The sequence below is a fragment of the Aerosakkonema sp. BLCC-F183 genome, from assembly GCF_041929145.1.
Taxonomy (GTDB): Bacteria; Cyanobacteriota; Cyanobacteriia; order Cyanobacteriales; family Aerosakkonemataceae; genus Aerosakkonema.
On record NZ_JBHFNU010000108.1, the window covers coordinates 54,435 to 112,105 of the forward strand.

Annotated in this window: 51 protein-coding genes and 1 tRNA gene; 24 read left to right on the plus strand and 28 right to left on the minus strand. The window is 43.3% G+C overall.

Features of this window, described 5'->3' with window-relative positions; translation table 11 throughout:
* Positions 1-6: 6 nt before the first annotated feature.
* From nirB to ACE1CD_RS31970, 7 genes are all read right to left on the minus strand, one after another.
* Positions 7-2,553: a nitrite reductase large subunit NirB gene (gene nirB / locus ACE1CD_RS31940; RefSeq protein ID WP_374827329.1), complete on the minus strand. Its 2,547-nt coding sequence runs from the start codon at positions 2,551-2,553 to the stop codon at positions 7-9.
* A 282-nt stretch (positions 2,554-2,835) separates the two neighbouring features.
* Entirely contained in the window at positions 2,836-4,224 is a 1,389-nt protein-coding gene (locus tag ACE1CD_RS31945) for a tetratricopeptide repeat protein (RefSeq protein WP_374827330.1), read from the minus strand.
* Between the two features lie 173 nt (positions 4,225-4,397).
* On the minus strand, positions 4,398-5,033 hold the full coding sequence (gene upp / locus ACE1CD_RS31950) for a uracil phosphoribosyltransferase (RefSeq protein ID WP_374792313.1): 636 nt from the start codon (positions 5,031-5,033) through the stop codon (positions 4,398-4,400).
* Positions 5,034-5,107: 74 nt separating this feature from the next.
* Positions 5,108-5,509, minus strand: a complete 402-nt coding sequence (locus ACE1CD_RS31955) for a response regulator (RefSeq protein WP_374792315.1) — start codon at positions 5,507-5,509, stop codon at positions 5,108-5,110.
* Between the two features lie 31 nt (positions 5,510-5,540).
* Entirely contained in the window at positions 5,541-6,770 is a 1,230-nt protein-coding gene (locus ACE1CD_RS31960; protein WP_374792317.1) for a URC4/urg3 family protein, read from the minus strand.
* Positions 6,771-6,965: 195 nt separating this feature from the next.
* Positions 6,966-8,228 (minus strand): GTP cyclohydrolase II, encoded by a 1,263-nt coding sequence (locus ACE1CD_RS31965; protein WP_374792319.1) that lies wholly within the window; start codon positions 8,226-8,228, stop codon positions 6,966-6,968.
* A 178-nt stretch (positions 8,229-8,406) separates the two neighbouring features.
* Positions 8,407-9,567, minus strand: coding sequence for an MFS transporter (locus tag ACE1CD_RS31970; RefSeq protein ID WP_374827331.1), 1,161 nt, complete (start codon positions 9,565-9,567; stop codon positions 8,407-8,409).
* 340 nt (positions 9,568-9,907) lie between these two features.
* Between ACE1CD_RS31970 and ACE1CD_RS31975 the strand changes: the two genes are divergently transcribed.
* The 3 genes from ACE1CD_RS31975 to ACE1CD_RS31985 all read left to right on the plus strand — a co-directional run bounded on the left by ACE1CD_RS31975 (position 9,908) and on the right by ACE1CD_RS31985 (position 13,086).
* The gene (locus tag ACE1CD_RS31975) at positions 9,908-10,639 is read left to right on the plus strand and encodes a gamma-glutamyl-gamma-aminobutyrate hydrolase family protein (RefSeq protein WP_374827332.1); all 732 of its coding nucleotides are present in this window, start codon (positions 9,908-9,910) and stop codon (positions 10,637-10,639) included.
* Between the two features lie 124 nt (positions 10,640-10,763).
* Positions 10,764-11,711, plus strand: coding sequence for an RnfABCDGE type electron transport complex subunit D (locus tag ACE1CD_RS31980; RefSeq protein ID WP_374792325.1), 948 nt, complete (start codon positions 10,764-10,766; stop codon positions 11,709-11,711).
* Positions 11,712-11,769: 58 nt separating this feature from the next.
* The gene (locus ACE1CD_RS31985; RefSeq protein ID WP_374792327.1) at positions 11,770-13,086 is read left to right on the plus strand and encodes a DUF2330 domain-containing protein; all 1,317 of its coding nucleotides are present in this window, start codon (positions 11,770-11,772) and stop codon (positions 13,084-13,086) included.
* A 74-nt stretch (positions 13,087-13,160) separates the two neighbouring features.
* Here ACE1CD_RS31985 and ACE1CD_RS31990 read toward each other — a convergent pair whose 3' ends face one another.
* Positions 13,161-13,418 carry a hypothetical protein gene (locus tag ACE1CD_RS31990; protein WP_374792329.1) on the minus strand — a complete coding sequence of 86 codons (258 nt, stop codon included), beginning with the start codon at positions 13,416-13,418 and terminating at the stop codon, positions 13,161-13,163.
* 93 nt (positions 13,419-13,511) lie between these two features.
* On the opposite strand from ACE1CD_RS31990, the gene ACE1CD_RS31995 reads away from it, so the two are divergent.
* Entirely contained in the window at positions 13,512-13,676 is a 165-nt protein-coding gene (locus tag ACE1CD_RS31995; RefSeq protein WP_374792331.1) for a hypothetical protein, read from the plus strand.
* Here the strand turns inward: ACE1CD_RS31995 and ACE1CD_RS32000 are convergent.
* Entirely contained in the window at positions 13,651-15,084 is a 1,434-nt protein-coding gene (locus ACE1CD_RS32000) for a bifunctional orotidine-5'-phosphate decarboxylase/orotate phosphoribosyltransferase (protein WP_374792333.1), read from the minus strand. The two genes, ACE1CD_RS31995 and ACE1CD_RS32000, sit on opposite strands and share 26 nt — an antisense overlap.
* A 517-nt stretch (positions 15,085-15,601) precedes the next feature.
* Positions 15,602-18,340 carry a pentapeptide repeat-containing protein gene (locus tag ACE1CD_RS32005; RefSeq protein WP_374792335.1) on the minus strand — a complete coding sequence of 913 codons (2,739 nt, stop codon included), beginning with the start codon at positions 18,338-18,340 and terminating at the stop codon, positions 15,602-15,604.
* A gap of 352 nt (positions 18,341-18,692) precedes the next feature.
* Between ACE1CD_RS32005 and ACE1CD_RS32010 the strand changes: the two genes are divergently transcribed.
* From ACE1CD_RS32010 to ACE1CD_RS32020, 3 genes are all read left to right on the plus strand, one after another.
* Complete coding sequence (locus ACE1CD_RS32010) at positions 18,693-19,058, plus strand: hypothetical protein (protein WP_374792337.1); 366 nt, start codon at positions 18,693-18,695, stop codon at positions 19,056-19,058.
* Positions 19,059-19,690: 632 nt separating this feature from the next.
* Positions 19,691-20,536, plus strand: coding sequence for a 3-deoxy-7-phosphoheptulonate synthase (gene aroF / locus ACE1CD_RS32015; protein WP_374792339.1), 846 nt, complete (start codon positions 19,691-19,693; stop codon positions 20,534-20,536).
* Positions 20,537-20,696: 160 nt separating this feature from the next.
* Positions 20,697-20,963, plus strand: a complete 267-nt coding sequence (locus ACE1CD_RS32020) for a type II toxin-antitoxin system ParD family antitoxin (RefSeq protein ID WP_374792341.1) — start codon at positions 20,697-20,699, stop codon at positions 20,961-20,963.
* Between the two features lie 4 nt (positions 20,964-20,967).
* On the opposite strand, the gene ACE1CD_RS32025 is transcribed toward ACE1CD_RS32020, so the two are convergent.
* Positions 20,968-21,792 carry a hypothetical protein gene (locus tag ACE1CD_RS32025; protein WP_374792343.1) on the minus strand — a complete coding sequence of 275 codons (825 nt, stop codon included), beginning with the start codon at positions 21,790-21,792 and terminating at the stop codon, positions 20,968-20,970.
* Between the two features lie 168 nt (positions 21,793-21,960).
* Here ACE1CD_RS32025 and ACE1CD_RS32030 point away from each other — a divergent pair, with 168 nt between their 5' ends.
* On the plus strand, positions 21,961-23,742 hold the full coding sequence (locus ACE1CD_RS32030) for a HEAT repeat domain-containing protein (protein WP_374827333.1): 1,782 nt from the start codon (positions 21,961-21,963) through the stop codon (positions 23,740-23,742).
* A 169-nt stretch (positions 23,743-23,911) separates the two neighbouring features.
* Here the strand turns inward: ACE1CD_RS32030 and ACE1CD_RS32035 are convergent, their stop codons facing one another.
* The 4 genes from ACE1CD_RS32035 to ACE1CD_RS32050 form a co-directional block, all read right to left on the minus strand.
* Positions 23,912-24,337 (minus strand): hypothetical protein, encoded by a 426-nt coding sequence (locus ACE1CD_RS32035; protein ID WP_374792347.1) that lies wholly within the window; start codon positions 24,335-24,337, stop codon positions 23,912-23,914.
* 82 nt (positions 24,338-24,419) lie between these two features.
* Complete coding sequence (locus ACE1CD_RS32040; protein ID WP_374827334.1) at positions 24,420-25,001, minus strand: NADPH-dependent FMN reductase; 582 nt, start codon at positions 24,999-25,001, stop codon at positions 24,420-24,422.
* Between the two features lie 156 nt (positions 25,002-25,157).
* On the minus strand, positions 25,158-25,580 hold the full coding sequence (locus ACE1CD_RS32045; RefSeq protein WP_374827335.1) for a hypothetical protein: 423 nt from the start codon (positions 25,578-25,580) through the stop codon (positions 25,158-25,160).
* A gap of 142 nt (positions 25,581-25,722) precedes the next feature.
* Entirely contained in the window at positions 25,723-26,421 is a 699-nt protein-coding gene (locus ACE1CD_RS32050) for a pirin family protein (RefSeq protein WP_374792353.1), read from the minus strand.
* A gap of 110 nt (positions 26,422-26,531) precedes the next feature.
* Between ACE1CD_RS32050 and ACE1CD_RS32055 the strand changes: the two genes are divergently transcribed.
* Together ACE1CD_RS32055 and ACE1CD_RS32060 are read left to right on the plus strand one after the other, a co-directional pair.
* Positions 26,532-26,861, plus strand: a complete 330-nt coding sequence (locus ACE1CD_RS32055; RefSeq protein ID WP_374792355.1) for a winged helix-turn-helix transcriptional regulator — start codon at positions 26,532-26,534, stop codon at positions 26,859-26,861.
* Between the two features lie 281 nt (positions 26,862-27,142).
* Entirely contained in the window at positions 27,143-27,415 is a 273-nt protein-coding gene (locus tag ACE1CD_RS32060) for a hypothetical protein (RefSeq protein WP_374827336.1), read from the plus strand.
* Positions 27,416-27,547: 132 nt separating this feature from the next.
* Here ACE1CD_RS32060 and bioD read toward each other — a convergent pair whose 3' ends face one another.
* Both bioD and ACE1CD_RS32070 read right to left on the minus strand, forming a co-directional pair.
* Positions 27,548-28,240 (minus strand): dethiobiotin synthase, encoded by a 693-nt coding sequence (gene bioD, locus ACE1CD_RS32065; protein ID WP_374792359.1) that lies wholly within the window; start codon positions 28,238-28,240, stop codon positions 27,548-27,550.
* 52 nt (positions 28,241-28,292) lie between these two features.
* Positions 28,293-30,329: a protein kinase gene (locus ACE1CD_RS32070; protein WP_374827337.1), complete on the minus strand. Its 2,037-nt coding sequence runs from the start codon at positions 30,327-30,329 to the stop codon at positions 28,293-28,295.
* A gap of 842 nt (positions 30,330-31,171) precedes the next feature.
* Between ACE1CD_RS32070 and ACE1CD_RS32075 the strand changes: the two genes are divergently transcribed.
* Positions 31,172-32,164, plus strand: a complete 993-nt coding sequence (locus tag ACE1CD_RS32075) for a ribose-phosphate pyrophosphokinase (RefSeq protein WP_374792513.1) — start codon at positions 31,172-31,174, stop codon at positions 32,162-32,164.
* 230 nt (positions 32,165-32,394) lie between these two features.
* Here the strand turns inward: ACE1CD_RS32075 and ACE1CD_RS32080 are convergent, their stop codons facing one another.
* Together ACE1CD_RS32080 and ACE1CD_RS32085 are read right to left on the minus strand one after the other, a co-directional pair.
* Positions 32,395-33,510 carry an ABC transporter permease gene (locus ACE1CD_RS32080; protein WP_374827338.1) on the minus strand — a complete coding sequence of 372 codons (1,116 nt, stop codon included), beginning with the start codon at positions 33,508-33,510 and terminating at the stop codon, positions 32,395-32,397.
* Positions 33,511-33,516: 6 nt separating this feature from the next.
* On the minus strand, positions 33,517-34,386 hold the full coding sequence (locus ACE1CD_RS32085; RefSeq protein WP_374827339.1) for an Npun_R2479 family HD domain-containing metalloprotein: 870 nt from the start codon (positions 34,384-34,386) through the stop codon (positions 33,517-33,519).
* 62 nt (positions 34,387-34,448) lie between these two features.
* Here ACE1CD_RS32085 and ACE1CD_RS32090 point away from each other — a divergent pair, with 62 nt between their 5' ends.
* Together ACE1CD_RS32090 and ACE1CD_RS32095 are read left to right on the plus strand one after the other, a co-directional pair.
* A complete protein-coding gene (locus tag ACE1CD_RS32090) occupies positions 34,449-34,610 on the plus strand; it encodes a hypothetical protein (protein WP_374827340.1) in 162 nt (53 codons plus the stop codon).
* Positions 34,601-34,672 (plus strand) — tRNA-Gly (locus ACE1CD_RS32095). Before ACE1CD_RS32090 ends, ACE1CD_RS32095 begins: the two co-directional genes overlap by 10 nt.
* Before the next feature lie 118 nt (positions 34,673-34,790).
* On the opposite strand, the gene ACE1CD_RS32100 is transcribed toward ACE1CD_RS32095, so the two are convergent.
* The 3 genes from ACE1CD_RS32100 to ACE1CD_RS32110 form a co-directional block, all read right to left on the minus strand.
* Complete coding sequence (locus ACE1CD_RS32100; RefSeq protein ID WP_374827341.1) at positions 34,791-36,161, minus strand: L-serine ammonia-lyase; 1,371 nt, start codon at positions 36,159-36,161, stop codon at positions 34,791-34,793.
* Positions 36,162-36,659: 498 nt separating this feature from the next.
* Positions 36,660-37,439, minus strand: a complete 780-nt coding sequence (locus tag ACE1CD_RS32105; RefSeq protein WP_374827342.1) for an alpha/beta hydrolase — start codon at positions 37,437-37,439, stop codon at positions 36,660-36,662.
* Between the two features lie 344 nt (positions 37,440-37,783).
* Positions 37,784-38,668, minus strand: a complete 885-nt coding sequence (locus tag ACE1CD_RS32110) for an Rpn family recombination-promoting nuclease/putative transposase (RefSeq protein ID WP_374827343.1) — start codon at positions 38,666-38,668, stop codon at positions 37,784-37,786.
* A gap of 647 nt (positions 38,669-39,315) precedes the next feature.
* Between ACE1CD_RS32110 and ACE1CD_RS32115 the strand changes: the two genes are divergently transcribed.
* The 5 genes from ACE1CD_RS32115 to ACE1CD_RS32135 all read left to right on the plus strand — a co-directional run bounded on the left by ACE1CD_RS32115 (position 39,316) and on the right by ACE1CD_RS32135 (position 43,835).
* Positions 39,316-40,233: a hypothetical protein gene (locus ACE1CD_RS32115; RefSeq protein WP_374827344.1), complete on the plus strand. Its 918-nt coding sequence runs from the start codon at positions 39,316-39,318 to the stop codon at positions 40,231-40,233.
* Positions 40,234-40,680: 447 nt separating this feature from the next.
* On the plus strand, positions 40,681-42,291 hold the full coding sequence (locus ACE1CD_RS32120; protein ID WP_374827345.1) for an FtsK/SpoIIIE domain-containing protein: 1,611 nt from the start codon (positions 40,681-40,683) through the stop codon (positions 42,289-42,291).
* Positions 42,292-42,325: 34 nt separating this feature from the next.
* The gene (locus ACE1CD_RS32125; RefSeq protein WP_374792376.1) at positions 42,326-42,541 is read left to right on the plus strand and encodes a hypothetical protein; all 216 of its coding nucleotides are present in this window, start codon (positions 42,326-42,328) and stop codon (positions 42,539-42,541) included.
* A gap of 6 nt (positions 42,542-42,547) precedes the next feature.
* On the plus strand, positions 42,548-43,213 hold the full coding sequence (locus tag ACE1CD_RS32130; protein WP_374792378.1) for a hypothetical protein: 666 nt from the start codon (positions 42,548-42,550) through the stop codon (positions 43,211-43,213).
* Positions 43,214-43,232: 19 nt separating this feature from the next.
* Positions 43,233-43,835: an ARC6/PARC6 family protein gene (locus ACE1CD_RS32135; RefSeq protein WP_374827347.1), complete on the plus strand. Its 603-nt coding sequence runs from the start codon at positions 43,233-43,235 to the stop codon at positions 43,833-43,835.
* Between the two features lie 268 nt (positions 43,836-44,103).
* On the opposite strand, the gene ACE1CD_RS32140 is transcribed toward ACE1CD_RS32135, so the two are convergent.
* The 3 genes from ACE1CD_RS32140 to ACE1CD_RS32150 all read right to left on the minus strand — a co-directional run bounded on the left by ACE1CD_RS32140 (position 44,104) and on the right by ACE1CD_RS32150 (position 47,327).
* Entirely contained in the window at positions 44,104-44,574 is a 471-nt protein-coding gene (locus tag ACE1CD_RS32140; RefSeq protein ID WP_374792384.1) for a transposase, read from the minus strand.
* A 275-nt stretch (positions 44,575-44,849) separates the two neighbouring features.
* The gene (locus tag ACE1CD_RS32145) at positions 44,850-46,238 is read right to left on the minus strand and encodes a TIGR03279 family radical SAM protein (RefSeq protein WP_374827348.1); all 1,389 of its coding nucleotides are present in this window, start codon (positions 46,236-46,238) and stop codon (positions 44,850-44,852) included.
* 78 nt (positions 46,239-46,316) lie between these two features.
* Positions 46,317-47,327, minus strand: coding sequence for an undecaprenyl-diphosphate phosphatase (locus ACE1CD_RS32150; protein ID WP_374827349.1), 1,011 nt, complete (start codon positions 47,325-47,327; stop codon positions 46,317-46,319).
* Positions 47,328-47,499: 172 nt separating this feature from the next.
* On the opposite strand from ACE1CD_RS32150, the gene ACE1CD_RS32155 reads away from it, so the two are divergent.
* On the plus strand, positions 47,500-48,237 hold the full coding sequence (locus tag ACE1CD_RS32155) for a DUF3120 domain-containing protein (RefSeq protein WP_374827350.1): 738 nt from the start codon (positions 47,500-47,502) through the stop codon (positions 48,235-48,237).
* 114 nt (positions 48,238-48,351) lie between these two features.
* On the plus strand, positions 48,352-49,350 hold the full coding sequence (locus ACE1CD_RS32160) for an FHA domain-containing protein (protein WP_374792392.1): 999 nt from the start codon (positions 48,352-48,354) through the stop codon (positions 49,348-49,350).
* 37 nt (positions 49,351-49,387) lie between these two features.
* Here the strand turns inward: ACE1CD_RS32160 and ACE1CD_RS32165 are convergent, their stop codons facing one another.
* A complete protein-coding gene (locus tag ACE1CD_RS32165) occupies positions 49,388-49,546 on the minus strand; it encodes a hypothetical protein (RefSeq protein WP_374792395.1) in 159 nt (52 codons plus the stop codon).
* Here ACE1CD_RS32165 and psbU point away from each other — a divergent pair.
* Positions 49,545-49,982, plus strand: a complete 438-nt coding sequence (gene psbU, locus ACE1CD_RS32170; protein ID WP_374792397.1) for a photosystem II complex extrinsic protein PsbU — start codon at positions 49,545-49,547, stop codon at positions 49,980-49,982. The genes ACE1CD_RS32165 and psbU overlap by 2 nt on opposite strands.
* 329 nt (positions 49,983-50,311) lie before the next feature.
* Positions 50,312-52,051, plus strand: a complete 1,740-nt coding sequence (gene nadB, locus ACE1CD_RS32175) for an L-aspartate oxidase (protein ID WP_374827351.1) — start codon at positions 50,312-50,314, stop codon at positions 52,049-52,051.
* Between the two features lie 44 nt (positions 52,052-52,095).
* On the opposite strand, the gene ACE1CD_RS32180 is transcribed toward nadB, so the two are convergent.
* Together ACE1CD_RS32180 and ACE1CD_RS32185 are read right to left on the minus strand one after the other, a co-directional pair.
* Positions 52,096-52,311, minus strand: coding sequence for a hypothetical protein (locus ACE1CD_RS32180; protein WP_374792401.1), 216 nt, complete (start codon positions 52,309-52,311; stop codon positions 52,096-52,098).
* A gap of 211 nt (positions 52,312-52,522) precedes the next feature.
* On the minus strand, positions 52,523-54,748 hold the full coding sequence (locus ACE1CD_RS32185) for a CHASE2 domain-containing protein (protein ID WP_374827352.1): 2,226 nt from the start codon (positions 54,746-54,748) through the stop codon (positions 52,523-52,525).
* A 545-nt stretch (positions 54,749-55,293) separates the two neighbouring features.
* Here ACE1CD_RS32185 and ACE1CD_RS32190 point away from each other — a divergent pair.
* Together ACE1CD_RS32190 and ACE1CD_RS32195 are read left to right on the plus strand one after the other, a co-directional pair.
* Entirely contained in the window at positions 55,294-56,079 is a 786-nt protein-coding gene (locus ACE1CD_RS32190) for a WecB/TagA/CpsF family glycosyltransferase (RefSeq protein ID WP_374792404.1), read from the plus strand.
* 400 nt (positions 56,080-56,479) lie between these two features.
* Positions 56,480-57,619, plus strand: coding sequence for a hypothetical protein (locus ACE1CD_RS32195; protein ID WP_374792406.1), 1,140 nt, complete (start codon positions 56,480-56,482; stop codon positions 57,617-57,619).
* Positions 57,620-57,671: the final 52 nt, after the last annotated feature.

A 57,671-nucleotide genomic window follows, 5' to 3' on the forward strand; every position in this document is an offset into this window, starting at 1 on the left:
CGAAGCTTACCCTAATACATTACCAACCAAGGCTTTCTCGTGTTCCTTAGCAGGACGTTTTTGACCGCGTTCTTCGACATAAGCCAGAGTGGGGTCTGGTTCGTCGGAATTGACGAAGTGACGGAAGCGCTGGAGTTTTTCCGGGTCTTCAATAGTCGCTTTCCATTCGCACTGGTAGGTCTTGACAAGGTATTTCATTTGTGCTTCTAAATCAGCACAAATGCCGAGAGAATCTTCAATAATTACCTGTTTCAGGTATTCGATGCCGCCTTCCAGTTTGTTGAACCAAGTAGCAGTGCGTTCCAATCGGTCAGCGGTGCGGATGTAGAAAATTAAGAAGCGATCGATATAGTTAATCAGCGTTTCTTTGTCAATATCTGCTGCTAGTAATTGCGCGTGCTGCGGCTTCATCCCACCATTACCGCAGACGTACAAATTCCAGCCTTTTTCTGTGGCAATTACCCCAAAGTCTTTACCTTGCGCTTCCGCACACTCGCGGGTGCAACCAGAAACAGCAGATTTTAGTTTGTGAGGAGATCTCAAACCGCGATAGCGCAGTTCTAATTCGATCGCCAAACCAACAGAATCTTGCACGCCAAAGCGACACCAAGTACTACCCACACAAGATTTTACTGTTCGCAACGCCTTACCGTAAGCGTGTCCGGATTCAAATCCCGCATCTACTAATTTCTGCCAAATTAGGGGTAATTGATCCACACGCGCACCAAACAAATCGATGCGCTGTCCGCCAGTAATTTTAGTGTAAAGATTGAACTCCTTGGCAACTTCTCCCAAAGCAATTAGTTTTTCTGGCGTAATTTCTCCCCCCGGCACTCTGGGAACTACCGAGTATGTACCATCCCGCTGAATGTTTGCCAGATAGTAATCGTTTGTATCTTGCAAACTGATATGAGTGGGAGTCAAAACATGATCGTTCCAAGTAGAAGCAAGCATGGAAGCAACGGCAGGTTTGCAAATTTCGCAACCCAATCCTTTACCGTGTTTTTGGAGTAAATCATCAAATGTTTTGATTTGGTGGAATCGCAATAAATGATAGAGTTCTTGACGGGAATAGGGGAAATGTTCGCAGAGATGATTCTTCACCACCAATCCAGCTTTTTTCATCTCCGACTTGAGGATATCCGTTACCAACGGTACGCAACCGCCGCAACCTGTTCCCGCTTTGGTGCATTTTTTGACGCTGCCGATATCGGTGAGTTTGTTTTCGCGAATAGCAGTACAAATTTGCGATTTGCTGACATTATTGCACGAGCAAATTTGGGCTGTATCCGGCAAACTTTCTACTCCCATTGCGGCGACTGCTGATTTGCCTTCTCGTGGTGACATTAGCAAATCTTCGGGATGGGGTGGCAAAGTTATGCCGTTTTGAACAAATTGCAGCAGAGTGCCATAAGCGGAAGCATCGCCTATTAAAATTCCACCTAACAAACGGGTGCCATCTTCGTTGAGTACCAGTTTTTTGTAGATACCTCGAACGTTATCGGTGATGGCGATTTTTTTAGCATTGGGTGTTCTGGCAAAGGCATCTCCGAAGCTGGCTACGTCTACTCCCAATAATTTCAGTTTGGTGGACATATCCGCGCCAGTAAATTTGCTAGTGGTGATATTGTTGAAAATATCTGCTACGACTCCTGCCATTGTGTAGCCTGGTGCGACTAAGCCGTAGATGCGATTTTGATAAAGGGCGCATTCTCCAATAGCGTAAATATCTGGATCTGAAGTTTGGCAATCATCGTTGATGATTATTCCGCCTCTTTCTCCGATTGCCAATCCGCATTGTCTGGCGAGTTCGTCGCGGGGACGAATGCCGGCGGAGAAGAGGATCGTGTCTGTTTCTAATTCGGTGCCATCAGCGAATAGCATTTTGACGATTCTGCCGTTTTTGCTGAGGATTTCTGTGGTAGTTTTATTGGTATGAATGGATATTCCCAGTTCTTCTATTTTATTGCGAAGGATAGCACCACCGACATCATCTATTTGCATTGGCATGAGGCGAGGTGCAAATTCGACGATGTGGGTTTTTAATCCGAGGTTTTGGAGTGCGTTGGCTGCTTCTAATCCTAATAATCCTCCGCCTACAACTACGCCTACTTTGCAGTTTTTGGCGTAGGCGGACATCGCTTCGAGGTCTTCAATTGTCCGATAAACGAAAGTTCCTGTAGCGTTATTTCCTTTAATCGGCGGTACGAAGGGATAGGAACCTGTTGCCAAGACAATTTTGTCGTAGGGAAGTGTTACCCCATTGGCAGAGGTGACGGTTTTTTCTTGCCTGTTAATGGCAACTGCTTTATCGCCGATATGGATTTGAATACCGTTTTCTTGATATAATCCGGGTTCGACTAGAGATAAATCTGCGGCAGTTTTGCCAGAAAAGAAGCTGCTGAGATTAACGCGATCGTAAGCAACGCGAGGTTCTTCGCAGAAGGTTATTAAGTTCCATTTTTGGGTCGCACATGAAGCGATCGCCAGTTCTAAGAACTTGTGACCTACCATGCCGTTGCCGATAACTATGAGATTCTTTTTGGCTATCATGAATTTCTAAAACGCCTATGTTTTAGTTCTCCTTATCAGTCTTATAAACAGCCACTATAGTATTTTGTAAATTTAGATACAAATTTGCTTTGGCTATGCAGAATCGGATCGATCCCTATTTCGTTTTTGCATTTGCTGTGAAAATAGGTGGCTGTTTGAGTGAAAACTTTTACGATTTGAAATTTTTGTAACTTTAGATACGGAAATTCAATAACTATTAGTATATAAATGCTGCCTATTTTGTTTTTGGCTTACAACGTAGGTTGGAAGTGAAGTGCTAGACTACTGGTCTAACTTTATAATCAAGTCGATAATTTTTTGGTTGACCGCTATATTCGTATTTTCCAAACAAAGTTGTCTGGCTTTTTGTAAATCTTCATTGGCTCCTAAATTATCTCCTATTTGAGCGCGAACGACGCCTTTGTTAAAGTAAGCTTCTACGAAGTTAGGATTGAGATTTACTGCGTTGTGAAAATCTGCGATCGCTTCTTCATATTCTCCCATTTTGTAGCGAACTACGCCGCGATTGGAGTAAGCTTCGGCAAATTCCGGATTGAGGGAGAGCGCACAATTAAAATCTGCGATCGCACTTTGGTATTCATCCAGAGTATAGCGAGTTGCACCTCTGCTAGAGTAAGCTGTTGCCAAGTTTGCATTCAAAATTAAAGCGCGATCGAAATCGGCAATTGCTGCTTGGTAATTTCCCATTGTATAGCGAACTGCACCTCGATTTACGTAAGCTTCTGCCAAATTGGGAGATAAGTCGATCGCTCGTTCAAAATCGCTCATTGCTAAATCGTAATTCCCCAGTCTATAGTAAACCACACCCCGACTGGAGTATAACGAAAAGTCCACCTTCAAAGTTAATCCTCGATCGTAATCTGCTAGCGCTTCTTGATAATTTCCCAGAAGTTGCTGCAAACAACCTCGGATGTAATAATGTTCGGCAAAATTCGGTCTTAGATGAATCAACTCTGTGTAATCTGCAATTGCTCCCCGATAATCTTCCATATCGTTGACGCGAACTAAAAATATGCGCGAAGCAGCTAATGAATAATCTGGATTGATGCGAAGTAACAATTTATAATCATCAATTGCTCCTTGATAATCCCCCATTTTTTCGCGGGTATAACCGCGTTCGTAATGAGCATCAATCGAATTCGGTTCGAGCGTCAGCCAGCGGTTATAATCCTCAATTGCGCCTTGATAATTTTCTATTTTTCTGCGAACGCGAGCGCGTTTTTGATAGGCATTAGCATCGTGAGGCTTGGCACTAATTAAACTATTATAATCATCATTAGCTGCTTGGTAATTTTCCAGATTTTCCCAAACATCCGCCCGTTTTTCATAAATATCTATATAATTAGGAGCGAGCCGAAGCAACTGGGTGTAATCATCAATTGCTCCTTGGTAATCTTTTATAAAGTTGCGAGCTTCCGCTCGTTTTTCATAAGCATCGGCATAGTTGGAATCTATTTCAATTGCGCGATCGTAATTTTCGATCGCACCTTCATAATCTAATAATAACAAGCGGCCATTGCCTAACTCATAATGAAGCGGAGCAATTTCTATAGGCTGGATAACTCCTTGAGCAACATCTCCCAAAGCTCCGAAAATATCGCCTTGCTCGAATTTAGATGCGGCTCGATTAAATAGTTCTTCAAAATTCATATAATTTTAGCTCATCAGGACGAATTCACTGATTAATTATCGATGGTTCTTTCGGATTTATGGGTAAAAATGTTCCGTTATATTACAGTTGAGTGTGATGTTGGGTGACGACACGCTCTGAAAGAGAGAGGGAGAGGGAAGAGGGGAAATTTTGACTTTTGAATGAGTGACTTTTATTTTGTCCCGTAGAGACGATCGCCCGCATCTCCAAGTCCGGGTACAATATAACCGTGTTCGTCCAAATAATCATCTATTGCCGCCGTATAGATAGGAACATCGGGATGCTGTTCGTGAAAATGTGCAATTCCTTCTGGTGCGGCTAGCAAACATAAAAACTTGATCGAAAGGGGATTGACTTCCTTAATTCTATCAACAGCAGCAACAGCGGAATTTCCCGTTGCCAACATGGGATCGACAATTAAAACATCTCGCTGTTCGATATCTTGAGGAACCTTAAAATAATATTCAATTGCGACAAGAGTTGTGGGGTCGCGATACAAACCGATATGTCCTACCCGCGCCGAGGGAATTAATTCTAAAATGCCATCCAAAATCCCCTGTCCCGCTCGCATAATCGAGATAATTACCATCTTTTTTTCTGCTGCCAGCATGGGTGCTAACATAGGAGCGATCGGCGTTTTAATTTCTGCGTACCTCAGCGGCAAATCTCGCGTCACCTCATAAGCTAACAACATCCCGATTTCTCTGAGCAAGTTGCGAAATTTTGCCGTACTGGTTTGCGTTTGACGCATTAGCGTCAACTTATGCTGGATTAAGGGATGGTCGATTACGGTAACGTTAGTTGTCATTTCTTATTGGTAGATAGCTTTGGTTTTAGCTTTTCGAGTGATAACGCATTTATCTGAAAATTTCTCACAATACTTCATTCTTCAGCCAGCTTCGCCGCCTGGTATTTTTCAGTCGCTTCTTGGACGACAGCCTTAAGTTCGTCTATATTACAAGGCTTGGTAATTAATTTAAACACCTGAGCCTTTTTCATATTTTCTCCGAGTCCGTCCATTTCCTCGCCGAGTCCGCTGAGAAGAATGCGAATTGTATGGGGAAAACGTTCGAGCGTAGTGGTTAAAAATTCAACACCTGTCATTTCCGGCATGAGATGATCGGAAATAATCACGGCCATTTCACCTTCTCGATCGAGAGTTTGCAGAGCGATGGCAGGACTCTCTGCTTTAAATATTTGAAACTGACGCCGAAACGTCCTGTACATCAAGTCCAGGTTTTCCGGTTCGTCGTCAACCACCATTAGTTTCGGTTTTTCAGACATTTGCAAATTTAACTCGGCTATTTACTAATTTTTAAAACACCGTTCCATCACTTTGTATTTGAATGGGGGGAACGCCACCTTCTCTTAATGATGATGCTATTTTACGTCCGGCACTCCAGGTTCCTCCTTGTAATACTTTCACTAGCGGTAATTCAGCAGGACTCATATTTAGCTTTTGTCTGATGGCGGCGGCAATCCGATCGAGCAAAGCGACGGTTAACGCTCGCCATTCTACAATTATCTCAGATTCGACTGGATAAGGTTCGCGCCACACATCTGGCTGTTTTAACTCAAGGAGTCCCATATCCAAGCACAAACCGCCATTGCGATATTCTGGCAAACCGGTCAGCTCGTCTAGTTCGGTAATTTCTAAACCGATTTCCTGGAGTGGTTCGAGGAGAGAATAAGTTAACCACTGGGAAAGTTTGTGAAACGGCACATAGCGATCGCTTTCATTATCCCCCTGCAAAGATGGATGTATCCACACATCGCCTAAGTTAACGCCTGCGATCGCCAATCTCCCCGGCCAAATTTCCCCCAATCCCTCTAAAACCGCACTCAATACCGTACTTGCCGCCAGTCGATCGTTACTTTTATCCAGCAGGTAATCTACCATATTTCCCGGACGCGGATTCTCTTTGCCAAAAACTGTTACATTTTGAGTTAGCACCTGTCCCAAACGCTGTAATAATTCTAACCTGCCCTCTACACCTACCAAATAATTGTCCGCGCTTACCTGAAATCCTTCTTTTAGCGCTTCTGGGGTCAAATCTTGCAGTTTTTTCGCATCAGCTTGCCAGGGTAAATCTGGGTTACTGGAAAAAACGCCTTGACAAAACATCCGAAAACTCGCTATTGCCAACCCTTCCGAACGACGAAACACCTGTCCGGTTTCTTGTTCCCAATATTGCCAATTTGTACCCGCGCCGGCATCCAGCAAAACACTGATAATTGCTAGATCGAATTTTATTTTAGCTGTTTCTAGAGGTGAGAGTTTTGCCAAAATGCGATCGAGTTCCGTGAGGCGCGAAACCTTACCCACCTCGAAATGTCGCCAGCGACTGTGAAAAGGTATTTCCAGGTTTGGATAATCTTCGCGCATCACTTCTATAACATAGTCGGCGCACTTAGCCAATTTTGTCAAATCTACGCGAAAGTAATGCAGCTTATTTTCGCACGCTAATTTAAAGATGCGATCGCACCTTTCTCGAATCGCCGTCGGAGTTCTCAAATAAGCAATAACTTCTTCTTCCTTCATCATTTTTCAATTTTCCTTTTCCCTTTAACCGCCTGCGACTGAGCGCTTTATCCCGAACTATTTATCGTGTAGCTTAAAATGCTAAAAAGCCCCGCAATAAACTAACATAATATTCTTGGTCAATGGTGACTTGGGTTCCTTATACGTCCATATCCCCGACTTCTTGAAGAAGTCGGGGATATGGGGTGTTATTTATTCCTACTCTTCCAAACCGCGACCCTTAATTCCCGCCAACGAGATCGCATCTGGAACTTCTCCCGGTGTGAAGTAACCGGCTGCTTGTTTAGCGGCGATTTCCACTTTGGCATCATCGGGAATTCGATCTTCAGGAATCGCAATTCTTTCGACTACTTGAATACCAGAATTGACAATCGCGTTATACTTCATATCGCTCATCGAAACCAAGCGATCGATCCTCGTAATTCCCAACCAATGCAACACATCCGGCATTAATTCTTGAAAGCGCATATCTTGAACACCCGCCACACATTCCGTGCGAGCGAAATAGGCATCAGCGCGATCGCCTCCTTCCTGACGTTTGCGAGCATTATAAACCAAAAACTTAGTAACTTCGCCCAAAGCGCGACCTTCTTTCCGGAAATAGACAATTACACCCGCACCGCCTGACTGTGCTGTTTGGATGCAAACTTCAATTCCGTGTACCAAATAAGGACGACAAGTGCAAATATCAGAACCGAACACATCCGAACCGTTGCATTCGTCGTGTATCCGCACCGCCAGCAGTCGATTTGGATCTGTAATTGCCTCCACATCTCCAATTACATAAACAGTAATTCCCCCAATTGGAGGTAAGAAAACGTGCAAATCCGGACGAGTCACCAACTCCGGGAACATTCCACCCGTTTGTTGAAAAAGAATGCGCCGTAAATCGCTTTCCTTAACCTGAAGTCGCTTAGCAATTCCAGGTAAATACCAAACCGGATCTATAGCAACTTTAGTTACTACCAAATTACCATTACTTTTGAGAATTTTACCATCAATTTGTAATTCACCTTTAGCGACTTCATCTAACAATTCCGGCATATTGATGTGAGCTTTGGTGACGGCAATTGTGGGGCGAATATCGTAACCCTGTTCGTAAAATTGGGTGTAAACTTCACCGACAATGGCACCAAAAGGATCGAGAGAGATAATTCGATCGGGATCGGCCCAACTGGGATGTGGCCCGATGCGAACAACGGGAGACGTATTTGTCAAGTCCGGACGGTGATTTGGTTGAAGTGCGCCAGATGCGATCGCCAGTGCGCGATAGACAGCATAAGATCCGGAATGAGTGCCGATCGCATTGCGCTGATTGGCATTAGTTAACGTACCAATAATCGGCCCCCGTTCGATCGGGTCGCTTTTTCCCCAATCTATTGCCGGTTTTTGAGCGGATCTATTGGGATGGGAAGTCAGAACAATATGCTTGTGCTTAGATACTGGTTTTTGGTTATCCATAATTTGCCCGGTCGGTATTTTTAACTTGTAAGGGTAAATAAACTAATATCTTAGCAAGCAAATTTTCTATTTGGCAGTATTCTGCACTGCTAAATTCATAATTGAATAACCCGGTTTCTATGAAAAATGGTGAGTTTCATAGTAGAGACGTTTCATGAAACGTCTCCACTACTTGAGATCAGGCAGTACGGGCGGGTCTATTCACAAACGACACAGCTGCGATCGTCGCTGCCAAAGCCAACATTACGCCTCCTACGAGAGCAAACGTAGGGCCAAGTTTAATTTGTTGGGCAATTGGCTGAATAATAATAGGAGAAAAGAATTGCCCCAAAAACATAGAAGTTGTCAAACCTCCCAGCAATCTTCCCCTAGCGGCGACAGGTGCGATCGCATTCAGCCAAACATTCATGTTGGGAAGCATCAAACCCAATCCCAAACCGGCAACTATTAAACCCAGAACTGCGAAAGCGTAACTATTAGCAAATGAAACAGAGATATACCCCAAACCTATCAGAGGGTACAAACACACGAGAATCATTTGAAAACTGAGACGTGCCTTAATAGTTTTATAGAACAAAGACATCGTTGCACTAGCGAGAGTAGAAGCAGCTATTGCCATCCCTACTTGAGCGCTGCTGACTTGAAAATTCCGCAAATAAAATGGAATTTGCACCGGAATCATGTAGAAAACGACCATCGTCAAAAAAGTCAGCAAGTAGATCGGTAAAAGCGTTTTAATCGGCAACTCAGTATCGGAATCTTCAGCTAAAGTTGATGTATGTCCTGCTGTTCTTTCCGGCTCGGTGATGCTGAATATAACCAGTGGTAAAATGATAAAAGCAGAAAGGTAAATAAAGAATGGCCCCCGCCAGCTTAGACCTGCCAAAAAGCCTCCCAATAACAGGAAAGCCACTCCACCATAGCCCATAAAAGCCGCTTGGGTACCCATAATTTGATTGCGTTGCGGCCCCTGATAGTAATCAGCAATTAGGGTGACGCAAGTCGTCATAATTGCAGCAACTGCCAAACCCAAAAAAGCTCGTCCAATTAACAGCCCAGTCAGAGAACTGAGGACGCAACCAGTACCGCCAGCTATGCCATATAGAAATATCGCCGCCATTAACAAAGGTTTGCGTCCAAATCGGTCGATAATTGCGCCCGCAAAAGGGGCACCCAAACCTGTGAACAATCCAGGCAGAGTCAAGAGAAGTTTAACCCAAAATTCTGAATTGGGTTCGTTGTTAAAAAATTCCTGCATTTGGGGCAAAGCTGGTGAAATTGTCGCACCAGCCATAACAGTCATCGTACTGGCAATCAGCAAAGTGATGAGTTTGAGCATAGGGATTGATCTGTTTCTAATCCTGGGTCATCAGCAGTTTTGCGCGTCAAACTGAGGCAAATTTGTGCTTCAGTCATTCCTTCTATTTTGATTTATAGTGGAATCTATTTAGCAAGCGACATTGGCACAATTTGCTTTATTTTGCCTGAATTAGGATGCCCAACCCACAAAAAGCGGGAAATTTGATTTGTTTTCTGCCTAAGTATCTGCGGATACAAACTGGCCACGATCGTCAATCTAAGATCGACTCCAGCTATATAGATATTCCATGAGCGGGGAATAATATCTTCAGGGCTGAGTATTTAGTTGCCCGCCTAATGTTATAAACTGAGACGATCGCATGAAATTTCATCCACCGCTCATCGGCATCACTACCTCCAGTCAACATCAAACTGCCAGCTTTTGTGTGCGGCGCGAATATGTAGACGCAGTGCGCCTCGCAGGTGGTTTACCCATGCTGCTGACCCCAGGGGAACCCAACCTCGCTACTATCCTGGAATGGGTAGATGGGATTATCTTCTCAGGCGGGGGCGATATTGACCCAGCCGCTTATAACGGCGCAGCCCATCCTAGCATATATAATGTGGACGCAGAACGCGATCGCTTCGAGCTATCCCTAGCCCAACTCGCTCTAGAAACAGATATCCCCATCTTAGGCATCTGTCGCGGTTTAGAAATACTGGTAGTCGCCAGTGGCGGTAAATTGGTAACTCATTTGCCCGACGAATTTGGCGAAACCATCGTCCACCGCGCCGAACAAGCGCGTCCGTGCGAGCATAACGTTCAAATTACCCCAAATAGCCGCCTTGCCACAATAATTGGCCCAGGAGAAGCAAAAATTGTTTCCTGGCACCATCAAGCAGCCAGCACCATCCCACCAGACTGGCGTCTTACCGCCCAAGCATCTGATGGCGTCATCGAAGCATTAGAACATCAACATCATCCGTGGGCTTTAGCACTGCAATGGCATCCCGAACTTTCCCTCAACGACGAACGCCAACAGCGAATTTTCCGCACCTTCGTTGCAGCAGCAGCACATCGAAACGCCGCATTTTCTCAAAAAGCTGGCTGAAGTTCGGTCAGTTGTCAGTGGTGAATTGTAAGTTGTTCTTTACTACTGACCACTGACTGTTGACTGCTGACAACTGTAACAATTTTGTTGCACAGCAACTATTTTGGTCTTCGGGTTATCTAAATTGAGAACAGCAATTTTACCGATACGCGCAATGCTGCTAAAAGATATCCGAGACTATCAAATTTTGTTTTTATCCCTGTTCCTCATCTTGGGCATCGGGACAAGGGACTGGACACTGCGGCCTGAGTTAATTGTAGTTGCGATCGTCACCTGCCTGGTAACCCAATGGCTAGCAGAGCGTGCCACATCCATAGCGCCCTACCTTAAACAGAATATCGCAAATCTGCTGAAGCGATCGGACAATTACCCCCATCAACCCAACTTAAATTTAATCAACCCCCAAAAATCGACCTCACTTCGCAGCGCCGCCATCACCGCATTAAGCCTTTCTCTCTTACTGCGAACCGAACATTACAGCACCATGATTCTCGCCGCATCCCTGGCAATCTTAAGTAAATTTATTTTTCAAATCGGACACAAGCATTTTTTTAACCCCGCCAACTTCGGCATCATTGCAGCTATCACCTTCACCAAAGACGCCTGGGTTTCACCCGGACAATGGGGAGAAGATTGGTGGTATGCACTATTATTTTTAGGCACCGGCGGCATGATATTAAAACGAGTCGGGCGATGGGACACAACCGCAGCTTTTTTAGGTTCCTACGCCTTACTCGAAGCCATTCGCAACCTTTGGCTCGGTTGGACGTGGGACGTATATTTCCACAAGTTAATGAGCGGTTCATTATTGCTGTTTGCCTTATTTATGATTACCGACCCCCGCTCAATTCCCAATGCCAAAATAAGTCGTTTGTTATGGGCAGCCAGCATCGCCCTCCTCACCTTTATTCTGCGTAATTACTTCTTCCTTTCCACCGCAGTATTTTGGGCATTGTTTGCGCTTGCGCCCTCCACAATTATTCTAGATTACCTTTGGACAGCACCCATATTTTCCTGGTCATTTGTCAGGAGTAACTTATCCTTCAGTCGCAGACAACAATTAACAACATAGGATTGCAAGGTGGGCAGTGCCCACCTTACCAAGGGTAACCGAAAAAAAGGAACTTACAATGAAGCCATTTCGTATTTTGATAACTTCACTTATAACATTACTAGCTGTCATTTGCTTTGCCCCTACAGCTTGGGCATTTTGCGGTTTTTATGTCGCCAAAGCAGACAGCAAACTTTACAACAAAGCTTCCCAAGTAATCATTGCCCGCGATGGTAGCAACACTATTTTAACAATGGCAAACGACTATCAAGGAAATGCCAAAGACTTTGCCTTAGTCGTCCCCGTTCCTGTAGTTTTACAACAAGAACAAGTGCGCGTTGGCGACTCCAAAACTATCGAACGTTTAGATGCTTTTAGTGCGCCTCGACTGGTGGAATATGCTGACCCAGACCCTTGTGCAGTTTATGGGACGGAAGGCGGTGTAACAAGAGGAGGGGCAGTAATGACCGCAGCGCCATTAAGAAGGGCTAGAGATGAGGAAAACGCCTTTGGTGTCACCGTCGAATCTCGCTTCAGTGTCGGAGAATACGACATTTTAATTTTAAGCGCTACAGAATCAAATGGTTTGCAAACATGGCTTGTTCGCAACGGCTATAAAATTCCTGCCGGTGCAAGTCAACTGTTGCAACCTTACATCCGGCAAAACATGAAATTCTTCGTTGCCAAAGTCAACCTTGCCGAATTTCAAAAATCCGGTTATCAATATTTGCGACCGCTACAAATAGCCTACGAATCTCCCAAATTTATGCTACCGATTCGTCTGGGTATGGTAAACGCTACCGCAGAACAAGATTTAATTGTTTATATCTTATCGCCAAAAGGACAAGCTGAAGTTACAAATTACCGCACAGTTAAAGTGCCATCAGATGCAGAAATTCCTGTCTTTGTCAAGAAAGAATTTGGCGAATTTTACAAAGCCATGTTTGCTACAGCTTATACTCAAGAAGACAAAAAAGTAGCATTTATGGAATATGCCTGGGATATGAGTAACTGCGACCCTTGTTCGGCAGAACCGTTAAATCAAGAAGAACTGAAACAAGCTGGTGTTTTTTGGCTTACTCCCGCCAGAGGTAATAATGTTTTTATTACCCGCCTTCATGTGCGCTATACCCGCGATAAGTTTCCCGAAGATTTGATGTTCCAAGAAACCGCCAACCGCCAAACATTCCAGGGACGATATATTCTGCGCCATCCTTTTGAAGGAGATGCCAGATGTGAAGCAGGTCAACAATACAAAAAATCTTTAGGTCAAAGATTTGAACAGGAAGCACAGACTTTAGCTAAACTAACCGGATGGAATATCAATGATATTCGCAAAAAGCTTCCCGTTACTCAAAATCAATCGCAACCTTTTTGGCGAAATATTTGGAATTAGTCATTTGTCATCAGTCATTGTTGTAGGGTGCGTTAACGCAGTGTAACGCACCTGACAATAGTCGGAACAAAGCCTTAGTTTTGTTCGGCAAACCTAGCCAATAATTCTGCACGGGATAATTGCAATAACATGGGAGTAAATTCTGCTGGCGGCAATGTCAATATGAGGGGGATAATTGCCGCTAGCTGTTCGTCTAATAACCCAAATCGAACTTGCAGCAAATTTTCTACTATCTGACGCCTTTCTGCCTGAATACCCTGCTGAATACCCTGCTGAATGCCTTCTTGGATAGCTTGTTCGCGGTCTTGTTCGTAAAGTGGTGCTAATCTCATAATTAACTCCCTATCCTCTTCATCTGGAATGTCATTAATTTGCAAGTTTTTCCGTAAGTTATACAGCAGCTTGATGGCGTTGGAACGATAAATATGGATATAGACAAGGCAGAGCCTTGGTATTATCGTTACCAGGATATGCCTGGTAACGATAAATCTACATCTGCGTTAATCTGCGTTCATCTGTCTACATCTGCGGTAAAAAAACAAACCCAAATTCCCAGCCAATTTCCTAATGTTCCCACATCAAAATTTTAAACTGTTCCTCATCAACCCGACCGGAATTATATAGAGTTTCCGCAATTTCCGTTATCGTCAAAGCGGAATGGGCGCGAAAACCTTGTGCCTTCAACCTATCCTTCACACCCTTTTCGTGGTCGATAAACACCACAATATCTTCCACCTTCAATCCCACAGATTGTAACTTACCAGCACCTTCGATCGCACTCTTGCCACTAATCAAAATATCATCCACTACCACAACAGTTTCGCCTGGGTGAAAATTCCCTTCAATTACTTTTTGCGTACCGTGTGCTTTCACCTCTTTACGGGGAAACACCATCGGACGTTCCAAACGCAAAGATAACCCCGTCGCCGTCGGCAAAGAACCATAAGGAATTCCCGCAATTCTGTCGAATTCCAAATCCTTCAATATCTTCGCGTAAGCAGTCAAGACTTGGTGAAATATCTGCGGCTGCGATATGATTTTCCGCAAATCGATATAATAAGGAAAAATCGCCCCCGATGCTTGCTTGTGTTCGCCAAAAATGATGCAGCCGATATCGTAAAGCTGTAAAATTAAATCCCGATGCGGTTCGGATTGCAAGAAACAAACATTCGGCAACCAAACATCGCAAGTGGGATTTGCCTGCACGATTCGCATTCTTTCCTCATTGACTTTATCCCTTAAATCGCGAACGGCGGCGGCGATATCGTGTCCGGGTTCTTCGATAATATTAGGAGGTACTGGTAGCAGCAATCCTTCTCCCTGCTTATCCAAACCTGCGGCTAAAATTGCAGTCAAATCGCGATCGCCTGTATAATCTTCCTGTAACAAAATTAGTCGTTCTGGTGCAGCAGCCCGGATACGAGCTAAAATTTCCGGAGTAGCACCCACTTTCAACCCCAACTGTTCCGGCGTTCCCCAGTTTTTCGCTTCATCGATCAAATGCAGGTAAAAAGGTTGACTCGGCATCGGGTATTCCTGCAACGCCGCCGCGCTAGGATTCGCGTTAGCGCACAGCACGAAGACTGCTTTACCGGGATAAACTAAAAAAGGCGCGACGTGATCCCATCCGGCGTAGGTATTCACTGTTACTGCATCCACACCCCATCGTTCAAAGGCAGTCTTGGCAAACACCGTGCTGGTATAGATATCGCTGTGTTTGGCATCCAGGATAATCGGGATATGTTTGGGAATGCGCTGCAATGTTTGTTCCAGCAGTTTCAGTCCCGATGCGCCCAAAGCTTGGTAGAATCCCAGAATCGGTTTATAAGCGCAGACGAAATCGGATGTTTGTGCGATGATGGTATCCAGCCATTCCCAAAGTTGGGATAGGTCTCCATCCTCATCAATTACCACTTCGTCTAGGTCTGGGTCAAGTCCGACGTAGAGTAAACTTTGGTTGCGCTCGATCGCATAAAGTAATTTATCAAAAAACTGCATCTGGTTTTGCCTTTCTCTGGGATGATATTAGAGAATTTCATAGCACAACATTACAGCGAAAGCAGGTATGTTGTTGCGCTTTAGCGCCCAAGCTCAACAACATACAGGGATGGGCCATTTTTAGGTGGGGGGGAGTGCGATCGAACTATAATAATCTTTAGGCATTTTCGCCCAATGCCATCCAAATACTGCCAGTATATCACTTACAAAGCTATGAAAACATCGCATCAAGTAAACGATATTTTGCAAGCCATATGTGACTTGATTTTGAAGAGCAAAGTGTTACTAACTGATATTGGAACTCACGATGAGGTTTACTAACAGTTTTCAGCCTCAACAATCATCGTAGTTTGTACTAATATCGTTTTATGTTTTCATCCGCCAGAAGCACGTAAGTTTACGAGTTTGCGTTGGCGTAGTTTGCCGTAGGCATATCCGATAGCGGTCGGATACACAACCACCTCTAATTTACTGGAGTGAGTCATAACATAAGAGTGGTTTTGTGAGGAATTGAAGGCTAGGATTGGTCTGAGTGTTGATTTGAGATTTGAGTTATTTTTGTAATGTCTTCGCCTTCAAGAATAGTGTTTCTAAGATTCGCGCCTTCAAGATTCGCGCCTCCAAAATACGCCAGTTCAAGATTCGCGCCTCCAAGATTTGCGCCTTCAAGATTCGCGCCTCCAAGATTTGCCAGTTCAAGATTCGCGCCTCCAAGATTCGCCTCTCTAAGATTCGCGCCTTCAAGATTCGCCTCTCTAAGATTCGCCCCTCGAAGATTGGCCCTTAGAAGATTCGCCTCTCTAAGATTGGTCCCTCTAAGTTTCGCCGCTACAAGATTCGCGCCTTCAAGATTCGCACCTTCAAGATTCGCCCAATACAAATCTTTCCGCAAGAGAACACATTCTCGCAAATCGAAAAAACTAAGGCATTTTAAAAGCAGTAATACGCTTTCAAAATCCGTCCTTTGTCCTTGCAACCTAGAAATCCAAGTACCAAAAGCTTCAGGAGAAGACCATTTAATCTCTGAAATTTCCTCTGTCACTCTCGCACAAGCATTTAACACAACCAACAAAGCTTCTTCCGCATTTCGCGCCTGTCGCATTTCTTCCTGAAAGTTCGGCCTATTTTTTAAACCTTCCATTGGCATTCCATTCACCAACATAAACTCAATCAAGCGGCACAATGTCTTCTGCCAATTAGCAACATCCACAGGATTCTGCAAACGCATTTCATCACAGATGAACTTAAACAGATATTCATCCAATGCCGACAAACCGCATAAAGTCGCCCAATTTACTAAAGCTGTTCGTTCATCCCAACCTTTGCGAAAGTTTTTCTGGCGTTCTTCCAACTCTTCATGGATGAGTTGAACTCCCTGTACGATGCGTTTCGCAGTCAAATACTCACCAAAACTTTTGTGCGTAAACTCAAAAGTTTTTTCGCTTTGTCGTAAATCTCCACTTTCGCGAAAATAAAACGCCGTAAGCAGACGAGTGATACTAGCTTTGCAATTTTCTTGAAAGCTTTGTTGAAAGCGGTCTAAAATTTGTCGAACACCGCTGTTATCGCAATGATTTTCAATTTCTTTGACAGTGGTAGTTCTGCCATCACCATGCCAGCAAGCTAAAGCAATTTCCTCCAGAATCCCGATAAATTCTTCTTTTTTTATTCCTTCAATCACTCGATGTCCGTGCTTTTCATATCCTCGTTCGTAAACTGCCTCTAACAAATCTCCATATATTTGATTCAGGTTAGTATCTTCTGTAAATTGCAACTTACCCCGTTCAATACTGAGGGCAACCAAATAATTTAATAAAGGTTGTACCGTAATATCTAGTAAATTTTCCTTATCTAATTCTGGCGGTAAACCATTGTAATCTTTACCTTTAGCTTTACCATAAAACTGCCACCAAAGCTGCCGTTGGTCTTGTTCTAACAAGTTTCGATTATCCACATACTTTTTATTTTCGTCTTTTCTCTCCTGTGCCGCCACAAAATATGGTAAAATATGCAGGATTTGATGAGCTTCCCGAAATTTGCTGCGGTTCGCCTGCACCACCACTTCCCGTCCGCTAATCAAAACCTGTAAGCGAGTTTCCCGTTGATTAAATTGATTAACTTTAAACCTGACTTCCTCTACAAATTGTTTGGTAACTTCCTCAGCAAATTTACCCTGCATCGATAGTTCATCCAACCCATCAAAAATAATCAGCAAACGCGATTCACCGTTTTCTCTATCCAGGGGATTGTGACACAAAAAGCCATCAAACTGCACGAATTCCCCCACAGCTTTCACCAAATCATCAGAAAGTCGAAAAAGATGCAGGGGAATAAACAAAACCGGAATATCCCCTTTTTCTGCGATTTGTGCGGCAAACATTTTCGCGAAAGAAGACTTGCCGCTACCTGGCCCACCACTAATCAAACGGATGGCATCATCAGATTTAGCTGACTGCAACCAAGTTTCTAATTCGCTATTCAAATCAACGACAACTCGCTCGTATTTTTTCCCATCAATATGTCCTAATTCTGGTTTCCGATTCGACTCGCTTTCAATCTCCCGCTCAAAGTATGCTCTCAACGGTACATACACTTGTTTGAGGCTAAAAGATTCCAAAAACATGGGTTCATCTACGCGCTTTTGCAGCCATGCACGATAACGCAACCAAGCTTGTTCTCGTTCGGTAGCTTGGGTGAATGGTGTATCGAGTTCCTCTTTCAAAATCGCATAATCTTGCGAACGATTTCGCCACTCTTCATTCAGCGCAAACACAAAATAAGCTGGCAAGCGGTTACTGATGTTTTCTGCCTCAAATTTTTTCTCGACAAATTCTTCTAACCATTGAGCAAAACCAGTCTTCGCCGCTTTCAAAATCGCCAAATTACCCGGACGCTGAAAAAAGTCTCTGTCGATAATTAATTCGTCATTTTCCAAACACGAACTTAATTGGTTGTACAATTCCTTAAGTTTGTTTGGCTTTTCCAGTAGCAGTTCTTTATTTTCATCCAGCAAATTCTTTATCGCTTGAATTAAAGACCGCAAAATCAGCAAACCTGCAATTTCTCCCGGTTTTCGTTCTAACCCCAACGATGTCAAAACTTCTAGGCCATTTTCGGCAAGGCTATCCCACTTCAGGAAAGCGCCATTGATAGCAGCTTTACCTAATGCCAAAAATAGCTCTTTCGGTTGTACTTTAATATCTTTTTTAAATTTGGAAACAGGCTTTTCGGCTTTAATCCCAGGTTCGCCAGTCATACGGTTTTTGATTTTGTCAAAAAAAATACCAAGCTGAATCTATTATATGGGATGCGCCAGACCCCTCCCCAACCCCTAAAGGAGCAAGGAGAGGGGCTCTCTGGCTCGCCTTTCCCTCGTAGCCATTTTTTTGATTTGTTGGGTTTCGTACCTCAACCCAACCTACAAAGCTTCCCTAACCCCTGGCCCCGACGCCCGACGCCCTAGTTATATGAAGTTTTGTAAAAACTATTGACGAGCATTTCAGAGGTAGCTTTAATAGTTACAGAGGCTAATGGAGCGTTCCGGAAGCCAAAACCTAAATTTGAGATACCTTCACAAACAGTAATTAGTTAGATAGGGAGAAACTGACATGGCTAGCACCAACTCGACGAACGCGATCGCAAACTTGGGTACAATGCTCAAAAAAACTTACATCCTGGGTATTTTGACGGTAAGCTCGGTGGGAATACTTCCCTTTGCCGCTAAAGCTACGCCTAACCCTTGCTGCCAACCCAGTGGTGGCGATAGCGCTGTTGTTCAGACAAACACCCAACAAGCTAATGTCAGCGGTAAGGGCAATTCAGTCAATCAAAATTCCAATCAGTCAGCTAACGCCTCAAACCCGACGGTTCAGCCAGTCAGAACAGCTCAGAAGCAGCCAGTTCGCGTTCATCCCGTTCGTCGTACCGTTCAACGTCCCGTTCAACGTCCCGTTTGCAATAGCACTTGCAAATAAGGAGATTTAGACTTGGCGCAGCCAGAGATTGACTTTTTTGGCTCTGGTCGTTCGTGGTTCGTTGTCGATGGCCAATAGGGAGACGCGGATCGTACACATCCGTTTCTCCCTCTGAAAAGGCGATCGCTTTTTGCTTTGAAGAGAAGCCGATCGGGAAATTACAGAGTATTTAAGAGGTAAGTAGGCGATCGATCATCAGGGAAGAGGACAGAAATCCTCACTACAAACACTCAGTCGATCGAATTATTTTCTCGATTTAGTCTTGACGCGAAGCCACTCACTCTGTTATCGTTTTTACATCAAGACATATACCTCAAAGCAATATTTCCACCCAAATCATGTACATCGGCTCTTATTACTTTTATTTTTGGCGTAAAGCGGTTCACTGGGAGTGATCCAATCTACGCATTGGAAACGAGCCGGTGAACCGCAGAACAAAATCTGCGGTTTTTGTTTTTTTAAGGACATCTCAAGCACCATGACAGCATCTCTTTCTAGTTGGTTTTACGGCTTTTATTTTTGGCCCAGAAACAGTTCCGGGTAAATAAAGTCGTGCCAACGCACCACCACCCGGAACTGTAAAACGGTTCCGGGTTTTTTGTTAACCACACTTTTTTTAAGGAGAAACTCAAATGTTACACGCACAAACAGAAGCAGACCAACAAACAGTTATCCAAATTTCCGATAACGTCAAAATCGGCGGCAAAGACTTGGTAATTATCGGTGGGCCTTGTACCGTCGAAAGTATGTCCCAGATGGAACAAGTCGCCAGTCACCTGTCCACCGCACCAGTGCAAGCATTACGGGGTGGCGTTTACAAACCGCGTACTTCCCCCTACGCTTTCCAAGGTTTAGGAGTGGAAGGTTTGGAGATTTTAGCAAAAGTTAGTCAGCGCCACAATTTACCAGTAGTTACCGAAGTAATGGCAATTTCTCAAATTGAAACCATAGCTGCCTACGCCGATATGCTGCAAGTAGGCAGTCGCAATATGCAAAACTTCGACCTACTCAAAGCTTTAGGACAAGCAGGCAAACCAATATTACTAAAACGCGGTTTAGCAGCAACTATAGAAGAATTCCTTATGGCAGCGGAATATATTTTAAGTCACGGCAATCCCGATGTCGTACTTTGCGAACGCGGTATTCGCAGTTTCGATAACTATACTCGCAACGTTTTAGATTTAGGTGCAGTCGCCGCCCTCAAACAACTAACTCACCTGCCAGTAATTGTAGACCCCTCTCACGCAGTCGGCAAACGCGAATTAGTTGCACCTTTAGCAAAAGCGGCTATTGCTTGCGGCGCAGATGGACTAATTATCGAATGTCACCCAGAACCGGAAAAGTCTGTTTCCGATGCACGTCAAGCACTTTCTTTAGAAGATATGGTGCAATTAGTTCACAATTTAAGACCAGTAGCAGAAGCAGTCGGCAGGCGCATTCCTTCTCTGAAAAATCAACCTCAACTGATAGCAGCGTAGCAAATAGGATGGGTATTGCTCATCCTATTTTTGTATATTCAGAAACCCGGTTTCTTGAAGAAACCGGGTTTCTGTTTGGCTTATCCTTGAATAACAAACTTTGACAATCTTTGCTATAACTAGCAGAATAGGACTAACAACCCAAAATGACGCTACTCCCATGAACGTATCCCTAACACCCGAACTGGAAAAATTCGTGCAAGAAAAAGTCAAAAGCGGCAGATATCTATCTGCTAGCGAAGTCGTCCGCGAAGCACTGCGACTACTGCAAGAAGAAGACCAAATTCGTCAATTGCGCCTTGAAAACCTACGAAAGGAAATTGCTATTGGTATCGAACAAGCGGATAGAGGAGAAGTTGTTGATGGTAAGGAAGTAATCAAAGAACTTTACGAAAAAATTGAGCGTATCTCCCAGTACGAAAAATGACTTGTCATACAACATCCTGACAATGTTTCATCATAAAAGCTTCGATTTCCGATAGTAAATAACTGAGATAATCATATTCATCTCCCAAGTAAGGTATTAATCTATATTCGGCTCCGATTTTTTCTAAAAAACTTGTCACTTCTTCAGGTGAATCCCTATCTATGACATACCACTTTACTTTACTCATTAAAGGATATATCTCTTCGGCACTTTGAAGATTTTTTAGAGATACGTTAGGTAAATCATTAGGAAAGTTTGCAATTAATGCAGCGCTCACTCCTCTAAATAAAATATTTAAGTTGGCTAAAATATTCCGTTGACTAACAGTTGTTATATGTATGATTAGATTGACATTTTTTTTGCTAAATGTGTAAGATATTACATCTTCACTTAATCCTAGAATGTGCTGTGAAATATATTCAGCCAATTGAGACCTATTTAATTTTTTTAATCCTTTATTAAAATTATCGGCGAACGAGCCATCCCTATTCCTAGATAGAATCGTATGTGTAGAAATTGGCAGTTGGTACGTTTGTGAAATTTCTTCCATATAAAGACTCTGTAAATCTACAGAGATATCGTTTAGCAGAATTTTTATATGAAATTTGTTATTAAGTCTATCAAATAGTATAGAAGTGTCACCGACAAAAGATAAACCAAATTCATCAAATAAAGTATCGCAAAATTCATTATGAGAGAATCCAGCAAGATAAGTAATGAAGTTGCTTTCAGCCGTAGATAAACAAGGTCTTTCGGCAAGAGCTTTTTTCATAACTGCAATAGTAGGTCTTCTACAATTTTCGATAATCTCTAAAAACTGATTACTCATCTTTTTTCGATCGCATTATAAAAGCTTACACCCTCTCCATAATATCCCAAAAGGGAAGGTGCGTTAAGCTAACGCACCCTCCAAAGCTCAGGAGTAGACTTTTGAGGAAAGATGGATTACTATAGAGGATGTCCCTTGCGTACCACATATTGAAGTGGTTAGGAGGCAATGAATGATTGGCACTATTTCTTTCACCACGTTCCCGGTAATTTAGATAAAAGCACTTATCGCATCTTTGAACCAGAGTGGAAAGCAGAGATTTTGCACTGGTTCAGTCGAGAAGATATCCCGAAAGAACAAAAAGAAGAGTTCGTTAAGGCTCTGGTAGATTTCGAGGACGGATGCGGAGATTTTTATCGATATCGAGCTTTTTTACTAGCTTCAGAAGCTTTAGCTTATTTCCCAGAATGCAGTTTGGGTGATGCAATTGTCAAACAGTTGCTCGATTGGAGTTATGTCTACTTTGGCTGGAAGATATTTCCCTTGCGAGTGCGAGATGCAGCAAAAGCAGCTCTGGAATTAACGGACAAACAACGGGTAATTGCTGCTTTTGTTTGCTTTCTCCATAATACTGAAACTCGGCTGGCTTTGCGATGGGCGGCTGAGAAATTGGGAAAACTCGATCCGGGTAACAAAAATGCGATCGCAGCCTTATTGCTACTATTGCAAGTAACTCAGGATTCATCCACGCAAATCAAGGCAATTCGCAGCTTGGGTGAAATTGCTTCTGGGAATGAAATTGCGATCGCTACTTTAATTCACCTTATGCAGACAACGCTGGATAAGAACGTTTGTTACAGAGCGATCGAATCTTTGGGTAAAATAGGTTTTGGCAATCGAACCGCTATTTCTTCCCTCCTCGAATTCTTGCAGATTAACCGAGGCGATAACATTTGTTTTGATGCAGCCAAAGCTTTGTGGCAAATCGATCCAGGTAATCCAGCTGCGATCTCTACTTTAGTAGAGATAATTGCAACTACTAGAAATGGATCTTTAGTTGGGAGGGCTGCTAAATACTTAGTCAAAAGCGATCCTGCGAACCTAGCTGCGGTTGCTGCTTTAAAGGAGAGGATTGAAAGTAGTCAGGATACAGGGCTACTTTTTGTATCTGCTTTTTACTTAGGCGAATTCAATCGAGGCAATAAATTCACCAACTCCACTATAACCCAAATCATTCAAACTACCGAGGATACCTGGACATCCTCTTATATTTATGAAGCATTTGGGATTGAAGCTAAAATTAGCCCGCACAATAAAATTGCGATCGCCGCTTTCTTGCAGATACTGGAAACCACTCAGGATGAATGTAAACGTTTGAGAGCAGCTGAATTACTGTTGCCAATTGACCCTAGCAACGAAATAGCTATCTTCTCTATTTGGCATATATTTGAAACCACCCAGAATGAATGGATGCGTTTGATATGTGCTGAAAGATTGCTACAAATTGAACCGAACAACAGAACTGTAATTACGGCTCTCTACCAGATACTTGAAAGCACTCAGGATGAATGGACAAGTTTGAGAGTGGCTGAGATAATGGTAGAAATTGATGACAATCGTCAAAAAGGGCTTGATGCTTTGGTTCGGCTAATTAAAACTACTCAAGATGGCGGAATCCTACGGTATGCAACTAAAAGTATAGAACGCCTTTACTCAAACAACAAGATTGACAAACCTCTGCTCGATCGAGCTATGTTTAGCCTTGTTGAGTCATTTCAAACTTACAAAGATGATGATTACGAATCCTTGCTATTGTGGATAAGCGATCGCTTATCGCAAATCCTGCCAAGTGACCACTTACCTAAAATCGTCATCATCCTCAAACACTGTCTGGGAGAACAGTTTTACAAGAGCAGTTCTTTTCGCTATGAAGCAGTGTTTAACCTCATCTGGCATTGTGCCGAAAACATAAATTATCCAGCTTTCTATCAAGCTTGGCACAATTATTAGTAATTAGGATGGGCTAAGACTTAGAAACCCGGTTTCTCAGAGAAACCGGGTTTCTTTTGCCTAAGACTTAGACGGAATTGAAGTTGTTCGCGTATTAAGTGGTTATCGGGACTTCGAGGCTATTTTTTCAGGACAGGATAACGGCGAGTAGCAAATAAAGCCAGTAATACTAATTTAATGAAAGCATAAGATAGAGGTCTATTTCAGTAAAAATTAGTTCACTTTTCAATAAGAATTGCATTTCTTCATTTTCGCTCAAACCTACAGGAATCGACAATTTGCAATAGAACTGCTTAAGAATTTCAAACACCTTGAATAGAAGTGTTTCTAACTGAGAGTCTGTTTTCACAGGGCGATCTCTTAAAATTACCAAAAATTGATTGAAATAAACAATAATTTTGCTAATAGTAGAGAAACCAAACAGCATTGCTCCTCCTCTAATACTAGATCCACCGTGCCGAAGTAAACAATTAATAACTTCGGCGTCATTAATTGTTTCTGCTAGCTTGAGCAAAGCCAATTCCAGCTCATTGAGGTATTCATTAAAGTCTTCCAGAAAATAATGAAGGTTTTTAGTTCGCCATTCGGAATTCATAGGTAATTTTGATGGGTGAATGGGTGTATCAGAAACCCGGTTTCTTCAAGAAACCGGGTTTCTTTTAGGAATCTCTACAATTTTATGCTTTCAATTTTGCCAGCACATTCGCTACATTTGTGCCGAGTTGCTGAATTGATTCTTGCTGTTTTGGATCTTTCATTGTGCCATCAGGATTGAATACTTCATAAGCCTTGGGAACCGCTACTTGATCCGGAAGTACAATCACTTTAATATTCTCCAAAATGGCTCGCACATGAACCAAACCGCGCAAACCTCCCAAACCTCCTGGCGAAGCGCTCATAATTGATGCTACCTTACCAATATAAGCAGCTAACATACCTTCTCCGGGAGCGGGACGAGAAGCCCAGTCAATGGCATTTTTGAGAACGGCTGTGATGGAACTGTTATATTCAGGAGAAGCAATCAAAAGTCCGTCATGTTGCAATAATAAATTTTTGAACTTTTGTGCATTTTCAGGCATTCCTTCCGCTTTCTCCAAATCTTCATCAAATATGGGCATAGGGAGATCGCGCAAATCCACGTATGTTACTTCTGCACCCGCTGCACGCGCTCCATTGGCAGCAATTTGAACTAACTGCTTGTTGTAGGAACCAATGCGAGTGCTGCCTGCAAATGCGAGAATTTTGGGCGTGTTAGCCATGATTGCTTGTCCGTTCTAAAGTTTTCTTACTTTGTAGAGGATAGTTGGATTTTAGATTTTAGATTTTAGATTTTAGATTTTTTTTAGCAATAGGATAGGGGCATCTACCATAAACCCCGAATCTAAAATTCTGCATCCAAAATCTAAAATCCCTCATCAACGCTTATTAGTAGGAGTTGGTATTGACTGCTGAAGCTGTCGTACCAGTTGAGGGTTTTGTTGCAATAGCTGAATCAACCCTTGATTTTGTTGTGCCATTTGTTGCACAAGTTGAGGATTTTGTTGTAATTGCTGTATCAGCTGCGGATTTTCTTGTACTAGCTGTTGCACTAACATCTGCACCATCTCTGGATTTTGTAGTAAAAGCTGTTGTGCTTGCTGTACTAGCTGGGGATTTTGCTGGATAACTTGCTGAATCTGTTGCAAATCCAAAGATTCAGCTTGAGCAACTAAAGTGGCATCAGTAGATTTTACACTTTCGGCTCTGACAGCAGCATCAAAAAGCGTTTGTGTGCTGGGAAATACCCAAATCGCACCCGCCAAACTCGCAGTTAGAGCTGCCTGGATCGATCGCATCATAGTTGTCTTGCCAAACAATTGCATCCAGTCTACTCAAAAATTCCTGAGCGGGTGACAAGAAAATCGTCAGTAAAAGCGATCGAAAACCGGATTTCTGGCTTCTTTCGGCAAACAAACCCGGTTTCTCGCACCACAAGAAAACCTATACTAAATCGAACAACAAAACTTCTGCGCCTTTAATTCCTTCGATCGCTACAATACTTTCATCGCTAATCGCTGCGCCATCTCCACCTTTGAGAGGTACACCGTTGAGATTAACTTCTCCCCGCACCACCTGCAACCAAACATGACGCCCTGGTTTAATTTCGTGAACAACCTTTTCTCCCTCCTCCAACAAAGTGGCGTAGAGATTCACATCTTGATGGATGGTAACAGAATTATCCCGACCGTCCCTAGAAGCGACCAAACGCAGTTTACCGCGTTTTTCTTCCGCCGGGTAGTTTTTTTGCTCGTAACCGGGTTGCAAACCTTTTGCATCCGGCAGTATCCAAATTTGCATGAAATGTACTGGCTCTTTTTTGGAATGGTTGTATTCGCTGTGGGCGATACCCGTACCCGCAGTCATCCTTTGCACTTCACCGGGATGAATTACCGAACTGGTGCCGATCGTATCCTTGTGTTCTAGCGCACCATCCAACACATAGGAAATAATCTCCATATCTCGGTGCGGATGGGTTCCAAAACCCATCCCAGGTGCAACTCTGTCTTGGTTAATCACGCGCAGGTGTCGAAATCCCATATATTTGGGATCGTAGTAATCAGCAAACGAGAATGAGTGATAACTATCAAGCCAGCCGTGATTGGCGTGTCCCCGTTCTTCTGACCGACGTATGGTAATCATCTTTTTGCCCTAATTGTTTAATCTTGTGGCGCTATATTCTTACTTTAAAACCTGTAAAGCTAAAATGAAAAGTATGCACTTCAAAGTAAGATACTACCCAAAATGATACTATGGAAGCAATCGAAAGTGACGATCGCCTAACTTGTTCGGTCGAAATCACCCTCAAAGTAATTGGCGGACGCTGGAAAGTCCTGATTTTGCGAGAATTGTTTTTCGGGGTAAAAAGGTTCGGAGAACTGCACCGCGCCTTGCACGGCATCACTCAGAAGATGCTAACCCAGCAGCTGAGGGAGTTAGAACAAGATGGAATAGTCGATCGCCACGTCTACTTGCAAGTTCCACCCAAAGTAGAATATTCGCTGACACCGTTGGGAGAAACGCTCAAACCAATACTCGATTCGATGCACGAATGGGGATTGAAGTATTTGCAAAGCAGATAGAATAAGTGTACTATTTATCACCCAGTACTTAGGCTTTGAAACCGGGTTTCTCTGAAAAATCGTGGGTTTCTCAACTAGATATCCACTCAGAAACCCGGTTTCTGGCTTCGCGGTTTCTTAGTCGATCGAACGCGAGTGAAACCTACCATTTTTCCTAGAAACCGGGTTTCTTTTCGTAAGTCCTATGAGTGTAAAAGAATTCTCCTATCTAGAGCGCCAGTCCAGTAAAATAAATTGACAAAAAGAACGAAATATGTATTATGTAGGGGCGTTCGCGTAGCGTGCCGGAGGCATTAGCATTTGGGCGACAATTTATTGCACAAAACCCAAGATTTTCTGTCATTTCCTGCCGTACCGATAATATTAGTGGAACTCGAAGCGGAAGTTGCCCCACCAATCAGCAAAGAATAATTCTGCGTGAAACTACTGCCCGTATGACCGATATTAATAGTGTAATTACCGACAACAGGCGCATCAATCAGCACCTGCGCCGTATTATCACGATGATTGGCCCCAGTGCGTACAGCCGAGGCAGAAAGATTGGCTGGGTCTAGAGCGCCAGTCCAGTAAAAGAGGTTGACAAAAGAATTAAGGTGTGTATGCCTATATAAACCTCGGCAGGGCGAAGCATTTGGACAGAAAGATCTTGAATTTGAGTTATGAATTGTCACCCAAATGCTGAGCCCCTACACAATATATATTTGCGTCATTAAGTATTCTAATTCTATGTTAGCCGCAACTTGAGCCAATTTACTCAAATCGTTAGGATTCTCTAAATAAGGTATGACCCCTAAAACTAATGTATTTGTCAAAGATTGGATTAAATCAATTGGTGCAAGGTCGGCAATTTCTGCATCCGTAGAAGGTTGAACGCAATTCAGAACGATACCTTTTAAATTAACTTTTGACTGACGCGCTAGAGCAACATTAGCAACTACTTGCGCTAAACAACCCAATTTTATGGGTACTACCAAAACAGTCGGCAATGCCCAATCTCTAGCTAAATCTGCTACTGTTAGTTCGTATGTTACAGGAGAACCCAAACCTCCCAAAGCTTCTACTAATACAAAATCTCGCTGTTTTCGTAAAATTTCTAAAGCTTGCCAAGGTTTTTTTAAATCAACCCAACTACCCTCTTTTTCGGCTGCAATCGGAGGTGCTAGAGGTGCTTGAAAGTGAAGTGGTGTAATTTCTTCTAAAGATTGATTCAGGGAAAATAACTGGCTATACAGTTCGCGATCGCCTACCCCAGTCTGTATGGGTTTGAAAATAGCCAAACGCTCAGCCGATCGGTAAGTTTGCCAATAAGCTGCTAATGCGGCTGTTAAAACAGTTTTTCCGGCGTTTGTATCGGTAGCAGAAATTAAAAGTGCGTTCATTGGTAAGGGACAATTATTAACGATAGACTAACGTATGACTGATAACTAATAGCTAATTCCGCACGCTAATATCAACAGAGAACTGAGTTTCTTTGGTTGACTTTACATCAATTTGATATTCCCCGCTTTCTTCTACTTTTGCCTCCCATTCTCCCAGTCCAGAAGCATTTTCCACCAGTTCACCATTGGGAGAGCGAATATCTAATCTAGCTTCTCCCTTTTGAATTCGCGCACTCAATATCTGACCTTCCCGAATATTAACTAGGTAACGCTTAATTATTTTAGGACTTGTCTGGCCGGAAAAAAGTTGCGTCCCCGTCGCGTCATTAGGAAAATCGATCGGTTCTGCATCAACAAGCGCTTTTGGAGAAGGACTCTGACTCGGCGTCGGCGTGTCTGTGGGTGTGTCTGTGGGTGTGTCTGTGGATGTGTCTGTGGGTGTGTCTGTAGGTGTGTCTGTGGGTGTCGGTGTTGGCGTGTCTGTAGGTGTTGGCGTCGGGGTTGGAGTTGGTTCTGGGTTACTAACGCGCAGGTCTAGATTATACTCACTTTCTGAAACTCCTTTAGCTGTGACAAGTTCGATCGCGTAATCTCCATCAAAAGGAAGTGTACCTTCCCAGCGGGTCACCAGCTTCGATCGCCCATCAACTGGTTCTTCATTTGGGCCCAACACCGTCATCAAAATATTTTTTGCTTTCAGAGAAACTCTTAACTTTTGCCCTTGTTCGCCAGAAATAATGTACTGAACCGTGGCATTCGCTTTCAGCTTGTCTGCAACAGAAAGAGTGTCATCCGCTACCAGGGTGAGACGCTTGCTGTAAGTGACTGGTTCAGGACTGTTTGTGGGAGTAGGACTTTCTAAATTTGTTCCTAATGGCCGATCGGTATTAGAAAATGCCTGTGTTGCAGGTGGCGGCGTGCGCTGAGAAGTTTGCACCAGCAACTGACGGTTGAGGAGATAACTTACCAAAGCCCAAGAACCGACCCCAGCTAATATTGCCAAAATTATGCCCACAAAAGCGACTACCCAAGGATTATCCCAACTAGAGCTATTGGTTGCTGTAGTGACGGGATCGGGTTTCTGAGAGGTCGTTGCGCTTTCTTTTTCTGAAGTTTCCCCAACTTCTACAGATTTTGCAACTCCCGGTCGAGGTTCGGGACGCCCCCCAACGGCCACAGTTTGCATTTGCGAAGTATTGGCAGAGGTCGGCGCATATGCTTGCGGTGGTTTCTGAGTTTGGGGCTGGGGGTTGAGGGCATCAGCTAGCGCCCGCGCCACTTCACGGGCTTCCTGGTAGCGATCGCCCGGTCTGTAACTTAACATTTTATTCAACACTTGCGTCAGCCCCGAATTAATCGGCGGTATCCATCGATACCAATTCCACGTCAGTGTAGCTTCGTCAAATAATACCTGCGGCTCCTGAACAGTCAGCAAAACTATGGCTGTAACGGCAAGAGCGTAGAGGTCGCTGCTGGGGTAAGCTCTGCCAGTTTGGATTTGTTCGAGAGGCGCGTAGCCCATTTTACCTACCATCGTTGCCGGTGGCGTGGAAGAATATTGAAACCGAGTGGCCAATTCTTTGACAACACCGAAGTCAATCAGCACGGGTAGGCGATCGCGATCGCGCAGTATGATATTGTCCGGCGAGATATCTCGGTGAATAATTCCCTTGCCGTGGATATGGTGTAACACTGGCAGCAGTTGCTGTAAAAGCTGCAAAACCTCGCCTTCCGAAAACCTTTTTCCTTGTGCCCTGCGCTCCTTTAGCAACGTGCGATAAGTTTTTCCTTCTACATAATCCTGCACCAAAAACAAGCGCCCATCTTGCTCAAACGTGGCACGGAATTGCGGAATTTGCGCGTGCTGAATCTGGTAAAGTGCGCTAGCCTCTCTTTGGAAAAGTTCTTTGTACTTTTCGACAGAGTAGACCCCCGTTTGAGAAGGAATCAACTCCTTAAGAGCGCACAGTTCGTTAAAGCGCCCCTGGTCTTGTGCCAGATAAGTTCGTCCAAACCCCCCCTGACCTAAAATCTTTGCCAAGCGGTAGCGGTTTTGCAGAACAGTCCCAATGGGAAGCGGTGGTTGCATCGCGGTTTAATGGGTGGGCGCAGGTTAATGTCGAATTTTCTGAGGAGCGAGCATTTTAGATCTATAGTAATAGGTCAAGGCGATACATACCGAAGTACAACTTCTGCTCAGATTTTCCTACAGTAGCTTAACAGTAGCTTAAAGACGCGAGGGAGAGGGGATATCTTGAGCGATCGTAGCGCACGCATAGAAAAAAGCATCTCTGGCTGCGCTTTTAGGTGTGCGTTAACACCTTAGTTATCAAGTGGGTTGCGGGTGACCGGTATATATCCCTTTCTGGCATTAAACCTACTACATCGCTTTTTGAAACCATTTTCGGTCATAAACTTGACGATTTGTGCAATTGCATATTTAAATTAATTTTGCTTAACTGTGAATTCAGAGTTTGCTTATAGAGTCTCTGATTCACTTTATTGTTTACCCATAAGTTTTTTTACTCACCGGATCGAGCTTGCCACCTTTGTGAATCGGTCAATTCATTTAGATAGAACGAGACAAGGGTTTTAATAGCTCGATATTCATGTCATCGGCAAGGATGACTGTTTATTTTTGTTTGTTTGTCTCCCTTTTCTACTGGAACTTGAAGGCGGGCTAAAGGGCACTTTAACCCGAATCTAAGTAATTTAACGGAGAAGGATTAAAGCCGTCTTCAATAAGAGTCTGTTTGCTGGTAAGCAAAGGCTTCCCCAAGAATAAGGCTATTGGAAAACCTCCCGGTTTATGCCTTCAGCAGACTTAATCAACTCGAACAGATCTAAAAGTCATCTCTTAAGCAAAAATTCAGGATATTGTTGGCAAAATAGAATGATAAGATAGCGATGAACACGCTTCGAGGGTCTGCTGTGATCCGCTCTGCTACTTTGACGCTTCAGCCGACACCACCGGTACTCTGCGCTAACAATCGTCTGAGATTGTTTTCTGGCACAGCCAATGTTCCTCTTGCCCAGGAAATAGCTCGTTACCTGGGTATGGACTTAGGGCCGATGATCCATAAGCATTTTGCTGATGGAGAAATTTATATTCAAATTCAGGAATCAATTCGGGGCTGCGATGTTTACCTAATTCAGCCATCTTGCCGCCCGGTAAACGATCACCTGATGGAATTGCTGATCATGATTGATGCCTGTCGTCGCGCTTCGGCAAGGCAAATCACCGCCGTGATTCCATACTACGGGTATGCCCGCGCCGATCGCAAAACAGCAGGGCGAGAGTCAATCACAGCCAAGCTGGTGGCCAACCTAATTACCGAGGCTGGAGCCAATCGCGTTCTGGCAATGGATTTGCACTCAGCCCAAATTCAAGGCTATTTCGATATTCCTTTCGATCACGTTTACGGTTCGCCGGTCATACTCGATTACCTGGCGAGCAAAAATCTCAGCGATATCGTTGTTGTCTCCCCAGATGTGGGTGGCGTAGCAAGAGCTAGGGCATTTGCCAAAAAGCTCGACGATGCGCCATTAGCAATTATCGATAAGCGCCGTCAAGCTCATAACGTCGCCGAAGTTTTGAATGTAATTGGCGATGTGGCTGGCAAAACAGCTGTATTGGTGGACGATATGATCGACACTGGTGGCACCATTACAGAAGGAGCCCGACTGCTTCGTAAAGAAGGAGCGCGTCAAGTTTACGCCTGCGCCACTCACGCTGTATTTTCTCCGCCTGCGATCGAACGGTTATCGAGCGGTGTCTTTGAAGAAGTGATTGTCACCAATACGATTCCGGTTCGCGAGGAACATAACTTTGAACAGCTAACCGTACTTTCAGTGGCAAACGTACTGGGCGAAACTATCTGGCGAATTCACGAAGATAGTTCTGTTAGCAGTATGTTTCATTAATAGGGGTTAGGGGTTAGGGGTTAGGGAAGAGGGGTTAGGGAAGAGGGAAGAGGGAAGAGGGAAGAGGGAAGAGGGAAGAGGGAAGAGGGAAGAGGGAAGAGGGGTTAGGAGTTAGGGAAGAGGGAAGAGGGAAGAGGGAAAGAAAAGACAGAAAAATATTTGCTCCCCCGCTCCCCCGCTCCCCCACTCCCCTGCTCCCCCACTCCCCCGCTCCCCCGCTCCCCCGCTCCCTAACGTTGTTGGCTGCGAGGATCGAGAGCATCCCGCAGTCCATCCCCCAGAAGGTTAAAAGCCAATACTGTCAGGATAATCAGCAACGCAGGCGGCCAAATTAACCAAGGTTGCAGCACCAAAATGGAAGCATTGGTTGCGAGGGACAGCATATTTCCCCAGGAAGGGTCCGGTTGCTGTATTCCGAGTCCGATTAAACTGAGTACTGATTCGGCGGCGATAAAACCAGGAACTGCCAAAGTCGCCGAAATAATCACGTATGTTGCGGTCTGCGGTAAGATGTGACGGATAATAATGTAAATCGGTTTGCCGCCCATAGCCCGTGCTGCTTGTACGAATTCCCGTTCTTTGATGGACAGCACCTGTCCCCGAATTACTCTTGCCAAACCAGCCCAGCTGACAAATGAGATGATTAATGTGATCAGCAGGAATCTCATGGCGCTGCTTATCCCAGCAGGTAGTACCAGGGTGAGGCTAACCAAGAGATAGATGGTGGGAATAGTCATCAGCACTTCCACTAAGCGCATCAAAACGCTATCAATCTTCCCACCGAAGAAACCAGAAATACCACCGAAAAGCATTCCCAAGGGAAAGGAAATCGCCACTCCCACCCAACCGATGCTGAGGCTGATCCTTCCTCCATGCAGCAGACGAGAAAACTGGTCGCGTGCTTGTTCGTCAGTACCTAAAAGGTTGAAGTTAGCTTCGCCAGTCGTGCCGAAAAGATGCCAATTGCAGGGAATTCCCCCAAAAATTTCTACTTCCTCAAATTTAGGCGGTAGTGGCAGGTTCAGCCGAAACAGATAGTAGGTTTGCCCCCGCACAAACAGGCGTAGGGGAGCAGGTTTTTCCCAATCCACAATGAGTTTGCGATCGCCCGTTTCCAAGTCTACCGGCCCTTGAGTTGTAGGATAAACATGAGGCCCGATAAACTTTCCCTCTGGCGTTTTTAGATAAATCTGCGTCGGTGGCAGTAGCGAACCGTTGGGCTGAGACGCATAAGGATCGTAAGGCGCAACAAAATCAGCAGCTATTACTGCCAAATAGAAAACTAACAGTAACAAAGCCCCAAAACGAGCTAAGGGATTATTTTTTAATTTGTGCCACCAGTTCATATCTTGCTATACCTGTTCAATCAATTGCCTTTGCTCCTCCTCAGCCTTTTCGTGTTCTACCACAAACACATTCGAGTACAAGTTAGCAATGATTTGCTTACCTTGCTGCGTTAGCTGTAGATAACGAAGTGCATCTTTAATGTACGGATAAACTCCATGCCAGTAAAATCTAGAATAGTTCCGCCTTAGATCTCCGGGATGACGGTAGCCCAAAGCTTTGTTTACGCCAGTTTCTTCAAACTCGTAGAACAAAGAAGTAATTTTCTTGAGGTAGCGCGGATCGCTCAGTTGGCCGATCAGATCGGCTGCGCGAACCAAACCTGCATAGTTTACCGTATCTTGATGATCTTCTGCCGCCGGAACTGGGAAGCGAGTTAGTTCAATATTACTCTTTATTGTGTAAGCATCAATGAGCTTGTGACCGCCAAAGCGTTCTTCGATAAAGAGTTTTGCTCGGTCTACATGATAAGGTGTAAGACCGGCATCGGAAGCACCAGGAGGGAGACCAACCATACCGCCATCTTTTCCTGTCGCATACAAACAGTCTGCTTCTCTATCTTGACGGCAAACTCCTTTGACATATCCAATGTCATGACATACAAGGGAGATAATAAAGTGCAACCAGTCTTCGCAGGAAACACCTCCCTCGCGGATGTGTTTTCCACGTAAAATCTCCTGTCCGACTAAAGCAACTAGGATCGTGTGTTCGACGTCGTGATAGAGGGCGTCGCTATTAGCGATGTTTTCTAGCGCCATGCTGCCAGCCCACCCAATAATATCTTCGTAATCGGGCTTCCATCCTCCATAGGTACGACGGTAACCCTCCCGAAGCTTTTGTACGAAGGCGTCAATCAGAATTTCTGTGGCATTAAACATCTGGTTACTCGTGGGTGCTGAGTACTAGGTCAGGAGCAAATTGGAAAGTATTAATATTTATTATGTTTGTTATTGTTATCCAATTTAGCGAGAAAAAACACTTGTTAGCGATCGAATATTATGCTACGTGTGGATATGTAGCCGCTACTCAGCATTCCCGTGCAAGTGCGATGCTCGATGTTTGTGCCAAAATGTGCTATTCTTATAAAGAAGTGCGGGTGTAGTTCAGTGGTAGAGCATCTGCTTCCCAAGCAGAGTGTCGAGGGTTCGAATCCCTTCACCCGCTTTAAACGACCGAAGATTTCTCGTTGCTGTGGGGATATTCCGCTCAGGCGACAAGGCTATTTGCGCTTAGTGGTACACATAAGTGGTACACACTGGAACTAAACCTGCTTCTGCAAAGATTAACATTCGATCGCATTGACTGCCAGCCCACCACGAGCGGTTTCTTTATATTTACTGTGCATATCTGCTCCAGTAACACGCATTGTTTGAATCGCCTTGTCCAGAGAAACGATATGCAAACCATCTCCGCGTAAAGCAATACGAGAGGCGTTGATTGCTTTAACAGCCCCCATCGCATTCCTTTCAATGCAAGGTATTTGAACCAGTCCAGCAACGGGATCGCAGGTTAATCCTAAATGGTGTTCCATCGCGATTTCAGCGGCGTTTTCTACTTGCTGTGGAGTTCCTCCCAGTACTTCTGTTAAAGCACCCGCCGCCATTGAACAAGCAACCCCAACTTCTCCTTGACAACCAACATCAGCACCAGAGATGGAGGCGTTTTCTTTATACAAAATTCCAATTGCGCCTGCGGTAAGTAAGAAGTTGACAATGCGATCGATCGTCGCACTAGGGCAAAATCGAATATAGTAGTGTAAAACCGCCGGAATAATACCTGCTGCACCATTGGTGGGTGAGGTTACAACTCTTCCCCCTGCTGCGTTTTCCTCATTAACTGCAATGGCGTAAACATTCACCCAATCGATAATACTAAGTGGGTCAAGTAGACAAGTTTCACCTTTGGCGGATAATTGACGGTATAGTTCTGGAGCGCGACGTTTTACGTTTAAACCTCCCGGTAAAATACCTTCATTTTTGCAGCCGTTTCTCACGCACTCTTGCATCACTTCCCAGATGCGTAACAGTCCTCGTTGCACTTCTTCTTGAGAACGCCAAGACTTCTCATTTTCTAACATCACTTGGCTAATCGATAAACCTTGTTTTTCGCTGATTTCGATCAAATTAGTAGCGCTTGTAAATGGATAGGGAACCTGACTATTATCATCTTGTTTCCTTTGCGTTTCTTCTTCATCGACAATAAAGCCTCCTCCTACTGAATAATAAACTTTTCTAGCGATTTCCTCGCTGACGGCATTGTAGGCTGTGAAGTGCATTCCATTGGGATGAAAAGGGAGGTTTTGCCAGTGAAATAGAAGATGCTCTTTTTCGCAAAAGGCGATGGGTTTCTTTCCCAATAACAATAGTTTTTCTTCAGTACGTATTTTCGCCACTCGTGCGTCAATTAATGCTGTATCAATTAGTTCTGGCGTTTCTCCCTCTAGACCCAACATTACAGCTTTGTCAGTACCGTGGCCTTTTCCAGTTGCAGCGAGAGAACCAAATAGTTCTACCTTAATAGTTTCAGTTGTATCTAAAAGTTTTTTATTCTGGATAAATGTGGCAAATCTTAATGCTGCACGCATTGGGCCGACGGTATGAGAACTGGAAGGCCCAATGCCGATTTTGAATAGTTCAAAAACGCTAATAGCCATAGGAAAAACTCTCAATTATAAATGATAAACGAGATGCAAACTGGTTATTCTTTATAAGGTTTGAGGTTATTGCGAACCAATTATGCTGACAAATTACTTAGCTAGTAATGTCAGTCGCCTCTAAGTCCTATGTTAAATAATTTTTTTAACTATGATGAGTATGTGGTATGCTTATAGTGCGATCGCATATTTCAACAAATCTTTTAACCGTCAGGCTTGCCTGGATTAAGTTAAGAAAAATTAAGTAGCAAAGGAGCTAATGCTCGCGAAGCATAGCTGTTAAGTTTGCCTATATTTTTATAGCAGAGTTCGTCAGAAATTTTGTTAAAAAAACTTAACAAAGGTAGCTGTAAAAAAGCTCGATCGACAACCTTATTATAGCCGGAAAGGGTTGGATGAGGTACACCCCAGAAACCGGGTTTCTTCAACTCCAGAAACCCGGTTTCTTTAAGAAACCGGGTTTCTGAAGAGGGTTTCTTACTCTAATAAAGCGCTACCCTAGAAAAAGCTGCGGCTTGCTGTGGGTGCAAGCAACCAAGTCATGATTTCCGGTAACCGCTTTTGCCAAGAAGTTTCGTGGTGTATTTCGTTTTCTCCCAAGATAAAATGCAACTCCTCTTCGGAATAACCGAGACTTTTCAAACGAGTGTAAAAATCCTTGGTAATTGGCACATAATCTAACCAAATTCCATAAAAAGAATATTGCTCTTTGCTACCGACATAGAGGAGTATTCTTGACCAAAATCCTGTGCGTCTATCCCAGTAGGAAAACATTTGCGTCCCACCTAACATCAAAGCTGGAGACAGACCGCCTATCCTGCCAAAAATTTGCGGATAGGTTTTGCCTAAATACAATGAAATTAATCCGCCCATACTAGACCCCATGAGAGCGGTATTTTGTGAGTCAGATAGGGTGCGGTAAGTTTTATCGATGAAAGGTTTTAAATGATTGATCAGAAATTCTGCTGTTAAACTACCGCGTCCACCCATCCAAGGAGAATATTCTTCCATTCTGTTTGGTAAGTGGTCGATTCCAACAATAATCCAAGGCTCGATAGTTCCTGCCGATGCCAAACGTTCTAGAGTAGTATTAGCGCACCAAGTATCCCAAACAGCAGATTCCGGGTGAGCGAAAATATTCTGTCCGTCGAACATATACAGCACAGGAAAGCGCTTGTCGGGTTGTTGGTCATAAGCATCGGGAGTAAAGATGCGTATGGTGCGGTTAACTTGTTCTGGAAAAGAGTAAAAGTCGCGAATGATGTGGATGTAGCCCATTGTGGTATGGTTATGGTTATGGTTGTATAATACCGAGGGTGTTTGAATATTAAAGCAGATATATTTATAGTTTAATCAATTGCGATCGATCTGTTGATTAAGAAAGTAGTTGCCAAAAAATCGTTGCATGATAATTAGAAGATATAGGACTTACGCAGAGGAGTTAAATGTAGGGTCAATTCATCAATTGATCCTACTAAATATAGAAGTTTTTTATGAGCGACTGCGTAAGTCTTAATATCAACATACTCGGAGTTAAATTGACTGAGCAACCGCACAGGCGATATGCTTCCGGCAAGCTATGCAAAAGTTCTAGCTAGCAAGTTGTAAATTCATCAATCGAGCTACAGTATTTGACGGATTTCATCCAGACTGTTCGCCGTCCTGATTGCTGACTGAATCGCCTCTAATTTTGCCACATCTTGAATTTGACGAATTTCTGGCATGAGTTCTAAACCTTGGATGCCGAATTTCAATTCTAAACCCAAGGCAATACCGGAAAGCAGTCCTTGCTGCATACCCTGCTGCATACCCTGCTGCATACCTTGCTGCATACCTTGCTGCATACCCTGCTGCAAAATTTCTTGATACCAGGGTGATTCCCGTAACACTGCCATATCCCACCTCATGATTTGCTGAACTAGAGGAATTTCTAATACGAAGCTAGCAAAAAAGGCCAGCAGGGGTTCTAAATCGCTTAATTGTCGGTCAGTTCGCAAAACCTCTAAAGCTTGTCGGACTGCGGACTCCTCACTGCCTCCCTTGAGTACGGGTACAAAGGGGATGAGGGAGGGAAGCGATTGTTGAAAGGCTATTTCGGCGTCTACTTCCCAGAGGTTAATTACATGATAGTCTTGACGGGCGGTTAAGCCTCTGAATAGGGACTCGTAGCGGGTGGGAATTACTACTGAAGGTGATGGCGGTAGGATATTAATCAACACCGGATAAGTGGGTTTATTGTAACGTTCTTCTGCCAGTGCTGCATAAGCTCTCATACGCTGAGGCATTTGAGGTTTGTAACGTAACTGTAGTTCGTTGAGTACGAGAAATTCGCCGTCTTGGGGAGTATAGGCGGTTACCAGTACATCACTTTCGCGACTTACCCACTGGAATTCCGAGGTGATGATATCTCGCACTTGGACATCGGGAATTTGGGTTACCCATTGTACCCAACGGTCGGGTGCCAGACTAATCAAGCGTTTGCTGCCGATATCTGCTGGTTTAGGCATAAAATATGGGTTTTATTTTCGATATGGCGATAATTTGCCTTTATAGCAGTTTATGATTAAATGGGCGATCGCACTTGACTACTGCTGTGGTATGTAAGCCGAGAGGAAAATCAGCCATCCCACATACTGAAGCAGATTCGATTGCAATCGATTAATTAAAAAATCCTTAATTATAAGTAATTTTTTATACAACTATTTATAATGATTAAAACCTAAAATAGATGGACTTTAACCATCAAAAGTCTGCTGGAGCAGTGTATCCCTAAATGGGAACCTCTCCAATTTTGCCGCAAATCATTACCTTTTAACCTCCAGTCTTTTGTAAAGTTTTGTGAGAATTACTGACCTTACGCATAAAAATCCAAATCCGATCCTGATAAATAAGCAGAGGCGAGTCTGAGGTCTTGCAGCAAAAGGCTTGGGCGGGCGGGACGCCCACCCCACAAGAGAGAAGAAATAGAGATTCTTTTTTTGTGGGGTGGGGCATAGTTTCTCGTCGCGCTCCTGTCCTGAAACAAATGAATATACCTTTCTTGTGGGGCGGGCGTCCCGCCTGCCCAGAATTAATCAAAGATGTGAGTTGATTCTACTTTAGTGGATTCGGGAAATTTTGCAGAGCGAGAACAGTTAAACCCAGGAGTAAATCTATGACACAACAACCAAAAAATAATCCAATTGTTCAAGATACAACAAGTAGCAATATAGCTAGAATAGAACCTTCAATACCTCCCCATCTGACGCAATCATGGGTAGTTTGGGAGGGAGCCGCAGTAATCCAGACAAACGGGATAAAACTGGACACAGGAGATTTACACGACCTCTTGAAAAAAGAACTTGAATCGCAAAAAGTGCCTATAGATATTTTCTATACTCCTCATGCTTGCTGGATTATAGAAGGTGCAATGGGTGAGGGCAAGATTGATAAGGAGCGACGAGCGAGAGTAGCCGCTATTCTCAAAAATTCCATTTATACCAATATGCAGTTTATTGCGGGAATTGATTATTTAGGTACAGAATGGGCAAATGTCCAAATGATGATGATCGTCCAGCCTGAAAAGCCGCAAGATGCAGGCCCAAGACCTATACGACCAAAAGAAATTAACACCAAACCATTAATTCCAAACGAAGCAATACTCTTAATGATAATTGTTGGTTTAGTATTGATATTTTGGTCAATGCTTGGTAATAATGCACTTTTGTTTTTGCTAGGTTTACTTGGCAGTATTGGCGCGGTCGTACTGCTCATTCAATCTAATAAAAGTTTAATTGATGCTACAACAAAAAATCAACAGAACTTACGTCAGTATGAATATGATGTAGCGGAATGGGAGAGAAGAGTAGCCAAAATTAAGCTAGAAGAAGAGGAATTGAAAAGAAATCGTTTGTCCAGAAGTTTTCAATGGGATGATTTGAGAGTTATGCTTGAAGTAATGAAACAAACAATAGAAAAGATCGTGAAAGAGCAGATGCTTGACAAAGGTGCGAGTGTTAAAGAAACTATCCAATCAACTAAAGATGAACAAATAATTCCTGAAAGTAAGAAAAATTTGTTTGACGAATTTTAGGAATGAAAATATCTTTAGGAGTTTAAAAGTATACTCATGATGATAACTAACACACCTCCGCTCAGCTATTGGAGAGGCTCGGCAATAATGAAAGGACAGCCTCAAGAGGTTGTTCTTTACAAGAACTTTAGCATTAATATCTTTAAATTAAAAGCAGTTCCAGACTTGATAAAAGAAATAGAGAACTTAGATGATTCTGGAAAATTAGCTTTCGTGGTCGGATTACAAAAAGATTTACTTAAAAATCTAGCTTTATTCAGCTACACGCAATTTGATGATTCAAATGGTGAAATTTCATGCGGGTATAGTCTCCGCATAATTTATAAAAAGCCAAGTCAAGGATCTCAGATTTCAACTGAAATATATTTGCTAGCAAGAGTGGCGAGTAATAGTGATCGAGAAATATATTCATTGAAAGAGAACCAAGCAAAATATATAGAAAGTAGTTTGCGATCACAACTCTACAAATTTGGTTTTGACGAACAAAATCAATTTAATTGGCAACCTACATGGCTTAACTATAGTCAGCCACCATACTGTTATGAAATCATTAAAAATGAAGAAGTATTCCAATGGCTGGAAGCAGACAAAAAATATTTTTATTCTCCCGGTAACTTCCAAGCCAATAACCGTAACAACATGATAGCTTTGTACGAACAGCTACAAGCATATAGCGAAGATGTTTGTATTGATATAACTCTCGTTCCCACCACAGTTGAACCTTATGAAAAAAATACAATTTCTCGATATATAGAAGCATTAGCCGTAGCAGCTAGAGGTGTGCACGAAGAAAAAATTAATCCTGATAGCAACGCAAAAAAAGTCAAGTCAGTATACGAAGAAATCACGAAAAAGTATTATTATGGCATAGTATTTCTGTCTAGCTTAAGAGTTTTTTCACCTTCGCAGTACATCTGCCAAAGTGTAGCCAATCAGTTAGCAGCAAGCTGTATCGCAAATACAGTTAATCCAAGATTGATACAAGTAGCTGACAGGAAATATGCAGTACAAACTGCGTTACAAGTAAATGTAAATGACAAAGCTTGTGTGGCCGGAATGTGGGATATAACTGGCAACAAACCGGATGGTTTTCAGGGTGGCCCAGAAACTTTGCGAAGACTGCATCGCCTGATAGATTTGGATGAAGCATCGGCTTTTTTCCGTTTACCGATTCCGATAAATCAAGTTTGTCCCGGCGTTCCGTGTAACAGCAATATAGTATCTAGTAACGAATCTGCAAATCAGTTACCCGAAATAGTTCCCATAGAAGATTTGATTCGGGAACATGGAAAACTGATTACAGAAGATACATATATTGTGGGAATCGATCCCAATGCAAAACCCTGCGTTTCTAATTTAATGAATATCGCTCACCGCTTGATTGCTGGAGTACCGGGTGCTGGGAAAACGAACTTCATCAATTCTGTCATTTATCAGTTTTTGTACGCCAGTCAAAAGATTAAAGCAGAGCGACAAATTTATATTGTCGATTTTCAAGCCGGGTTGTATTTTGAAAGAATCGCTAAGGCTCATCCTAATGTAAAGCTAGTAACGGAATTCGAGCAGTTTTTGGATGTTCTCAATCATCTCATAGAAGTATATAAGAAGAGACGACAAACCCTTCGAGATGAAGATGTTGAAAATTTAAAAGAATTGAGGGAAAAGTGTAATAGTAACGAGCATAGGATAATGTTAGTCATTGATGAAGCAGCATCTATTTTAGATGCCGAGCGCAAAATCAAAGAAAATATTAATAGCGCTTTGCGAACCCTTACTCTTAAAGCTCGTGCTACTGATATTAATATCTTTTTCTGCACTCAACAACCTACTACCGAAGTTATTGAGGGACAAATTTTAAATAATATGGATGAGAGAGTAATTTTTCGAGTCCAATCGACTGTTAGCGTCAGGTTACTGGATGAAGACATAGCAGCAAGTTTACCTGTCAATCCAAAAGGTAGAGCTATTTACAGAGATTTAGGAGGATATGAACCAGAATTGAAAATTGTGGCGACACCTTACGTACCGAAGGATGTTTGGAATAAACCTTTTGGTTAGTTGAAAGTTTTTGAGTAATATTTGGAGGTAGTTTATGGCATTGATAGAGCAAATTGAGGAATTTCAAACAACCATGAATAAGGTGATGGAATTGGTTGAAGAAACCAAAGACTTAGCTGCACAAATAGAAAATTTTTCTATTGGTGAAGCACGGGAAAAAATGAAGGTTATTTTGGATTTGTGTGCTGATGGAATTAAAAATTTGCAGGATGCTACGTCGCAAGCTGAGGACATTCAAAAAATTTTGTGAGGATAAATGAGCATTAAGGAAGAATGCGAATTGCTTCAATCACTTCTGGGCCAAGCTATTAGCTTAATCGCTGAAGCAAAAAGTAGTGCTGACGGTCTGGAAGATTGCGGCTTATCTGAGATGGACGGTCAGATTTCTTCTATCTTGGATATTTGCTCTGAAGGAATGAACTGTCTGAAACAAAGTCAGGAGAAGATAGAATTGATTCAAGGAATGTTTGGCGATCAAACTTTTTCAGCAACGGCTAGTAAAAATGAAAACTTGGCAAATAGCCAGTTAGAAAAAACTATTCAAGATTTGCAAAAATCGATCGATGAAGTGCAATCTTGGGTTCGAGGTAGTTTAAAACAAGCAGTTCAAACTGGTAAAAATTTTCAAACAACTTTAATGATGGTAACAATGCTTTATGGCGGACTGATTACGAAAGGAATGGAAGATTTTGTTGAGCCAATTAAAGAAATAAGCAATAGTGTAGTTGCTCCATTGACATCAAAAAAATCTGGTTTCTCAATTATTAAGGAAACTGAGAATAAAATGCACGAAAAACTTGGTATAGATTCTGAATTTCAAAAGTTGGACACTTCTAGGGAACCAGATAAAAAAAGGAGAAAAAGGGAATCAGAAATATCTGGTGAAGTAAGCAATCAACCTGGAAGCAGTGGAAAAAAATAGATCGAGGTAGAATCATACTATGAATGAAGACCAAGAAAAAAGTAAACTCTGGAAAACTTATTATATAATTTTCGGTGTTATGATAGGCGGGTCTGTGTTAATTGTTAGCGTACAAGCTGCATGGAACGCTATTCAACAGAGTATGTCGCGTCCCGCAGTAGAAAGTAGTCCACCATCTACCAGATCTTCTCCTTCAACCACTTTATCTATTCAACCACCACCACCAAATTCAAACATTTTTACACGAGAGGAAGCTGTAAATGTAATTACGAGATATATGGAAGCGAAGCCAAAAATTTTTGCTCCTCCCTACGATCGGCAACTTGCTGGTAGCCTTACTACAGGTAAAGCTTATGATGATACCACTAAATCTGGTGGACAAATTGACTATCTAAAAGAGCGCAATGCTTGGTATGAATATGGAAAGTATCAAGTCGATCCTACAGGTTACTTTGAAGTTACTGACGGACAAGCACAAATTGAAGTCAGAGTTACCCAAGATTTCTACTATTACGAGTATGGCAAATTGAAAAACTCTTACAATGGTTACTCTAAGGTATATCGATTTACGCTTATTTTAGAAAATGGCACTTGGAAAATAGCAGATAGAAACTCCCTATAAAACAAAGCTGGTTCCTAATTGAATTGGTGATGGCTTTAGAGGTAAAATAAGCCTTATCTTAATACCTGAAATTGTGTGACAGGCAAGATGCCTATCCCACAAGAGGTGCAGATATTATTTCCTAGCGAAATTCATATGCTTTAGCTTGCTGCTTTTATGTTTACTAAGCTTTGATACCTGTGTGTGACAGGCAAGATGCCTGTCCCACAAGAGTTGCAGATATTATTTCCTAGCGAAATTCATATGCTTTAGCTTAATGTTTCCCTGTTCAATTACTTATTTGCCAGAAAAATGGATATTCTTCTGGGGTAGCAGCAAGATTAACTTTCACCGGATTTTGTCTTATATATTCCCACTTTTGAAGAAACTCTTCATTATTTCTAATAATACGGTCATGGCGCTCATCTTGCCAAACTGTGCCAATATGTTTCATCACTTTAGGAATTTGCTTTGAACTATAGCTTTTAATGCTGTGCATAATACTACTAAGCGACCAAAATTCATCCTCTGATTTTGGCAATGGCTGAATTAGTAAATGTGCATGATCTGGCATCACAACTAGGCAGTATATCTTATATCTTTTGTTGTCAAAAAATTTCCAAGCATTGACAACAATTTGTCTAGCTTCTGGAGTTAATTCCAGTTTTTCCCAAGTATTGAAAGTGATAAAATACACTGCTCCATCTAGTTCCCAATGAGGCAACTTTCTTTGGCTAATTTTAAATTTTGGTTCTTTCATTTGAATTTTACTTTGTTAGTTAATTCAGCCTAATCTATTGCTGGTATAAGCAGGCAAGATGCCTGCTCTACAAGAGGAAGCAACTTTTTGTATTTTTGTGGGACAGGCAAGATGCCTGTTCTACAAGAGGAAGCAACTTTTTGTATTTTTGTGGGGCAGGCATCTTGCCTGCCCTACAAGAGGAAGGCATTTTGCCTGCTCATTCCCACAAATAACTTTTAAATATTTGTAGCAAGCAAGATGCTTGCTCTACAAGAAAGAAACAATAAATTTTTTTACTCTTGTGGGGCAGGCATCTTGCCTGCCTCTTGTGGGGTGGGCATCTTGCCTGCCCCATACCGCATACAACCCTCTATTAATCCTTCAACACCCGACACTGGCAAAATCTTTGTCCCCAACTTATCAGCTAATTCCTCAACTGTCATATCATCCAAAAATTTAGTATCCCCATGCTTCAACATCAAAGCTGGCAATAATATCCCATCTCCCAAATCTTTTCCTTGCAAGTTTTCCAGCAAATCTTGACCTGTCAGCAAACCTGTAACTGTAATATTCTGACCCCAATATTTACTTGGGAAAGCTGCCATATTTACCTGCAATCCTTCCACTTGATTGAGTCGTTGCAGAATCGGTTGAAATGCTAGTTCAACTGCGTTTCCCACTACCCAGGTAAATTTTCGCGGTGGGTAAATTTGGGGAGGTAAGTCTTTGGCTAATAACTCAAATTTTTTCAAAAATAGGCGAATTGAACCGACACCATTATCTATTTGTGGATACTCTTCATAGTGGGATTCTGGCGGGAGTTCTTCACCTGCGATTAAAAACCATTCATCGGCTAACCAAACACAATTTGTCCCGTTTTTTTTGCGAAGTTCTGTCTGAAGTTTCTGTACTTGGGAAATTACTTCTCGTGCTTTTGCGGGTGTGACTGGTGTCAGTTCATCTTCTGCTGGGCGAAAGCGGGTTAAACCAACGGGGACAACGGCGACAGATGCGACGGCGGGAACTTCACCTTTGTGGAATTTTGCTAAGTCGCGGAGTGTTGTTTCTAGATGAAGGCTGTCATTAATTCCCGGACAAACAACGATTTGGGCGTGAATTTGCAGACGCCGCTTTTTAAACCAGTTTAGCTGTTCTAAGATTTGTCCGGCGCGAGGATTTTTTAGGAGGCGAATTCGCACTTCTGGTTCTGTGGCGTGAACAGATACGTAGAGTGGAGATAGGCGCATTTGCTCAATGCGATTCCATTCTTTTTGGGTGAGGTTGGTTAGGGTTAAATAGGAGCCGTAAAGGAAGCTGAGTCGATAGTCATCATCTTTAAGATAGAGAGATTTTCGTTTGCCGGGTGGCTGTTGATCGATGAAGCAGAAGGGACAGCGGTTATTGCACTGGATTAAGCCATCGAATAAGGCTGTTTCAAATTCCAATCCCAAGTCTTCGTCGTAGTCTTTCTCAATTTCAATATGATGAGTTTTACCTTTGGTGTCTAATACTTCGAGTTCGAGAAATTCGTCGGCACATAAAAATTTATAGTCGATGAGGTCGCGGGGACGATCGCCATTAATAGAAACGATGCGATCGCCCGCTTCAAACCCTATTTCAGATGCGATCGAGTTGGGGATAACTTTGGTAATTAAGGCAGGACTAATAGTAGTTTCGCTCATAGGTAATTGTCAGTTGTCAGTTGCCAGTTGTCATCAGTCAGATGTTATTCCATTAAGTACTGATTACTGACTATCCTATTAGCTATTTTGCAGTAATCCAGTGCCGATCGCTCCCAAGATGGCCACCCCAAACAACAAGCGATACCAGATAAACACCCAGGTACTCTGCGTTTGCAGGAAGCGCAACAACCAGGCGATCGCTAGATAGGAGAAAATTGCCGCTGAAATGACGCCAACTATTACTGAAATCAGTCCGGCGTCGCCTAAGCCTTGTTTGACGACATCTTTTAGTTCAACCAATCCAGCTAAGGTAATGGCCGGTATACCTAACAAAAAGGAAAAACGCGCCGCCGTCCCTCGTTCTAAACCCATGAATAACCCAGCTGTCAGGGTGGAACCGGATCTCGATACACCGGGAACCAATGCCATTGCCTCAGCTAATCCCATTAATATCCCATCTCTGACTCCCAAGGTGTTAAATTTGCGCTTGCGCTTTCCCAGTTTTTCTGCAATGCCCAGCAACACGGACATGACGATCGAGGCTGTGGCGATCGCTGCTAAACTCCGCACGGGTGAGTTATCAAAGTCGGGAATCAGGATTTTAATCAGCAACCCGAAGAAAACAATCGGTATGGTTCCCAGAATAATTCCCAACCCGATTTGAAAGTCTTGGGAATCGTAATTTTTGGTGACGATCGCTTCTATAACACCAATTGTGATATTTGTCAAGTCTCGCCAGAAGTACCACAACACGGCGGCAATACTACCCAGTTGGATTACGGCTGTAAAGGCGACACCGGGATCTCCCCACCCCAGCACTACAGGTACGACTTTAAGATGAGCCGTACTGCTGATGGGCAAAAACTCGGTTAAGCCTTGCACTATACCTAATACGATCGCCTGAAATATATTTACCTGTGCAGCTGGTGGAGTCGCTGCTTTTTCAAGTGTCGCCGCCACTGAGAGATGTGTGCCCAGAGCGTTTAGAAATAAAGCTAAAAGAGTGCTGGCAGAACTTGTGCCAGCAAAGGTGAAAAGTTGATGTTTTGATAAACCCATATTTTCTTCTCTGCACACGCGATCGAGCATAGCCTATCTGGGGAGTAGGTAGCTGCTAGTTGTTCATACCCCTATCCCTACTACCAAGTACTCTATTCCCAATCCTGAGAAACTACGATAAAATAAAAAAATGCCCCTGGGGGGGATATTTTTTGTGATATCTTTAATAAGATAAACTTTAGTTACAAAAATTAATAAGACTTTGTTTAACGATACCTTGTCTACCTTGACATCTGTACCCGCTTCTGTATCGCCAGCCCAATCTGGTGAAAGCTATGCCGCGACTTTCCGGTGGCGAATCGGTTCCAAGAGAGCCTGGTTGCTTTTCGGGGCGGCTTCGTTTCTAGTTTCAATACCTGTGTTCGCTCAAGCGCCGTTAGTGCGCCTGCTGCCAGTGCTGAGTTTACTCTTAACTGCGGGCTGGGTGGGATTGAGTTTCGGGCTGATGAGGCGTCGGGAAACCCAAATATGGGGAGACTTGCTGCTGGGATTCAGCTGGAGTTGGTTAGCGGGATCGATTTATTGGGGCTGGTGGCGCTGGGAGCCGCTGATCCATCTGCCGATCGAAGCCATTTGTCTGCCGTTAGCGCTTTGGTGTGCGGGGCGGAACATCTGGAAAGTGGGTAGCTTATTTTATTTAGGTTCCCTGTTTGGCACAGCGGTGACAGACATATACTTTTACGCAGTCGATCTGATCCCTTCCTGGCGACAGTTAATGCAGGTAGACCCAGCGTTAGCGACTCCAATTTTACAAAATGCGATCGCGCAGGTGCAGACACCTTGGGGGATCGCATGGGCAGGAGCACTTGCTGCTGTTCTTTTAGTGGCGGGTACTTTACCCTTACGCTTTGGGCAGCTACACTGGTGGGCGTTTAGTGGAGCAGTGTTGAGTACAATTTTTGTAGATAGCCTGTTTTGGTTAGTCGCCTCAGCCGCCTGAGCGAGCTTTTCTTGCTAAAAGAATCGCTCTTAGGAGGTATGACAGACACTTTAGATACCTTAATTGCTATCGACGTTTGAGACTCTGACTGGCTCTTCGTCGCTTCTTTTATCTGTGGTGACGTTGCAACCCACTACTACTCCATATCTTTTACTTCGGACCGATTCCGGGAATCGCTATCTTCCATTAGTGGGCAGTCATTGCTGGACTATCGGTCGCAGCGATGACAACAATTTTGTGATACCCGATCGCTGGATTTCTCGTAACCATGCGATGTTACAAAGTATGGAAACCGGGGAATTTTATCTCATCGATCTTGGTAGTCGCAATGGCTCGTTTGTGAATGGGCGACGGGTAAGCGTACCCGTAACCTTGAAGCATGGCGATAACCTAACCTTCGGTCAAACTGAATTGGAATTTTTCTCTCCCACCGTCAGCTACCAGGCTAACTCTTCCACCAGTTCGCACTCGGATGAGTTGACGGCGACATCCACATTACACGTTCGCCGTCTGATCTCGGTGATGGTGGTGGATATCCGCGACTTCACCGTTTTAACCAGACAACTTGACGAAAAAATTCTTTCCGAGTTGATCGGTACCTGGTTTCGTCATTCCGGCAGCATTATTCGGGAACACGGCAGCTGGGTGGACAAATATATCGGCGATGCGATCATGGCGGTTTGGTTTCACGGTAGCCGAGGTATCTCCGATCAAGAGATGACCGGCATTTGCAATGCGCTCAGCGATCTCTACAAAATGACGGAGGAGTTACACGCCCAGTATTCTTTACCGTTCCCGTTGCGAATAGGGGCGGGAATTAATACGGGGTATGCGATGGTAGGCAATACGGGAAGTGGCGATCGACCCGACTATACTGCTTTGGGGGATACGGTGAATGCTGCTTTTCGCCTGGAATCTTCCACCAAGGAACTGCACCTGGATGTTGCCTTGGGGGAAACTACTTATAAATATCTGTTGCCATTGGGGATCGAGCAATCTGGTTTCAAGCAATACACTGTCCATCTCAAGGGCTACGATAAGCCGACGCTAACTTACGCAGGCACGTTTGCCAACTTAGATACTTTGTTGCAAACCCAGCCCCAAAATCAATGATACTGTTGGTTTACAACGAAACCATTAGTGTGAAAAACTAAACTTGGCCTGCAAGGGTCTTGTTTTGGAGGGCGATCTCAACGCTCCTACCAATTGCCTGCTTCACTGGTGAGAAAACGTCAAAAGCCAGATAATTATCTTTGTTAGAAGCTGTGTGTGGATGTCCATCTGCTTTTGTAGGGAGGTTTTTATTCATGAAACGATTGCTGCGCTTGCTGATGATGTTTGTGCTGGTATTGGGTTGCTTCGGATGGCTGGGGCAATCTCATGATGCGATGGCGGCTTCTTTGACTGGTGTCGCGTTACGTTCAGCCCCAATATTGGCGGCAGAGACGGGAGAAGTGCTGCGGAATAAGGTTGACGCTAAGCTGGGCGAAATTGGCGGAAAAATTGATTTAAACAACACCAATGTGCGGGCTTTCCGGCAATTCCCCGGATTTTACCCGACGCTGGCTGGGAAAATCGTCCGAAACGCTCCTTATGAAAAAGTTGAGGATGTGTTGGCAATTTCCGGACTGAGCGATCGGCAGAAAGAACTTCTGCAAGCTCGGCTGGATAACTTTACCGTGACGGATATCGAAGCCGCAATGGTAGAAGGAGACGACCGGATTAACAACGGTATCTATCGTTAATTTTCACGCCCGATCGTACAGAGGCTGGAAAGAAACGAGGAATTTCTTTTGTCAAACAAATTTTCCGTGTCTGGGTTGTCTGAGCAGTTGCCAGGATAATTTAAAATTGTAGATTTCAGATTTGAGATGAAATTTCAATCTCAAATCTGGAATTTAAAATTGGCAATGTCCCATTCTCCCATACCCAGCCCTCTAGCTTCTGTCGATCGATATTTTTGGCAAAATGCTAACTAATCTCACCGGTAGATTTAGGGCTACCAAAAGCCCCGCCTTCTTACAAGGCGGGGTAGTTTACTACTGTGGTAGTGGGATTTTTGTAGGAGCCATTTTTGAATTCTTCAGATTTCAGTTCTCTAACCAATCTAGATTTTCCCAGCCAGTTCGATGTTTTGGTAGTTGGGGCGGGTGCGGCTGGGTTATATGCGGCGCTTTGCTTGCCAGACCATTTCCAAGTCGGGTTGATCGGTAAAGATAAATTGCCTCTGTCTGCCAGCGACTGGGCCCAGGGTGGGATTGCAGCTGCGATCGATCCTAGCGATTCGCCGGATTTACACATCGAAGATACAATGCAGGCCGGTGCGGGTCTTTGCGATTTACCTGCTGTGAAGTTTTTGGTAGAGCGGGCACCTGAATGTATCCAGTCACTGGTAAATATGGGTGTGGCATTCGATCGGCATGGGGAGCGGCTGGCCATGACTCTGGAAGCAGCCCACTCTCGTCCCCGCGTACTGCACGCAGCCGATACTACCGGTCGGGCAGTTGTCAGTACTTTGACAGAAAAAGCATTGGCTCGCCCGAATATTCGAGTGATATCGTCAGCTTTTGCGTTTAATTTGTGGATTAACCCGGCCAACGGTCACTGCCAGGGGCTTTGCTTGTTGTACCGAGATCGGGCGATCTGGGTGCGAGCTGGAGCTGTGGTGCTGGCGACTGGGGGCGGGGGTCAGGTATTCGCTCACACTACTAACCCAGGTGTGAGTACTGGGGATGGAGTGGCGATCGCCTACCGTGCTGGTGCGATTTTGCGTGACTTAGAATTTTTCCAATTTCACCCGACCGCCTTAACTAAGACAGCAGCTCCCCGCTTTTTGATCAGCGAAGCGGTGCGAGGAGAAGGTGCCTACTTAGTAGATTCTCAGGGAAACCGCTTTGCTTTCGATTACCATCCTCGTGGCGAACTTGCGCCCAGAGATGTGGTCAGCCGCGCTATTTTCAGTCATTTGCAGCAAAGTGGGGAAGACCGTGTTTGGCTAGATTTGCGACCCATCCCACCTGAGAAAATCCGCCGCCGATTTCCCAATATCATTGAGGTTTGTCAGCGCTGGGGAGTCGATTTGTTCAGCGAAGCGATTCCCGTCACGCCAGCCGCCCACTATTGGATGGGAGGTATTGCTACGGATTTGATGAATCGTACCTCGATTCCTGGGTTGTATGCGCTGGGGGAAACGGCTAGTACTGGTGTCCACGGTGCTAATCGTCTGGCGAGCAATTCGCTGCTGGAATGTATTGTGTTTGCTGCCCAAATGGCCAATCTGGAGATTGGCGACTGGAAAGAAGATCGGCAACTGGAATCTGGGGAAATTTTTTCGCAATCTTCGATCGTCAACGTTTCCGAAAACCTTAGCTCGTCGGTGAGCTTAAAAATATTGCCTTCCCACACGTCAGATATAGAAAAGGTAGAGTGGCTGCGACAAGAGTTACCCCTCTTGATGTGGCAAAGTGCCGGAATTTGTCGTCAGCAGGATGTTTTGGAGGGGGCGATCGCGCAAGTGCAAGTGTGGCGGCAGGAATTTGCGGCTTTGGAGCTAAGTCAATATCTGCTAAATATACAACCCGGTCAGTTAGTTAAATTTACCGAATCGATCGCCGACCTAAAACTGCGGACTTGGGGAGAAACTTATAACTTACTGGATGTTGCGTACTTGATCCTCAAAAGTGCTGCTTTTCGCACAGAAAGTCGAGGCGGTCATTATCGAATAGATTTTCCGCAACCGGACAATAGTTGGCAAGTTCACACGGTTGTGCAAAAAGACAAATGGTGGCAATCTCCACCCGTTACAGTTAGTTAACATCTGTCGGGGAAATAACCGTTCTGGCAAGACCTTACTTAGCGCTAGCGAGTTCCAGAGCCTGTGGAGCTGTCGGGAGCGTCGCATTTTTCTTGGCAGGATGGCTGGTAATTGTAAAACTCCTCTAGCTGAGTTTCCGAGCTGGATAAGAAATCAGTTATCCGATCGGAGGAGGCTGTAGCTAGGCTGATTTCCGGGGTAATTAATAAGCCTCCGACTAATAAAGTTGCCACACCTGCGAAGCTGAAAAAAGTCTTCATAGCAGATCTCTTATCCCATCGATTAACAGTATATTCACTGAATTCAATTTGCTAAGTATATTTACTGTAATTTCATATAATCATTAAATATCCTTCACAGATCTAGGGCGATCGACTAACCAGGATACAAGTAGTGCGATCGCAAATCCGGGTTGATTACCCCCTTTATTGCGATCGGCTGTACAGACGTTTCATTTGGGTGGGTAGAATTTCACAAAAACTCGTATTTGTTTTTACCCTGTTGTTTGGCACGGTACATAGCCGCATCAGCATTTTTAATCAAGGTGTTCATGTCGTCACCGTTGAGAGGGAAGAGGCTGATGCCAATACTTATGGTGACATTAATTGTCTGTCCGTTCAGGACAAAAGGCTGGGTAATGGCGTCGATAATTTTATCAGCAACTATTGTGACGTCTGACACGCTCTTAATTATTGGCAAAATTACGGTAAATTCATCGCCACCCAGCCGGGAGACGGTATCGCTACTCCGTAGACAGTTAGTGAGTCGATCGGCAACGCCTTGTAGCAGCAAGTCACCCATATCGTGTCCTTGAGTGTCGTTGATTTGCTTGAAGCCATCGAGATCGAGAAACAGCAGCGCCAGCAGTCGCTCGTTTTGTGCCGCCCACTCTAATGATTGGCTGAGCTGTTCGTAAAAAAGTTTTCGATTCGGTAAACCGGTAAGACTGTCATGATAAGCTAAATGACGCAACCGATCTTGTGAAAGTTTAAGTTCGGTGTTGTAACGAACCAACTCTGCGGCGGTGCGTTTGAGGTCTTCCTCCAATCGCTTGCGTTCGGTAATATCTCTAATTACTCCAACCAAAAATACGTTGCCAGCTGCATCTGTGTGAAGAGATCTTTTTGTGGCGATAAGATGAGTATTTCCCCGGGCATCTGTGAATCTCTCTTCATTTTCGGTAGGCTTGGCGCTCTGAAAAACTAATTCATCTTGCTGCCAAAAAATGTCGGCTTCGTGGCTGGGAAAAAAATTATAATCTGTCTTTTCAATTAAAGTGTTGAAGGGATACCCCAGGAATTGACAGTAAGCTTGATTCAAAACAATCCATCGGTGTTGTTTGTCTTTGACGAAGACGGGATCGGGAATGGCGTTGATTACGTTTTGTAAAAATTCTTTAGAGCGCTTCAATTCTTCTTTCAATTGGGCAATATAAGCTGTGATTACTGTCGCGGAACCGGCAAGGGCTACCAGGGGAGGAATGACTGGTATCCACCAATAAGCCAAGAAAGCCAAGTAGGCACAGGCGATGAGGCTGTTTCCTGCCAGGAGGAGAATTAAGATAGAGCGAGCCACTGAACGCGATCGCCAGATTAAAATTGCTCCTAGCCAAGACCAAACCAAAATCCAAAGCCATTCGATCGGATCTGACCAAACGGCGATCGTTCCTTGTCCGGACTGGGCGGCAGTGAGAATTTGGCCCAGAAAATTGGCTTGCAGTTCGACACCGGGAATAGGCTGGGCGGATTTAACGAGATCGCTGGTGTAAGGAGTATAGAAAAAATCCTTGAGGCTGCTAGCGGTGGAACCGATCAGGACGATGCGATCGCGCACCCAATCCTGGGGTATTTTGTTTTCTAAGACATCCGTCATCGAAACTTTGCGAAAGCCGAGCGATGGTTTGCGAAAGTTACCCAAAATTTGGTAGCCTTTGTCATCTGTTCTCACGTAGCCACCGTCTTTGGACTCAAAGGGCCTAAACACAGTCTTACCCAGTTGCAGATAGTTCGTGCCCTTTGCTGCTTGAGGCTCAATGCCTTCCGCCTTCAGATAAATCAATGCCAGATAGAGGGCAAAACTGGTGTGGAGTTTGTTATCTACCCAGCAATACAGCAGGCTGCGACGCACCTTGCCATCGGCATCAACAACCACGTTGTTGAAACCGACTTGTTTTCGCCGATTAAGGGCGGGCGGGGCTAGTACTCCATCGCTAGTTTTATCTTTGACTTTCTCAATGCCAACTATGTTGGGTATGTTTGCGAACGCCTTCTGTAATTCTGTATGACCGGGTTCTTCAGGTAAATCCCGATAGATATCTAAACCAATAGCGCGGGGTTTTTTCGAGTGCAATTTTTGCAGAAGCTGGGCCATAACTCGATCGGGAATAGGCCAACCGTATTTCTGTAAATTTTCCTCTTCAATGGCCACAATGAGAATGCGATCGTCTACTGGTGGTGAAGGACGCAGGCGAAAAAACCAATCTAAAGCGGCCCATTCCCAAGACTGCAATAACCCTGTGCAGCGCAACAAAATAATACAGACAGCTACAGTAGAGGAGGTGATTAATACCCTACGCTCCAACCATAAGCGTTGCTTGAGTCCTGTCCATAGCTCTATAGAGCTTTTGCTAAGCTGCTTAATCATCCCAGTCGCCCAGTTGCTGGTATCTTTGCCATACCTGACTTTATTAATAACCAATGGTTGTCAAAACGTGGAAGTGCGTAATTGGATGACGAGAGTGAATCTTTCTAGAAGCGGGTCATCTTCTAGCCCACCAAATGGGCCACCCTTACGGATCGCTCTTCTTTATCGTCGATAATGAGTATTTGTGTACTTTTTTTGCGCTATTCAGTAATTCCCTCACTTTCTTCACCATAAGATATATCCAATTGGGAGTATGGAGTGGCGTTGAAGCCTTAACCATCTAAGTATAATCTCTATCTTCATATTAACTTTACAGCAAAATACGTAACTTTATGAAATCTTTAAACTGAGCCAGAAAAGGTTTGCTATTCTCACTAAGTAAGGCTAGTAAATTTACGTAAGCAGTTGCTGTAGGGGCGTTCTATCTACTAGATATAAAAGTTCCTGCTATCTGTGTTACTACTGGGATAGGGCTATGTTAATGGCTTTAGTAAGGCAAGAAACTAGGCTCGCCCTTCATTGTTGGTAACTACCTTGAACAGAAACAACTGTAAGGAAAACGTATCGCGTTCGCAGTATTTGTTGCTGAGGTTGCATCAATGAAGAAAGTAAATATTCTAAATCTACCCATTGACAATGTTTCCCAAGTGGAACTGTTAGATAAACTCCAACTTGGCGGTATTGTGTTCACACCCAATGTAGATCACTTGGTTAAATTGCAAAAGGATGGAGAGTTTTATAAAGCCTATAACAGCGCAACTTATAAAGTTTGCGACAGCCAAATAGTGATGTACGCTTCCAAGTTTCTAGGTACGCCACTAAAAGAAAAAATTTCCGGCTCGGATTTGTTTCCGGCTTTTTACAATCACTATAAAGATGACGATCGAGTGAAAATTTTCTTGTTAGGGGCAGCTGAAGGTGTCGCTAAGAAAGCTCAAGAACGAATCAATAAAACAGTCGGAAGAAAAATAATCGTAGACTCATATTCTCCACCTTTTGGATTTGATAAAAACGAAGAAGAGTGCTGCAAAATAGTGGATATTATTAACAAGTCAGGAGCCACTGTTTTGGCAATAGGAGTTGGGGCACCCAAACAAGAAAAGTGGATCGCAAAGTACAAAGACAAACTGCCAAACATAAAAACATTTTTGGCGATCGGTGCGACGCTTGATTTTGAAGCAGGGAACAAACCAAGATCGCCTCAGTGGATGAGTAATATGGGATTGGAGTGGTTATATAGGCTTTTGTCCGAACCTCAAAGGCTCTGGAAAAGATATTTAGTAGATGACCTTCCTTTTATATGGTTGGTTATTAAGCAGAAACTAAATTCTTACAAACTACCCTTAACAAGGGAAAAAAATATTTACGATTTTGACACGAATTGAATCCAAAGCAAATAAGCTTAGAGGCGATTTTTGGCTATAGAAAGCGATGAGCAATAAGTTTATTTATTGGTTATTTTGGGAATTTACTAAGTAAATTCTTATTGCTTCGCTCATCCATATGGAAACCAATTTCTGTATGGTAATTGTTTGCATCTGAGTTAAATAATCAATAAGCTTGGAGTTACATATGATACCCAATTTTTTTTATTCTGATGCAGAATTTTTACTTATAGGGGAGTTTTTTTATAAAATCATAATTTAATAATTTCATTGTTTTTATTCGATCTTTATATAAAATTCATACAAATTAAATATTTTCTAATATATAATTTGAAAAAATCAACCAAAGAATAATTTTTTAAAAACCTTAGTTGTTAATAAATTTATTGGAGACAAGCCAATGATTCAAAAATCATCTCTGAAAAACAGTTTGTTTACTTACAAGTTAATTCAAATATTTGAAAAAGATTCTGAAAAGTCTAAAGCTGATATAAAGTCTATTTTTTGGAAAGCTTTTGCAGCTATTTTGAGTGCGATAGTTATATGGGAAGCGCTCTTACAAAATACCTTAGAAAAAAGTTCAGGTTCTATAACTCATCCAGTATTAGGCAAAATTGCTAAGCCTGGAATTAACGTCCAAGGAGAAGAAGGATTCAGTAAAACAAAAATCAATAATTTAGGGATGAGGTCTGAAAATATTTTAATTAAAGTCAAAAATGAATATAGAATTTTAGCCTTCGGCGATTCATATACGCGAGCTGTTCAAGTGGCAGATGATAAAACTTACAGTTATTTGCTACAAGACGCTTTAAAAAATAAGTCTCGTTTTAATATTAAAAGTATAAACGCCGGAAGAGACGGTGCTTCGCCAGCATATTACATTCATTTGGCAAGCTTTTACAATTCTGTAATTCAACCGGATGCTGTAGTTGTCCAATTGACAGATCAAGATTTCACCGAAGATATTTTCAACAAGAAAAAAGAATTTTATGTAGTTAAAGACGGAGAAAGTTTTGTAACTGTAAAAAACGCAAATTCTTTAAGTGACGATGCTTTATCGCAAATATTCATACAGAAATTTCCGCAGCTGCGCTTTATGCTGGAATACTCAGTTTTGCGCGTAGGCGGAAAAAATTTACAAAGCTTACTAGGGACAAAAGAAAATAAACTGAGCTTACCCGCATCTAACTCTTCCCAAAAGAAGCTAAAAAACCTATCTCGTTATGAGGCTGTCATAGATTGGACAGTAGAAAAATTCAAGAATAAATATCCAAAAGTAGTAATTCTGTATCTTCCGGATTACAATAACATAAATCAAAATCCTACAGAAATAGAAACAGCTTTGACGAAGTTTACTGCTAAGCATAATGTTGATTTTGTCAACATGAGGCAAGATTTTATTAACTACCATCAAGCACATCACCAACGTGTTCACGGATTTAATAACACTGTACCTGGTACGGGACATATTAATGAAATAGGTCATGAATTAACCGCTAAGCATCTGGCAGAAGTTTTTGAAACGAGGATAATCAAATGATATTTTCGAGCATTGAGTTTTTTATCTTTTTTGCTATAGTACTGCTCTTAAT

Bases quoted from the DNA above. Each gene is read 5' to 3' on its own strand.
- nirB (WP_374827329.1), bottom strand. From the start codon at position 2,553: ATGATAGCCAAAAAGAATCTCATAGTTATCGGCAACGGCATGGTAGGT.
- ACE1CD_RS31945 (WP_374827330.1), bottom strand. From the start codon at position 4,224: ATGAATTTTGAAGAACTATTTAATCGAGCCGCATCTAAATTCGAGCAA.
- upp (WP_374792313.1), bottom strand. From the start codon at position 5,033: ATGACAACTAACGTTACCGTAATCGACCATCCCTTAATCCAGCATAAG.
- ACE1CD_RS31955 (WP_374792315.1), bottom strand. From the start codon at position 5,509: ATGTCTGAAAAACCGAAACTAATGGTGGTTGACGACGAACCGGAAAAC.
- ACE1CD_RS31960 (WP_374792317.1), bottom strand. From the start codon at position 6,770: ATGATGAAGGAAGAAGAAGTTATTGCTTATTTGAGAACTCCGACGGCG.
- ACE1CD_RS31965 (WP_374792319.1), bottom strand. From the start codon at position 8,228: ATGGATAACCAAAAACCAGTATCTAAGCACAAGCATATTGTTCTGACT.
- ACE1CD_RS31970 (WP_374827331.1), bottom strand. From the start codon at position 9,567: ATGCTCAAACTCATCACTTTGCTGATTGCCAGTACGATGACTGTTATG.
- ACE1CD_RS31975 (WP_374827332.1), top strand. From the start codon at position 9,908: ATGAAATTTCATCCACCGCTCATCGGCATCACTACCTCCAGTCAACAT.
- ACE1CD_RS31985 (WP_374792327.1), top strand. From the start codon at position 11,770: ATGAAGCCATTTCGTATTTTGATAACTTCACTTATAACATTACTAGCT.
- ACE1CD_RS31990 (WP_374792329.1), bottom strand. From the start codon at position 13,418: ATGAGATTAGCACCACTTTACGAACAAGACCGCGAACAAGCTATCCAA.
- ACE1CD_RS31995 (WP_374792331.1), top strand. From the start codon at position 13,512: ATGGATATAGACAAGGCAGAGCCTTGGTATTATCGTTACCAGGATATG.
- ACE1CD_RS32000 (WP_374792333.1), bottom strand. From the start codon at position 15,084: ATGCAGTTTTTTGATAAATTACTTTATGCGATCGAGCGCAACCAAAGT.
- ACE1CD_RS32005 (WP_374792335.1), bottom strand. From the start codon at position 18,340: ATGACTGGCGAACCTGGGATTAAAGCCGAAAAGCCTGTTTCCAAATTT.
- ACE1CD_RS32010 (WP_374792337.1), top strand. From the start codon at position 18,693: ATGGCTAGCACCAACTCGACGAACGCGATCGCAAACTTGGGTACAATG.
- aroF (WP_374792339.1), top strand. From the start codon at position 19,691: ATGTTACACGCACAAACAGAAGCAGACCAACAAACAGTTATCCAAATT.
- ACE1CD_RS32020 (WP_374792341.1), top strand. From the start codon at position 20,697: ATGAACGTATCCCTAACACCCGAACTGGAAAAATTCGTGCAAGAAAAA.
- ACE1CD_RS32025 (WP_374792343.1), bottom strand. From the start codon at position 21,792: ATGAGTAATCAGTTTTTAGAGATTATCGAAAATTGTAGAAGACCTACT.
- ACE1CD_RS32030 (WP_374827333.1), top strand. From the start codon at position 21,961: ATGAATGATTGGCACTATTTCTTTCACCACGTTCCCGGTAATTTAGAT.
- ACE1CD_RS32035 (WP_374792347.1), bottom strand. From the start codon at position 24,337: ATGAATTCCGAATGGCGAACTAAAAACCTTCATTATTTTCTGGAAGAC.
- ACE1CD_RS32040 (WP_374827334.1), bottom strand. From the start codon at position 25,001: ATGGCTAACACGCCCAAAATTCTCGCATTTGCAGGCAGCACTCGCATT.
- ACE1CD_RS32045 (WP_374827335.1), bottom strand. From the start codon at position 25,580: ATGATGCGATCGATCCAGGCAGCTCTAACTGCGAGTTTGGCGGGTGCG.
- ACE1CD_RS32050 (WP_374792353.1), bottom strand. From the start codon at position 26,421: ATGATTACCATACGTCGGTCAGAAGAACGGGGACACGCCAATCACGGC.
- ACE1CD_RS32055 (WP_374792355.1), top strand. From the start codon at position 26,532: ATGGAAGCAATCGAAAGTGACGATCGCCTAACTTGTTCGGTCGAAATC.
- bioD (WP_374792359.1), bottom strand. From the start codon at position 28,240: ATGAACGCACTTTTAATTTCTGCTACCGATACAAACGCCGGAAAAACT.
- ACE1CD_RS32070 (WP_374827337.1), bottom strand. From the start codon at position 30,329: ATGCAACCACCGCTTCCCATTGGGACTGTTCTGCAAAACCGCTACCGC.
- ACE1CD_RS32080 (WP_374827338.1), bottom strand. From the start codon at position 33,510: ATGAACTGGTGGCACAAATTAAAAAATAATCCCTTAGCTCGTTTTGGG.
- ACE1CD_RS32085 (WP_374827339.1), bottom strand. From the start codon at position 34,386: ATGTTTAATGCCACAGAAATTCTGATTGACGCCTTCGTACAAAAGCTT.
- ACE1CD_RS32090 (WP_374827340.1), top strand. From the start codon at position 34,449: ATGTTTGTTATTGTTATCCAATTTAGCGAGAAAAAACACTTGTTAGCG.
- ACE1CD_RS32100 (WP_374827341.1), bottom strand. From the start codon at position 36,161: ATGGCTATTAGCGTTTTTGAACTATTCAAAATCGGCATTGGGCCTTCC.
- ACE1CD_RS32105 (WP_374827342.1), bottom strand. From the start codon at position 37,439: ATGGGCTACATCCACATCATTCGCGACTTTTACTCTTTTCCAGAACAA.
- ACE1CD_RS32110 (WP_374827343.1), bottom strand. From the start codon at position 38,668: ATGCCTAAACCAGCAGATATCGGCAGCAAACGCTTGATTAGTCTGGCA.
- ACE1CD_RS32115 (WP_374827344.1), top strand. From the start codon at position 39,316: ATGACACAACAACCAAAAAATAATCCAATTGTTCAAGATACAACAAGT.
- ACE1CD_RS32125 (WP_374792376.1), top strand. From the start codon at position 42,326: ATGGCATTGATAGAGCAAATTGAGGAATTTCAAACAACCATGAATAAG.
- ACE1CD_RS32130 (WP_374792378.1), top strand. From the start codon at position 42,548: ATGAGCATTAAGGAAGAATGCGAATTGCTTCAATCACTTCTGGGCCAA.
- ACE1CD_RS32135 (WP_374827347.1), top strand. From the start codon at position 43,233: ATGAATGAAGACCAAGAAAAAAGTAAACTCTGGAAAACTTATTATATA.
- ACE1CD_RS32140 (WP_374792384.1), bottom strand. From the start codon at position 44,574: ATGAAAGAACCAAAATTTAAAATTAGCCAAAGAAAGTTGCCTCATTGG.
- ACE1CD_RS32145 (WP_374827348.1), bottom strand. From the start codon at position 46,238: ATGAGCGAAACTACTATTAGTCCTGCCTTAATTACCAAAGTTATCCCC.
- ACE1CD_RS32150 (WP_374827349.1), bottom strand. From the start codon at position 47,327: ATGCTCGATCGCGTGTGCAGAGAAGAAAATATGGGTTTATCAAAACAT.
- psbU (WP_374792397.1), top strand. From the start codon at position 49,545: ATGAAACGATTGCTGCGCTTGCTGATGATGTTTGTGCTGGTATTGGGT.
- ACE1CD_RS32165 (WP_374792395.1), bottom strand. From the start codon at position 49,546: ATGAATAAAAACCTCCCTACAAAAGCAGATGGACATCCACACACAGCT.
- ACE1CD_RS32180 (WP_374792401.1), bottom strand. From the start codon at position 52,311: ATGAAGACTTTTTTCAGCTTCGCAGGTGTGGCAACTTTATTAGTCGGA.
- ACE1CD_RS32190 (WP_374792404.1), top strand. From the start codon at position 55,294: ATGAAGAAAGTAAATATTCTAAATCTACCCATTGACAATGTTTCCCAA.
- ACE1CD_RS32195 (WP_374792406.1), top strand. From the start codon at position 56,480: ATGATTCAAAAATCATCTCTGAAAAACAGTTTGTTTACTTACAAGTTA.